Origin of the sequence: Sorangium sp. So ce394 (assembly GCF_051474665.1) — a bacterium.
In the GTDB taxonomy this organism is placed as follows: Bacteria; Myxococcota_A; Polyangia; order Polyangiales; family Polyangiaceae; genus Sorangium; species Sorangium cellulosum_D.
Genome location: NZ_CP150339.1, coordinates 3,903,039 through 3,960,709, shown reverse-complemented (window position 1 = coordinate 3,960,709; position 57,671 = coordinate 3,903,039). Strand labels below are relative to the sequence as shown.

At 72.1% G+C, this 57,671-nt stretch carries 41 protein-coding genes and 1 tRNA gene (2 of these 42 cut by a window edge); 32 read left to right on the top strand and 10 right to left on the bottom strand.

All coding sequences use genetic code 11. From position 1 onward, the window contains the following. The 3 genes from WMF33_RS14765 to WMF33_RS14755 form a co-directional block, all read left to right on the top strand. Positions 1-61, top strand: partial view of a PQQ-dependent sugar dehydrogenase gene (locus WMF33_RS14765; RefSeq protein ID WP_437337729.1) — the end only. It extends 983 nt beyond the left edge of the window; only the last 61 of its 1,044 coding nucleotides appear in the window; its start codon lies off the left edge, out of view; the stop codon is at positions 59-61. 181 nt (positions 62-242) lie between these two features. Beyond that, complete coding sequence (locus WMF33_RS14760) at positions 243-3,164, top strand: hypothetical protein (protein WP_437337728.1); 2,922 nt, start codon at positions 243-245, stop codon at positions 3,162-3,164. Positions 3,165-3,287: 123 nt separating this feature from the next. Continuing rightward, entirely contained in the window at positions 3,288-5,369 is a 2,082-nt protein-coding gene (locus tag WMF33_RS14755; RefSeq protein ID WP_437337727.1) for a S9 family peptidase, read from the top strand. 125 nt (positions 5,370-5,494) lie between these two features. Here the strand turns inward: WMF33_RS14755 and WMF33_RS14750 are convergent, their stop codons facing one another. After that, positions 5,495-6,214, bottom strand: coding sequence for a hypothetical protein (locus tag WMF33_RS14750; protein WP_437337726.1), 720 nt, complete (start codon positions 6,212-6,214; stop codon positions 5,495-5,497). Positions 6,215-6,442: 228 nt separating this feature from the next. Between WMF33_RS14750 and WMF33_RS14745 the strand changes: the two genes are divergently transcribed. Both WMF33_RS14745 and WMF33_RS14740 read left to right on the top strand, forming a co-directional pair. Then, positions 6,443-6,577, top strand: a tRNA-Arg gene (locus WMF33_RS14745). Between the two features lie 132 nt (positions 6,578-6,709). Continuing rightward, positions 6,710-8,305: a TROVE domain-containing protein gene (locus tag WMF33_RS14740; protein WP_437337725.1), complete on the top strand. Its 1,596-nt coding sequence runs from the start codon at positions 6,710-6,712 to the stop codon at positions 8,303-8,305. Between the two features lie 69 nt (positions 8,306-8,374). Here WMF33_RS14740 and WMF33_RS14735 read toward each other — a convergent pair whose 3' ends face one another. Further along, entirely contained in the window at positions 8,375-9,616 is a 1,242-nt protein-coding gene (locus WMF33_RS14735) for a hypothetical protein (RefSeq protein ID WP_437337724.1), read from the bottom strand. 146 nt (positions 9,617-9,762) lie between these two features. Further along, the gene (locus tag WMF33_RS14730) at positions 9,763-11,010 is read right to left on the bottom strand and encodes an aspartate kinase (RefSeq protein ID WP_020734993.1); all 1,248 of its coding nucleotides are present in this window, start codon (positions 11,008-11,010) and stop codon (positions 9,763-9,765) included. Between the two features lie 381 nt (positions 11,011-11,391). Here WMF33_RS14730 and WMF33_RS14725 point away from each other — a divergent pair, with 381 nt between their 5' ends. From WMF33_RS14725 to WMF33_RS14675, 11 genes are all read left to right on the top strand, one after another. Beyond that, entirely contained in the window at positions 11,392-12,576 is a 1,185-nt protein-coding gene (locus WMF33_RS14725) for an ATP-binding cassette domain-containing protein (RefSeq protein WP_437337723.1), read from the top strand. A gap of 5 nt (positions 12,577-12,581) precedes the next feature. Next, on the top strand, positions 12,582-13,316 hold the full coding sequence (locus tag WMF33_RS14720) for an ABC transporter permease (protein WP_437337722.1): 735 nt from the start codon (positions 12,582-12,584) through the stop codon (positions 13,314-13,316). 8 nt (positions 13,317-13,324) lie between these two features. Beyond that, on the top strand, positions 13,325-15,166 hold the full coding sequence (locus tag WMF33_RS14715; protein WP_061625095.1) for a GldG family protein: 1,842 nt from the start codon (positions 13,325-13,327) through the stop codon (positions 15,164-15,166). A 27-nt stretch (positions 15,167-15,193) separates the two neighbouring features. Further along, complete coding sequence (locus WMF33_RS14710; protein ID WP_437337721.1) at positions 15,194-16,282, top strand: DUF4340 domain-containing protein; 1,089 nt, start codon at positions 15,194-15,196, stop codon at positions 16,280-16,282. 378 nt (positions 16,283-16,660) lie between these two features. Then, positions 16,661-18,430, top strand: a complete 1,770-nt coding sequence (locus WMF33_RS14705; protein ID WP_437337720.1) for a fatty acyl-AMP ligase — start codon at positions 16,661-16,663, stop codon at positions 18,428-18,430. Next, complete coding sequence (locus WMF33_RS14700) at positions 18,417-19,301, top strand: class I SAM-dependent methyltransferase (RefSeq protein ID WP_061625092.1); 885 nt, start codon at positions 18,417-18,419, stop codon at positions 19,299-19,301. The genes WMF33_RS14705 and WMF33_RS14700 overlap by 14 nt, the downstream gene beginning before the upstream one ends. Positions 19,302-19,304: 3 nt before the next feature. Beyond that, positions 19,305-19,556, top strand: coding sequence for an acyl carrier protein (locus tag WMF33_RS14695; protein WP_437337719.1), 252 nt, complete (start codon positions 19,305-19,307; stop codon positions 19,554-19,556). After that, positions 19,553-20,431 carry an acyl-ACP desaturase gene (locus tag WMF33_RS14690; RefSeq protein WP_061625091.1) on the top strand — a complete coding sequence of 293 codons (879 nt, stop codon included), beginning with the start codon at positions 19,553-19,555 and terminating at the stop codon, positions 20,429-20,431. Before WMF33_RS14695 ends, WMF33_RS14690 begins: the two co-directional genes overlap by 4 nt. A gap of 59 nt (positions 20,432-20,490) precedes the next feature. After that, positions 20,491-21,810, top strand: coding sequence for a beta-ketoacyl-[acyl-carrier-protein] synthase family protein (locus WMF33_RS14685; protein ID WP_437337718.1), 1,320 nt, complete (start codon positions 20,491-20,493; stop codon positions 21,808-21,810). Between the two features lie 73 nt (positions 21,811-21,883). Next, the gene (locus tag WMF33_RS14680) at positions 21,884-24,052 is read left to right on the top strand and encodes a thioredoxin domain-containing protein (protein ID WP_437337717.1); all 2,169 of its coding nucleotides are present in this window, start codon (positions 21,884-21,886) and stop codon (positions 24,050-24,052) included. Beyond that, entirely contained in the window at positions 24,049-24,249 is a 201-nt protein-coding gene (locus tag WMF33_RS14675) for a hypothetical protein (RefSeq protein ID WP_437337716.1), read from the top strand. The genes WMF33_RS14680 and WMF33_RS14675 overlap by 4 nt, the downstream gene beginning before the upstream one ends. An 81-nt stretch (positions 24,250-24,330) precedes the next feature. Here the strand turns inward: WMF33_RS14675 and WMF33_RS14670 are convergent, their stop codons facing one another. Beyond that, positions 24,331-26,079, bottom strand: a complete 1,749-nt coding sequence (locus tag WMF33_RS14670) for an OmpA family protein (protein ID WP_437337715.1) — start codon at positions 26,077-26,079, stop codon at positions 24,331-24,333. Positions 26,080-26,335: 256 nt separating this feature from the next. Here WMF33_RS14670 and rpmH point away from each other — a divergent pair, with 256 nt between their 5' ends. The 13 genes from rpmH to WMF33_RS14605 all read left to right on the top strand — a co-directional run bounded on the left by rpmH (position 26,336) and on the right by WMF33_RS14605 (position 44,410). Beyond that, positions 26,336-26,485 carry a 50S ribosomal protein L34 gene (rpmH, locus tag WMF33_RS14665; protein WP_012235155.1) on the top strand — a complete coding sequence of 50 codons (150 nt, stop codon included), beginning with the start codon at positions 26,336-26,338 and terminating at the stop codon, positions 26,483-26,485. Positions 26,486-26,495: 10 nt separating this feature from the next. Then, positions 26,496-27,095 carry a ribonuclease P protein component gene (gene rnpA / locus WMF33_RS14660; RefSeq protein WP_437337714.1) on the top strand — a complete coding sequence of 200 codons (600 nt, stop codon included), beginning with the start codon at positions 26,496-26,498 and terminating at the stop codon, positions 27,093-27,095. 64 nt (positions 27,096-27,159) lie between these two features. Beyond that, the gene (gene yidD, locus WMF33_RS14655) at positions 27,160-27,543 is read left to right on the top strand and encodes a membrane protein insertion efficiency factor YidD (RefSeq protein WP_437337713.1); all 384 of its coding nucleotides are present in this window, start codon (positions 27,160-27,162) and stop codon (positions 27,541-27,543) included. 156 nt (positions 27,544-27,699) lie between these two features. Beyond that, positions 27,700-29,481: a membrane protein insertase YidC gene (yidC, locus tag WMF33_RS14650; RefSeq protein WP_437337712.1), complete on the top strand. Its 1,782-nt coding sequence runs from the start codon at positions 27,700-27,702 to the stop codon at positions 29,479-29,481. Further along, a complete protein-coding gene (locus WMF33_RS14645) occupies positions 29,474-30,037 on the top strand; it encodes a protein jag (protein WP_236644599.1) in 564 nt (187 codons plus the stop codon). The genes yidC and WMF33_RS14645 overlap by 8 nt, the downstream gene beginning before the upstream one ends. 312 nt (positions 30,038-30,349) lie before the next feature. Then, entirely contained in the window at positions 30,350-30,703 is a 354-nt protein-coding gene (gene rplS, locus WMF33_RS14640; RefSeq protein WP_020734977.1) for a 50S ribosomal protein L19, read from the top strand. 273 nt (positions 30,704-30,976) lie between these two features. Beyond that, a complete protein-coding gene (locus tag WMF33_RS14635) occupies positions 30,977-32,128 on the top strand; it encodes an FHA domain-containing protein (protein ID WP_437337711.1) in 1,152 nt (383 codons plus the stop codon). A gap of 228 nt (positions 32,129-32,356) precedes the next feature. Then, the gene (locus tag WMF33_RS14630; protein WP_437337710.1) at positions 32,357-34,501 is read left to right on the top strand and encodes an FHA domain-containing protein; all 2,145 of its coding nucleotides are present in this window, start codon (positions 32,357-32,359) and stop codon (positions 34,499-34,501) included. A gap of 42 nt (positions 34,502-34,543) precedes the next feature. Further along, positions 34,544-36,796, top strand: coding sequence for a protein phosphatase 2C domain-containing protein (locus WMF33_RS14625; protein ID WP_437337709.1), 2,253 nt, complete (start codon positions 34,544-34,546; stop codon positions 36,794-36,796). Between the two features lie 167 nt (positions 36,797-36,963). Then, positions 36,964-37,098 (top strand): hypothetical protein, encoded by a 135-nt coding sequence (locus tag WMF33_RS14620; RefSeq protein WP_020734973.1) that lies wholly within the window; start codon positions 36,964-36,966, stop codon positions 37,096-37,098. 224 nt (positions 37,099-37,322) lie between these two features. Further along, positions 37,323-40,370: an FHA domain-containing protein gene (locus WMF33_RS14615; RefSeq protein ID WP_437337708.1), complete on the top strand. Its 3,048-nt coding sequence runs from the start codon at positions 37,323-37,325 to the stop codon at positions 40,368-40,370. A gap of 4 nt (positions 40,371-40,374) precedes the next feature. Further along, on the top strand, positions 40,375-43,212 hold the full coding sequence (locus WMF33_RS14610; RefSeq protein WP_437337707.1) for a TonB-dependent receptor domain-containing protein: 2,838 nt from the start codon (positions 40,375-40,377) through the stop codon (positions 43,210-43,212). 1 nt (position 43,213) lies between these two features. Next, a complete protein-coding gene (locus WMF33_RS14605) occupies positions 43,214-44,410 on the top strand; it encodes a hypothetical protein (RefSeq protein WP_437337706.1) in 1,197 nt (398 codons plus the stop codon). A 49-nt stretch (positions 44,411-44,459) separates the two neighbouring features. Here the strand turns inward: WMF33_RS14605 and WMF33_RS14600 are convergent, their stop codons facing one another. The 6 genes from WMF33_RS14600 to WMF33_RS14575 all read right to left on the bottom strand — a co-directional run bounded on the left by WMF33_RS14600 (position 44,460) and on the right by WMF33_RS14575 (position 54,337). Continuing rightward, positions 44,460-45,329: a PTS sugar transporter subunit IIA gene (locus WMF33_RS14600; RefSeq protein ID WP_437337705.1), complete on the bottom strand. Its 870-nt coding sequence runs from the start codon at positions 45,327-45,329 to the stop codon at positions 44,460-44,462. Positions 45,330-45,334: 5 nt separating this feature from the next. Next, positions 45,335-47,530: a cation:proton antiporter domain-containing protein gene (locus tag WMF33_RS14595; protein WP_437337704.1), complete on the bottom strand. Its 2,196-nt coding sequence runs from the start codon at positions 47,528-47,530 to the stop codon at positions 45,335-45,337. Positions 47,531-47,771: 241 nt separating this feature from the next. Next, a complete protein-coding gene (locus tag WMF33_RS14590; RefSeq protein WP_437337703.1) occupies positions 47,772-49,373 on the bottom strand; it encodes an SDR family NAD(P)-dependent oxidoreductase in 1,602 nt (533 codons plus the stop codon). A 106-nt stretch (positions 49,374-49,479) separates the two neighbouring features. Continuing rightward, positions 49,480-50,070 (bottom strand): hypothetical protein, encoded by a 591-nt coding sequence (locus WMF33_RS14585; RefSeq protein ID WP_437337702.1) that lies wholly within the window; start codon positions 50,068-50,070, stop codon positions 49,480-49,482. A gap of 95 nt (positions 50,071-50,165) precedes the next feature. Beyond that, positions 50,166-53,219, bottom strand: coding sequence for an SNF2-related protein (locus WMF33_RS14580; protein ID WP_437337701.1), 3,054 nt, complete (start codon positions 53,217-53,219; stop codon positions 50,166-50,168). 287 nt (positions 53,220-53,506) lie between these two features. After that, positions 53,507-54,337 (bottom strand): hypothetical protein, encoded by an 831-nt coding sequence (locus WMF33_RS14575; protein ID WP_437337700.1) that lies wholly within the window; start codon positions 54,335-54,337, stop codon positions 53,507-53,509. Positions 54,338-54,770: 433 nt separating this feature from the next. Between WMF33_RS14575 and WMF33_RS14570 the strand changes: the two genes are divergently transcribed. The 3 genes from WMF33_RS14570 to WMF33_RS14560 form a co-directional block, all read left to right on the top strand. Then, positions 54,771-55,817 (top strand): hypothetical protein, encoded by a 1,047-nt coding sequence (locus WMF33_RS14570; protein WP_437337699.1) that lies wholly within the window; start codon positions 54,771-54,773, stop codon positions 55,815-55,817. A 577-nt stretch (positions 55,818-56,394) separates the two neighbouring features. Further along, on the top strand, positions 56,395-56,892 hold the full coding sequence (locus WMF33_RS14565) for a hypothetical protein (RefSeq protein WP_437337698.1): 498 nt from the start codon (positions 56,395-56,397) through the stop codon (positions 56,890-56,892). Between the two features lie 86 nt (positions 56,893-56,978). Beyond that, positions 56,979-57,671 carry the 5' portion of a hypothetical protein gene (locus WMF33_RS14560; protein WP_437337697.1) on the top strand. Its footprint extends 375 nt past the window's final position, so only the first 693 of its 1,068 coding nucleotides appear in the window; the start codon lies at positions 56,979-56,981; the stop codon falls past the right edge of the window.

Genomic DNA, 57,671 nt, shown 5'->3' with positions numbered 1-57,671 from the left:
CGGCGAGCTCTACGTGCTCTCGCAGGACGGCGAGATCTACAGGTTCGTCCGGCGGCCGTGACCCGGGCGCGCGCGTCGTCCCGCCCTCGCGCGCGACGACGCGACGACGCGACCGGGCGCGCTCGCCGCGAGGTCCCGGCGAAAACGCTGCCATTCCCATGACGTGCGGTACGGGAAACGTCTACAAAGAGCGGGCGCAGTCGTGCGAGGCCTCCGAGCGAGCCATACGGAAGGAGCGGACCGTGGAACAGCTTTGGCAGCGCGTCTCTGAGGGCAGGCACACGGCCTTGCTCGACATCGTCCCCGGCGAGCCTCCGTCCCACCTCGGGCTGCGCGTCCTGCGCGTGCGCTGCGACGTGCCGGAGGTGACGCTGGGGCCGCTGCACGAGGTGCGGACCAAGGTCGAGCGGCTCGTCGGCGGGGCGCCCCCGCTGCTCGATCAGGCGCGGAGCCGCGTCGTCTCGGGGCTCCGGCGCCGGCTCCTCGGCGACGTGCACGAGCGGATGGTCGACGTCGAGTTCATCGAGACCGCGAACCGCCTCGCGCAGCAGACCGATCGCAGGTGGGCCATCGTCTTCGACGCGGTGGAGCTCGCCGATCACGCGTCGCTCGACGTGCTGCGGCGGGTGATGTCTCGCCCCGAGGCGCTCCGGGTCGCGCTCGTCCTGTCCTTCCGCCTGCACGCGCCCGCCGGCCCGGCCGGCGAGCTGCTCAACGCGGTGCGCGCCGCCCTCGGCCCCGACGCGATCCTCCGGCCGCTGGAGGCGACGACCACGCTGACGAGCGTGAGCGCGCCCCCGCCGCCGGCGCAGGTCGCGCTGCGCGAGCTGCCCGGCGAGGTGCTCCGGGTGCTCCGGGCCGGCGCGATCGTCGGCTCGGGGTTCGAGAGCGAGCTCGTCGCCGCGCTCCTCCGCGTGGACGCGGTCGACGTGCTCGAGGCGCTGCAGCGCGCCGCCGACGCGGGCGTTCCGGTCGAGGACCGCGGCGAGGGGCGGTTCCATCTCCCGCCGGCGACCGTCGAGGCGCTCCGCGGGTCGATCCTCCCGTCGCTGGCGCGGCTGTGGCACCGGCGGCTCGCGACGCTCCTCAGCGAGGAGCCGGTCGCGCCGGATGCTCCCGCCGCGCACGAGCCGCGCGCCGCCACGCCCGAGCCCGCGCCGGGCCTCGCTGCGGCGCCTCCCGCGCCGCCCGCACCCACCGCCGCGCCGCGCGGCGACGACGTGGCCGCGCGGGCCGCCGGGCTGGCGAGGCCCGGCGCGGCGGCGCCGATCGCGACCACCCCGTCGTCCACGTCGATTCCGGCCGTCGCGACGCCGCGCACAAGCGCGGCGATACCCCCGCCGACAGCCGCATCGCCGGGCGCGCCCGCCGCCGCGGCGTCGCAGGGCCCCGACGCCAGCGGCGCGGCGGCCGCCGACGACCGGGACAAGGGCGCCGACGCCGCGCTCCCGGCGGCGCGCGGCGGGGTACCTCGCGCGGCGGAAACGCTGCGACCGCCGCCGGCCGCGGCCTATGCCGGCGGCTCGTCCATGAGCGGCGCGCGCCGCGCCCCGCCCCGTGGCGGCCAGGACAGGTCCACGCCGATCGCGCCCGCCGGGCCGGGCAACCCGCCGTGGCCTTACGCCGAGCTGTTCCACCGCAACCCGGAGAGCCGCCGCCTCTCCGAGCCGCCCGAGTCCGTCCGGTTCGACGCCCCGCCCGACTCGCTGGACGCGCCCATCCCGGGGCCGGTGCGGGTCCCCCGCGATCTCGCGCCCGGCGGCGCCGGCGCCACGGCGGACGAGCCGATCCGCTCGCTCCGCGGGGCCGCGCTGCGCGTCCCCGCCGCGCTGTCCGAGCGGTCGTCTCCCGGCGGATCCCGCCCATCCTTCCGGCCTCCGGCGGCCGACGCCCCCGCGCGCGTCGACCCGGCGCGCGCGGCGGCCGAATCCCTGCGCGGCGCGGCGCCGCTCGGCGTGTCCGTGCACCCGGCCCCGCCGGAGCCCGACCCCGCCGACGCGCCGAGCGCCGCGCCCGCGCCCGCGGCCAGCGCCGGACGCCGGCCCCACGACGCGCGCGCGGCAGCCCACCTGACCGAGGCCGGCGAGCTCGAGGAGGCGGCGCGGCGTTACCGCGCGGCCGCGGCGGAGGCGGCCGCCATGGGCGCGTATCCCCAGGCGCTGAGCTACGGGCAGAAGGCGCTCGCGCTGCTCGACGGCCTGCCGGCCACCCCCGCGCGCCGACGGCTCCGGATCGGCGCGCTCGCGGGCATCGCCCGGGTGCAATGGCAGGCGGCCGGCCCGGATCCGGCGTTCACGCTCGCGGGCGCGCTCGAGGTGCTCGACGCCGCGCGGGCGCTCCTCACGCAGGGCGACCCGCCGGAGCTGCACGCCGAGGTCGCCGCGCTCATCGCGAGCGTCTGCTACGACCTCGGCGACATGCGCTCGCTGGAGCGCGCGCTCGAGGAGCTCACGACGGCGAGCCGCCTGCTGCTCGACGCCGGGGACGCGCTCGGCTCGGCCCGGCTGCTCAACGATCAGGCGGCGGTCTACGTGCGCATGGGCGATCCCGTCCGGGCGACGCACCTCCTCACCGAGTCGCGCCGGGTCTTCGAGGAGCGGGCGCGCGTCGATCCGGTGGCGCGCGTCGAGCTGGCCGAGACGGATCACCTCTTCGCGCGGATCCCGCTCCACGTCCCCGCCCGGCCCGGGCGCGAGTCCGACGCCCTGTCGATGGGGATCGATCACGCGCTCGCCGCCGAGCGCACCTACAAGCAGCTCGGGGACGCCCGGGAGATCGCCCGGGTGTGGGAAACGATCGGCCGGCTGGAGCTCCGCAAGGGCCGCCTCGATCGCGCGACGCAGCGCCTGACCGCGGCGATCGAGGCCGAGGAGGCGCTCGGCGATCTCATCGGCCTGGCCCGCTCGACGGCCGCGCTCGCGGAGGTGCTCTCGGCGAAGGGGCTGCACCGGGAGGCGCTCTCGCTCCTGGCCGAGTCCATGGCGATGAACCTCGAGAAGGGCTCGCCGCTCGGGCTCGCGTACAACCGCCGGGCCTTGAACGCGCTCGTCCCGAACATCTCGCTGCAGGGGGAGGAAGCCGAGCTGCTGCGGAAGATCGCGGCGGAGCTCGCGGCGGCGGAAGCGGCCCTCGGCCGCCTGAGGCTCCCGGGCGAGCCCGACTGAGCCGCCCCGGTCGCCGCCGCGGCATCGGGCGTCGCCGGGGCGCCGCCGCTCCGGCGATCCGGGCCGGTCGCGCCGCGGCCTTTGACCTTGCCGGGGCGCCGCCGCTCCGGCGAAATGCGCGGCATGTCGTCCCGCTCGACGCGGCGCCCGCGCCACGACGGCGCGCTGCGCTCCTTGGTCGGCCTGTTGGCCCTCTCCGCGGCGTGCGCGCCCGCCCCGACGGCGCCTGCGCCGGCCGCGCCCCGGCCGGCCGCGCCCGCGCCGCCTTCGCCGTCGGCCCCCGCCGAGGCGCCGCGGCCTGCGCCCGAGCGGCCGGGCTACGAGGGCCACGGCGCGGCGAGCGTCTCTCCTGAGATCCTGGCGCGTTACGCCCCGCCTCCGCTCCCGGACGACGTGTCGCGCCGGATCCAGGCGCTGCTCGACGTGCGCGCGCCCGGGGGCGGCGTCCTCGGCCCGGACGGCAAGGCGCTCTACTTCACCTGGACGATCACGGGGACGAGGCAGGTCTTCCGGCTCGATGGGCCGCAGCGCTTCCCGCTGCAGCTGACGGGCGGCGAGGATCCGACGGTGGTGGTGGACGTCACCCCGGACGGCGCGCACCTCGTCCTCTCGCGCGATCGCAAGGGCGAGGAGAACCCCGGGCTCTATCTCCAGGACGCGAAGGGTGGGCCGCTCCTCGCCATCCAGCACAAGCCCGGCGTGCAGACGCAGCTGCAGCTCGTCTCCGACGACGGCCGAACCGTCTACCACCGGGCCAACGACATCAAGAAGGACGCGTATGCCATCTACCGGTATGACATCGCGTCGAAGCAGCGCGAGCTCGTGTTCGATCGCGAGGGCATCTGGCGCGCCGTGGACGCCGCGGCGGGAGGCCGCCTGCTGCTCGCCAAGGACGTCGGCTCCAACATGAGCGAGCTCTACGAGTGGGCGCCGGGCGCCGCAAAGGCCGATCCGGCGGGCGGGACGCTGACTCCCCTCTTCGGGCAGGGCGAGCGCGAGGACTACAGGGCCATGTACGGCGCGGCGCCCGGCGAGGTCCTCGTCCTCACGCCGCGCCTCGGGGAGCACCGCCGGCTCTACAGCTGGAAGGCGGGGAAGCTCACGCCGATCACGCCGGAGATCCCGTTCGACGTCAGCGCCTTCTCCATCGATCGGGCGCGGAAGCGGGTGCTCTACACGGTGAACGAGCGGGGCTACACGCGGCTCCGCGCGCTCGACGCGAGGTCGTACCGCGAGGTCAAGCTGCCCGCGCTGCCGGCGGCGGATCACGTGGTGCCGGTCGCGACGACGCCGGACGGCCGGTTCACGACGCTGCTCCTGGAGACCTCGAGGGCGCCGGCGGCGAGCTACGTCCTCGACTGGACGACCGGCAAGCTGACGCAGTGGCACACCCCGAGCATGCCGGAGATGCCGCCGGACGCGTTCGCGGCGGTCACGCTGGAGTCCTATCCGGCGCGCGACGGGGCGCAGATCCCGATGTTCGTGCGGCGCCCTGCCCGGTGCGAGCGGCCGTGTCCGGTGATCGTCCATTTCCATGGCGGCCCGGAGAGCCAGACCAGGGCGGGGTTCAACGCGCGGGCGCAGATCTTCGTGGACGCGGGGTTCGTGTTCGTCGAGCCGAACGTCCGGGGGAGCGACGGTTACGGCAAGACGTGGCTGCACGCGGACGACGGCGCGAAGCGGCTCGACGTGATCGCGGACATCGAGGACGCCGCGAAGTTCGTCAGGGCGAGCTTCGGTCACGAGGGCCGGCCGCCGAGGGTCGGCGTCTTCGGCGGCAGCTACGGCGGCTATGCCGCGCTGATCGGCATGACGATGTTCGCCGGCGCTTACGACGCGGGCGCGGCCGTCGTCGGCATGAGCAACCTGGTGACGTTCCTCCAGAACACCGCGCCTTACCGGCGCATCCTCCGGATCTCCGAGTACGGGGATCCCGAGAAGGACCGGGAGGCGCTCCTCAAGCTGTCGCCGATCACGTACCTCGATCGGGTGAAGGCGCCTCTGCTGATCATGCAGGGGGTGACCGATCCGCGCGTGCCTGCGGGCGAGTCGGTGCAGATCCAGCAGGCGCTGGAGGCGAAGAAGATCCCGTCGGAGCTCATCCTGTTCGCCGACGAGGGGCACGGGGTGCAGAAGCGGGACAACCAGGTGCTCCAGTACGGGCACCTGGTGCGGTTCTTCCGGACGCACCTCGGGGCGCGGTAGGCCCGTCTTCCTGGCGGCTCGACACCGGCGCTCGCCGCGCCGCGCGGCGAGCGCGCTCGCCTCGGCCCCACGGCGCCGGGGCCTGCGGGTCGGATGCGGTCAGGCCCTGGAGAGGACAGGAGGCTTCATGCGGCGCGGGTGGCCGGACGCTGCTCCGGGCTCACCGGCTCGCCGGGGGCGCGGCCTGCGCCGGCGAGATCGTCGAAGACCTGCGGCATCAGGGACACCTTGCCGTGGAGCCGGAGCACGCACTCCACGAGGAGCTTCGCCGCACCGTAGACGGTGAGCCACTCGGCGCGCGCGGCCTTCGCCTCGGGGGTGATCGTGCGGCGGGCGAGCCGGGCCTTGCGCACGCTCCGGAGGAACGGCTCGAGGGCATCCCGGGAGCGCTCCAGCTCGGCCACCCACGCCTCGCGCTCGGGCAGCGGACGCGTGTGCTGCTCGAGCACCTCCGCCGCGTGCGCCAGCGCCTCGGCGAGCTTCGCGGGGCGGCCGCGGAGCGCCGTGGCGAGGCTCTGGCCCTGAAGGAGGTCGCGGGCGAGCGCGACCCCGCCCGGCCGAGACGCGGCGCGCTCGACGAGACGGCGCAGCAGGTCGCGGCCCCTCGCGACCGCGTCGGCCTCGCGTCTCCTCGCGGCGCTGGACGCCGGGGCCGCCGCCGCGGCCGTGGTCGCCTCGGCCATCGCCTTGCGCGAGGCCTCGGTCGCGGCGTCGAGCCGCGCCGCCACGGCGCGCAGGGCCTGCTGGAAGCCCGCATCGACCGGCACGACGAGCTTCCGGATCTGCGACGCGGTGAAGCGGCCGTATCCCTCGATATCGCGTTGGTAGATGTAGGAGTCGGACATGGGGGCAGCTCCACGGCGCAACGGGCGGGCCCAGCCAGAGCTCTCTACCTGAGCCGCGCGAGGGGCGGGAGGGGGTTTCGTGGGCTTCACCCCTCTATCCCAGCATCTACGATTTTATCCCCTGGGATAGACCCCCCTCGTGCCCGGCGCGCGTTCCACGCGGCGACCCCGGGAAAATCCCGCCCGAGCCCGCCTGGCATCCTCCCTGCAATAACCCCCAGCGTCCACGCCAGAGTAGCTCAGCGGTAGAGCGCGAAAAACAACTCCGGACGGTGTTCTCCGGCGCGATGAGCGGCGGCAGTGAGCTCCGGGGTTACTTCCCTCCTAAGGACGCGGTCGCGGGTTCGAATCCCGCCTCTGGCACAAGGGCGCAGCGCGGCAGTGAGCGTCACGGTTCCTTCGTTTTGACACGACAACCCCGTGACCACCCTTCTCCGCGCTGCGCCCGCTCTCTCGACCCCTCGCCGCGCGTGCGTCGAGGAAGGAGGTGTCCCCATGGCGTTCTTTCAGCATCTCAAGCGCAAGGCTCAGCGCGACGGCGTCTCGCACCTGAACTGGATGGGCGGGCGCTCCTACGACATCGCCGATCCGCTGAAGCGCCTCCGCCTCGCGGCCTCCTCGTGCTTCTTCGGCGAGCCCATGTACTACCACCGCGATCCGGCGGACCCGCGCCCGGCGAAGACCAAGAAGAGGGCCGCCGACCGCGCGCGCCTCTCCGACGCGGACGTGAAGCGCCTGCGCGAGACGCTCGGCGCCGTGGATCCGGCCGAGTGGCGCGCGCTCTCGCCCGCGGCGCTGATCGAGAAGGCCATCGACGAGGCGCTCGCGGCCGACCCGGAGGCGACGCTCGCCGAGGCGGCGCGGCTGCGCGAGGAGGAGCACCTCCGCACGACGCCGCAGGTCATCCTGGTGCGGGCGGCGAACGCCGCCGCGGTGCGCGGGACCGGCCTCGTGCGCCGCTTCGCGCCGCGCATCCTGAAGCGCGCGGACGAGCCGGCGGTCGCCCTCGCGTACCAGCTCTACCGCTTCGGCAAGCCGGTGCCGAACGCGCTGAAGCGCGCGCTGCGCGACGCCCTCCAGCGCTTCGACGATCACGCCCTCGCGAAGTACCGGCTCGAGGGCAAGGGGAGCAAGACCGTGGACGTCGTGAACCTCGTGCACCCGAAGAGCCCGAGCGTCGACCGCCTCGCGAAGGGCGCGCTCCGCGCGACCGGCCGCACCTGGGAGGCGATCGTCTCGGCCCGCGGCTCGAACCGGTGCGCGTGGCGCAAGGCGCTGCCGGCCATGGGCCACATGGCCCTCTTGCGCAACCTGCGCAACCTCGTCGAGGCGGGCGTGCCGGCCGAGGCGTTCCTGCCGAAGCTCGTGGCGACCGCCGCGGAGGGCAAGCAGCTGCCCTTCCGGTACTACAGCGCCTACCAGGCGGTGAAGGGCTGCGCGCCGGGCGCCGTGCTCGACGCGGTGGAGCAGTGCCTGCACCGCGCGCTCGGCGAGGCGCCGCGCTTTCCCGGCCGGGTGATGGTGCTCTGCGACAACAGCGGCTCCGCGCAGGGCACGACCACGAGCAGCCTCGGCACCATGCGGGTCTCCACGATCGCGAACCTCACGGGGGTCGTGGCCGGGATGCGCGCGGACGACGGGCACCTCGGCGTGTTCGGCGACCGCCTCGAGAGCTTCGCGGTGCGCAAGCAGGAGAGCGTGTTCTCGCAGCTCGACCGCGCGGAGCAGCTCGCCCGCACGATCGGCATGGCGACCGAGAACGGCGTGTGGCTGTTCTGGGATCGCGCGATCCGCGAGCGGCAGCGCTGGGACGCGGTGTTCGTGCTGAGCGACATGCAGGCCGGCCACGGCGGCCTCTACGGGTCGCGCCCGAAGGACTACGCGGACTTCGCCTGGAACGGGCACTACATCGACGTGGCCAAGCTCGTCGCGGCGTACCGCGCGGCCGTGCACCGCGACGTGCGCGTGTTCCTGGTGCAGGTCGCCGGCTACCAGGACACCCTGGTGCCCGAGTTCTACGATCGCACGTACATCCTCGGCGGCTGGGGCGAGGGGCTCCTGCGCTTCGCCGCCGCGATGGCGCAGGCGTAGCGGCGCGCGCCGGACGAGGCGCCCCCGCGCGTCGCCGCGGCGATGCGCGGGGGCAGCGCCGTCATGGCGTCACTCCGAGCCCGGCTGCGGCTCCGAGGAGCAGCTCGTCCTCGCGCCGCACATGCCGCTGGCCGGGAGGAAATCGGCGCACGGGTCGACGACCTGCAACGTCCAGAGACACCCGTCCAGCGAGCTGAATCCATCGATCTGCTGCCAGGTCGTCGCCGCGTCCGCGAACACCGGCCCCTTGTGGCACGCGTCGTCCAGGGGCGCGTACCCGCGGTAGTAGATGTCGTTGCCGATCTGGAGCTTCGCGACGCCCTCCCCAGGATCGGTGTCCGCGACGATGTTGCCGTAATTCACCACGGTCCCCTGCGACCAGGGCACCGCCGCCACATCGCGGAGCCGGACCTTCACCCCACCCCACCGGTCGTGAAAGCTCGCGTCCGCGGCCGAGCTCAGCGACGCGACCTCCTCCGCCGTCAGCGCGTGCGGCTCGGGCAAGGGCGCCCGCGCGTCCCCGACCTTCTCCATTGTGGTGAGATAGGCGAGCTGGCGCTGCCGGGTCTTGCTCTCGACGTACGGCAGGGGATCAGCGCTGCAGTCCTCCCAGCACTGGTGCTCGTCGGCCTCGCACGCCGTCTCGTCGTCGTGACATGCGCGCTCCTGCTCATCGCACTGGAGATCGCCGCACGTGTCCGCGCCGCAGAAGTCCAGCAGGAAATAGGCCGTCTCTCCGATCACGTTCAGGACGTCTCCCGGCATGACGTCATCCGGGATCTCCCCCCCGGCGGGCTCCTCGCCGAGCTTGGCGCAATACAGCTTCCCGCCGGACCCCGTGGTGGCGTCGTTCCCCCGATCCACCGCGAGGATTCCGGAGTAGGGCGCGGTCTCGGTCAGCCCCGGCGCGGAGAGATAGACGCCGTAGGTACAGCGGCCCGCGCTGCTCTGGGACACGAGGAACTTCGGGCTCATCGCCACGACGCCCCTCAGCTCCACGATCCCCGACGCGACCGTGCCCATGGTGACGTCCTGGATCGTCACCACCTGAGCCGGCGGCGGATCCTCCGTCCCTCCCCCGCCCCCACCGGCGCTCCCCGTCGTGGCCGCCCCCGCCTCGCCCCCGCTGCCGCCCTCTCCCGCGCTCGTCCCTGCCCCGCTGCCGCCGGTGCCGGTCGTCCCTCCGGGCCCCCCTGGCCCCGCCGGCGCACCGACGCTGTTCCCCTCGGGCTGACACCCGCCGGCGCCCACGAAGAGCGCCACGGCGCAGAGCGCGCCTAGCCCCAGCAGCCCAACATCCCTGCTACGCATGCGAACCTCCACGACGACAAAAACAACGCCGTGCGCCCCTCGCGGAGCGATCGCGACGCCATAACGCAACGCGCCGCGAGCAGCCGCACCGACCATGTCGGTGAGCCGCTCACAGCGAGCGCATTACGACCGTAGCACAGGTTTCGTTACGCCTTTGCGCCGAGCCCGAAGCCGTCGTGCAGCGCGCGGACGGCGAGCTCAGCGTATTTCGTCGAGACGAGGCACGAGATCTTGATCTCGCTCGTGGAGATCGCCTGGATGTTGATCCCCTCGGCCGCGAGCAGCTGGAACATCCGCGCCGCCACGCCGGCGTGCGTGCGCATCCCGAGGCCGACGATCGACACCTTCACGATGTCCTCCTCGTAGCGGATGCCCACCGCGCCGACGCCGCCGGCGATCTTCTCCATCACCTGCTTGGCCCGCGGGAGATCGGCCTTGCCGACCGTGAAGGTCACGTCGGCCTTCACCTCGCCGGCCGCGCCGCGCGCCTCCAGCCCGTAGCTCGGCGCGTTCTGGATGATCATGTCGACGCTGATGTTCTCCTCGGCCAGCGCGCCGAAGATCTGCGCCACGACGCCCGGCTTGTCGTCAACGCCGACCAGCATCACCCGCGCCTCGTTGCGGTCGAGGGCCACGCCCGTCACCGTCACGCTCTCGAGCGACTGCTCCTCGCCGACGACCCACGTGCCCGGCACGTCCGAGAACGACGACCGCACGTGCACCGGGACACCATACTTCATCGCAACCTCCACGCTCCGTATCTGAAGGACCTTCGCGCCCAGCGAGGCGAGCTCCAGCATCTCTTCGTAGCTGATCCGCTCGATCTTCCGCGCCGTCTTGCAGATGTTCGGGTCCGTCGTGTAAACGCCGTCGACGTCCGTGTAGATCTCGCACTCGGCGCCCACCGCCGCCGCGATCGCCACCGCGCTCGTGTCGCTGCCGCCGCGCCCGAGCGTCGTGATGTTGCCCGCGTCGTCCACGCCCTGGAAGCCGGCGACCACCGCGATCTTCCCCCCCGCCAGCGCCTCGTGCAGCCGCTGGGCGTCGATCGCCTTGATCCGCGCCTTCGTGTACGCGCTGTCCGTCAGGATCTTCAGCTGGTGGCCGAGGAAGCTCCGCGCCTTGCCGCCCTGCGCCTGGATCGCGATCGCCATCAGCGCCGCAGAGACCTGCTCGCCGGTCGCCGCGAGCGCGTCCATCTCCCGCGCGTCGGGGACAGGCGCGATGTCCGACGCCAGCTTGAGCAGCCGGTTCGTCTCGCCGGCCATCGCGCTCACGATGACCACGACGTCATGGCCGGCCTGCTGTGTGGCGAGCGCCCGGGCGGCCGCCCGCTGGATGCGCTCGATGGACCCGACGGACGTGCCGCCGAACTTCTGGACGATGAGGCTCACGCGAGGTGTGGCCAACTAGTCCAACATGGACGCCCGGGTCAAGAGGAAATTTGACAAGGCCGTGAAGCAACCGAACACGGCACGACCGGGACATGCCGAAGAAGCGCCGCCGTCCCGCCCACCCACGCCAACCGTGGATACCCCGGACAACCACGCCCGGCGCGGGCCCGCCCGACGGGAATAAACCCCCGGCTCAGCCGCTTCGGGTCGGCGCTGTTGACACAGATCCCCCCGCCGCTACGATGGCGCCCCCTTCGCCTGGGTAATGGGCGATCCAGGGGCCCCGACGGCGAGGTCGCCGGTGAGGGGCGGGGGATCGCCAGAGGCGAACCGCGGAGCAAGGCGCTCCGCTTCTCAAGGAACCATCGTAAGGAGGTCATTTTGGCTAGCGATGTGATGATCGAGGCGAGCTCGCTGACCAAGCGCTATGGGTCGCTGCGCGCGCTCGACAAGGTGAGCTTCGAGGTCCATCGCGGCGAGGTCGTCGGCTTCCTCGGACCAAACGGGGCCGGCAAGTCGACGACGATGCGCATCCTCACCTGCTTCATCTCGGCGTCGGCCGGGACGGCGCGGGTCCACGGATACGACGTCTTCGACGAGCCGCTCGATGTCCGGCGCAAGCTCGGGTACCTGCCCCAGCGCGCCCCGCTCTACGGCGAGATGAACGTCTGGGAGTACCTGTCGTTCGTCGCGGACATGCGCGGGCTCGACCAGTCGGTCTTCAAGAAGCGGATGAAGGGGATCGTCGAGGTGTGCGGCCTCGCCCAGGTGCTCGGCAAGGACATCGGCACCCTCTCCCACGGCTATCGCCAGCGCGTCGGCCTCGGCCAGGCGCTCGTCCACGACCCGCCGATCCTCATCCTCGACGAGCCGACGAGCGACCTCGACCCGAACGAGAAGGCGGAGGTCATCCGCTACATCAAGGAGATCGGCAAAGAGCGGACGATCCTCCTGTCCACCCACAACCTCTCCGAGGTCGAGGCCGCCTGTGCCCGCGCCATCATCGTCTCCAAGGGGCGCGTCGTCGCCGACGGCCCCCTCGACGACATCCGCGCGAAGAGCGGCAAGGTCCGCTACGTCGTCACCGTCCACGAGAAGAAGGTCTTCGAGGGCGGCGACGGCTACCGGTCGGGCGCGCGCAAGCCCCCGACCGCGCAGGAGGTCCAGGAGGCGCTCGCCGGGCTGCCCGGCGTCACCAGCGTCACCGAGCTGCCGACCGACGACAGCGCCCACAGCTTCCAGCTCCTCGGCGCGCTCGGCGGCGACATCCGGCCCGAGCTCTTCCAGCTCATCGTGCAGAAGGGCTGGCTCCTGCTCGAGATGCGCCGCGACTCGCAGAGCCTCGAGGACGTGTTCAAGGCGCTCACGCGCGGCGACGAGCGCAAGGACCGCGGCCGCCGGCTGATCACCGACGACCTCGACGACGAGGACGAGGCGAGCGCCGCGGACGACGAGGACGAGGACGACGAGGACGAAGACGAGGAGAGCGCCGGCGACGAGGCGAAGAGCGCCGGCGACGAGGACGAAGGCGCGGACGACGAAGCGCCGGCGAAGAAAAAGGGCTGAACGGTATGAGCACCACCCTGACCATCGCGAAGCGGGAGTTCCGCTCCAACTTCGATTCCCCCCTGGCCTATGTCGTGATCTGCTTCGGGCTGATCGCGCTCGGCGTCACCTTCTTCTTCATGAACGGCGGCTTCTGGCAGGCGGACCGCGCCTCGCTCGTGCAGCTGTTCTCGTGGGCGCCGATCGGGCTCTCCTTCCTCATCATCCCCGTCATCACGATGCGGCTCCTCGCCGAGGAGAAGCGGAGCGGCACGCTCGAGATGCTGATCACCCTGCCCGTGCAGGACCACGAGGTCGTCCTCGGCAAGTTCCTCGGGGCGTGGGGGCTCGTCCTCGTGCTGGTCTTCTCGACCATCCTCTACCCGATCCTGATGTTCACGTGGCCCTGGCACCTCGGCGCGCTCGACAGCGGGCCGGTGATCGCGGGCTACATCGGGCTCGTGCTGTACAGCGCGGCGGCGGTCTCGATCGGCCTCCTCATCTCGTCGCTGACCGAGAGCCAGGTGATCGCCTTCTTCATCACCTTCCTGCTGCTCGGGTTCCTGCACGGCGTGGACAACCTCGCCGACTACGCCCCGTCGGCCATCCGCGACGTCCTCTCCTTCATCAGCTTCGACACCCGCCTCACGCCGTTCGCGCGCGGCATGGTGTCCACTCGAGACATCGTCTTCTTCCTCTCGGTCACCGCGGGCTGCCTCATGGCCGCGTTCAGGGCGCTTGAGCGCAGGAAGTGGGCGTAAGGATTACCATGGAACGCAAAGCCAAAGCCGCGACGCAAACAGGCGTCTATCTGGCCATCGTGGCCGCCATCCTCGTGGTGGCCAACGTCATCTCGCACGGCGTTTACAAGCGCTTCGACATGACGAAGACCGAGAGGTTCACCCTCTCGAAGGGCTCGGCCCACCTCGTCCGCGAGGGGCTCAAGCAGGATCTCCAGATCGACGTCTACGTCACCCGGGGGCTCCCGAAGCACGAGGCGTTCATCCAGGACCTCACCGACCTGATGAACGAGTACGAGCAGGCCTCGAACGGCAAGCTCCACTACGCGATCATCGAGCCGAAGACGGACGAGCAGCGCGCCGCCGCCAAGGAGGCGGGCCTGCAGGAGGCCGCGTTCGGCGAGGGGAGCGAGACCGGCCAGGACCAGGCGACGATCACCCGCGGGTTCATGGGCATCGCCTTCAAGTACGGCAGCGAGAAGGAGGCGATCCCGATGCTCTCGCCCGATCAGGGGCAGGGCCTCGAGTTCTGGATCACGAACACCATCCGGGAGATCCGCGACAAGGCGGACGGCATCGACACGAAGATCGGCGTCGTGACCGGCAAGGACGAGATCAAGCTCACCGACCCGAACCTCGTCGCCTCGCAGGGCGGCCGGGGCGGCCCGTCGATGCGGGCGCTGCTCGAGCACCACTTCCCGTTCTACAAGTTCGAGGACGTCGACCTGAAGGGCGGCGACGCCGAGATCAACAAGGAGCTCTCCGGCCTCGTCATCACGCAGCCGGGCAAGGAGTTCACCGAGAAGGAGCTGCGCCGCATCGACCAGTTCCTGATGCTCGGCGACAAGTCGCTCGCCGTGTTCGCCGGCGCGGTGAACCTCAAGGCGTCCGACCCGTCGATGAAGGCGACGCTCAACACCTGGGGCCTCGAGAAGCTGCTCGACGGCTACGGCGTCGAGATGAAGAAGGAGGCGATCCTCGACTGGAGCCGCTCGATGGCCATCCCGGTCCAGTCGCAGTCGGGCCAGCTCATGTGGTTCCGCGCGCCGGGCATCCTCCAGCTCCAGGAGGACAGCCGCTTCGACGAGAACGAGCAGATCCTCGACTCGTCGTTCCCCGGCTTCTTCCGCCTCCCCGAGCTCGCCTTCCCCTTCCCGTCGACCCTCGTGCCGCACCCGGAGAAGCAGCCCGAGGCGACGATGAAGGTCGTCGCGCGCTCCACCCCGAAGACCACGGCCGACACGTCCGAGACCATCGACATGAAGTTCTCGGCCGACTGGAAGCCGAAGGGCGAGTACGCGCAGCGCGCGATCGGCGTGACGGTCGAGGGCAAGCTCAAGAGCGCCTTCGGCGGCCAGGAGGGGCTCGGGATCACCGCGCCCGCGGAGAGCGCGGCCCCGAGCCGGATCCTCGTGCTCTCGGCGTCGCAGTTCCTCGCGAACCCGTTCGCCCGCGCCGGCAACCCGCCCCCCATGCCGCCGCAGATGGCGATGATGGGCGGGATGGGCGGCGACGAGGACCTCCTGATGCTCTCGCAGCCCTACGCGCAGAAGTACCTGACCGCCACCATCCTGGCGTTCAAGAACACCCTCGACTGGATGGCGGGCGACAGCACGCTGCTCGCGGCGACCGCGAAGATGTTCGGCGAGACCAACCTGACCTACGCGGACATCGAGAAGCCGAAGCAGGAGGCCACGGACGACGAGGCCGCGCTGGCCAAGAAGGCCGAGGAGTACCGGGCGGAGCGCAAGACCGTGCAGCAGCGCGTGCAGTGGACGCTCACGCTCCTGCCGGCGGTCCTCTTCGCTGCGTTCGGCATCGTCCGGTGGCGGCGGCGCGAGAGCGCGCGCGAGAACATCACGCTCGACTGAGCCAGAGCCCCATGGGGTGAAAGAGCCATGAAGACCGAGCACAAAATCTACATCGCCCTCGTCGTCCTCGCGCTCCTCGGCGTCGGCGTGTTCCTCACGCAGAAGCGGCAGAAGGACCAGCTCGCCGCCCACTCGGCGACCGCCGCGACGGCGGACCTGCCGAGCGTCGGGGTCTCGAAGGACGACGTCGAAAAGATCACGAAGATCTCGATCAAGAACGCCGACAAGTCCGACGTGACGCTCGAGAAGAAGGGCGACACGTGGGAGGTCACGAAGCCCGTGAACGCCAAGGCGAACACGGCGAACGTGCGGAGCCTGCTCGACAACCTGAAGGAGCTCAAGCTGAAGGAGGTGATCGACAGGACGAGCGGCACCTACGGCCAGTACGAGCTCACCGACGACAAGGCCGTCCACGTGGTCGCGTACAAGGGCGACGAGAAGGCGCTCGACATGTACTTCGGCAAGAGCGGGTCGCGCGGGCAGATGTCGCGCGTCGAAGGCAAGGACGGCGTCTACGTCGCGGGCGGCTACTCGAGCTACCTCTACACGCGGGAGCCGAAGAACTGGCGCGAGAACTCGATCCTCAAGTTCGAGGACGAGAACGTGGTCCAGGTCTCGGTCGAGAACAAGAACGGCCTGTTCAGCTTCTCGAAGAACGGCGACAAGTGGGCCGGCACGTTCGCGCCCCGCGACAAGGGGGGCAAGATCGGCGCGGCCTCCGCGAAGTGGGAGAAGTTCGACGAGGCGAAGGTGAAGGACCTGCTCCGGGCCTTCAAGGGCCTCGGCGCGGAGGACTTCGGCGACGGCAAGTCGGACGCCGACACCGGGCTCGACGCGGCGACCACGAACGGCGGCATCGTCACGATCAAGCTCAAGGACAACGCGGGCGACCACACCATCAAGGTGGGCAAGACCGCGAAGGGGCAGAGCCGCTACGCCGTCAAGGAAGGCGGCGACGGCACGATCTACGTGCTGTCGTCGTGGTCGGCCGACTGGGCCCTTGCGGACCAGAAGCGGTTCGAGAAGAGCGAGAAGAAGGACGAGAAGCCCGCGAACCCCCATGAAGACGAGGCCGCGGGCCACATGGGCATGCCGGGCATGGACGACGGCGAGTAGCCGGCGACATCGCGCGGGAGATCGGGAGGCGCCGGGCGACCGGCGCCTCTTCGCTTTTTGTGCGCCGAGGCGGGCGGCCGCCCGCGCCGCGCGAAACCCGGTTCGCACACCGGGGCCGATGTGACGAATATTCGACGCACTCTGCGCACGGATTTTCGTCACCCGGGACGCCACGATCAGACGGATTCATGAGCTCGCATCGCGAAATCAGGCCCAAACCAGGATTCCATTGTTTTCTGTTTGCCCTGGCCCGGATTTCGCTTATGGCTGCGCTCACTCAAGCCCCGGGTGTCCTTGTCGGACGGACACCTACGTCCGACCCGTCTGAGTCAGCACAGAGCCATGCGAACGTTCGTCGAAGTTCTCCAGCAAAATTCGGTGCACGCCGACCGAGCGATCACGTTCATGCGCAGCTCGGGGGAGGAGCGGTCGGTCAGCTACGCCGAGCTCTGGCTCGAGGCGCGGCGCAGGGCCCACGCGCTGCGCAAGCTCGGGCTCAAGAAGGGCGACCGCGTCGCCCTGATCCTGGCCGAGGCCGACGAGTTCGTCCTGACCTTCGTGGGCGCGCTCACGGCCGGCATCGTCGCGGTCCCGATGTATCCGCCGCAGTCGCTGGCGAAGCTCGAGGCGTACAGCGAGACGGTGCAGCACATCCTCGCCGCCTCCGGCGCGCGCGTGCTCGTCACGAACGAGCCGCTCAAGGAGATGATCGACGCCCACCTCGCCGCGAGCGGCGACGGCCCGGCGGCCCTGCGCGTCGTCCTGGAGCGCGAGCTGCGCGAGCCCGAGGGGTTCGACGCGTCGGACGCGGCGGAGCCGTGGCGGGTGTCCCTCGACGACCTCGCGTTCCTGCAGTTCACGTCGGGGAGCACCTCGCGGCCCAAGGGCGTGATGGTGACCCACCGCAACCTGACGGTGAACAGCCACGCGATCATGTTCGACGGGCTGCGCTCCACCCCGGAAGATCGCGGGGTCAGCTGGCTGCCGCTCTACCACGACATGGGGCTCATCGGCTTCGTCATCGCGCCGCTCTACGCGCTCGTGCCGGTGCTGTTCCTGCCGACGACGGCGTTCATCCGCCGCCCCTCCCTCTGGCTCGACGCGATCCACAGGTTCCGCGGCACGATCACGTTCGCCCCGAACTTCGCCTTCGCCCTGGCGACGCGCGCCGTCACCGAGGCGCAGGCGGGCCAGTGGGATCTCTCCTGCCTGCGCGCGCTCGGGTGCGGGGCCGAGCCGATCCAGGCCGACGTGCTCCGCGCGTTCCTCGATCGCTTCGGCAAGCAGGGGCTCCGCCCGGAGAGCATCCTGCCGTCGTACGGCATGGCCGAGGCCACGCTGGCGATCACCTTCAGCGACCTCGCGGCCCGGCTCACCACCGACCGGGTGGACGCGAAGGCGATGCAGTCCGGCAAGGCGCGGCCCGCGAACGGCGGCGCGTCGCTGGAGCTCGTCTCCTGCGGCCGCCCCCTCCCCTGCCACGAGCTCATCATCGCGGGGCCCGACGGCGCGCCGCTCGGCGAGCGCGAGGTGGGCGAGATCTGGGTGCGCGGCCCGAGCGTCGCCGCCGGGTACTTCAACGAGCCGGAGGCGACCAAGGCCGCGTTCGGAGGGGGCTGGCTGCGGACAGGCGATCTCGGCTATACCGTCGCCGGCGAGGTGTACCTCTGCGGCCGCTCGAAGGATCTCATCATCCTCGGCGGCAAGAACTATTTCCCCCAGGACATCGAGCGCGTCGCCTCCTCCGTGGAGGGGGTGCGCGAGGGCCACTGCGTCGCGTTCTCGTGCCTCACCGCGTCGGGAGCCGAGCGGGCGGTCGTCGTCGCCGAGGTCAAGCGCGGCGTGGCCGGCGTGGCGCAGGCGATCCTCCAGGCGGTGCGCGCTCAGCTCGGCGTCCAGCTGTCCGAGGTCGCGCTCATCAAGCGGGGGACGCTGGCCAAGACGTCGAGCGGCAAGGTGCGGCGCCGCGAGATGAAGCGGCGCTTCGAGGCCGGCGAGCTCGAGGTCGCCTCGGACGTTGACGAGGGCGTCACGCCCTCCCCCCAAGCCGACGCGGTCCGCGCGAGCGGAGCGGCGGCGCGAACCGAAGGGGGCCGCGCGGGCGGCGCCCCGGCACGTGTCGAAGGAGTCATCGATGGGATCCAGTAAGGCCGAGGTCGAGGTCAGCTACGACGTCTCGAACGAGTTCTTCAGGCTGTGGCTCGACGAGCGCATGAACTACACCTGCGCCGTCTACGAGTCCCCCGAGCAGTCGCTCGAGGCCGCGCAGCTGAACAAGCTCCGGATCCTGTCGGACTTCGCCAAGGTGGGGCCCGAGAAGAAGGTCCTCGACATCGGCTGCGGGTGGGGCGCGGCCCTCGAGTACGTGGCCTCGACGCGCGGCGTGAAGCGCGCGGTCGGCGTGACCCTGTCCACCGCGCAGGCCGCGGAGGTGAACGCCCGCAAGATCCCCGGCGTCGAGGTGATCGGCGGCGATTTCCGGACCTTCGCGACGCCCGAGCGGTTCGACAGCCTGATCTCGATCTGCATGATCGACCACCTGTGCTCGCCGGAGGAGGCGCGCCAGGGCAAGGCGATCGACATCTACCGGGCGTACTTCAAGAAGGCCTGGGAGCTCACGAACAAGGGCGCCTGGTTCGGCCTCCAGACGATCCTCCGCAACCGGACGCCGCGGATGACGCCCTGGGGCGGGCTCCCGGCCGGCACGAGGCAGGAGCTGGAGGACATCTACTTCGTCACCAAGGAGATCTTCCCCGGCGGCTTGAACCCGCGGCTCGAGGACATCATCCAGGCGGCGAACCCCTACTGGGAGGTGATGCAGGTGAACACGCGGCGCGAGCACTACCAGCGCACCACCGCGGAGTGGCTCCGCCGGCTCAGGCTGAACGAGAAGACCATCCGGTCGACGTGGGGGGACAAGGTCTTCGACGACTACGATCGTTACCTGTCGACGTGCGTGAACGCGTTCGACAAGCACTACAGCTCCCTCGCTCAATACGAGCTTCGCAGGATCGACTGAACCATGACGGACAAGACCAATCTGCTCGAGATGTTCAAGACGGTTGCCGCCCGCGTGGACAAGCGCGAGTTCCCCAACGTCACCGCGGCGTCGGTGATCACGGAGCTCGGCATCGACTCGCTCTCGATGATGCAGATCGTCGGAGAGATGGAGACCGAGCTCGGGATCATGATTCCGGACGAGGATCTGGTCGAGCTCATCACCGTGGGCGACCTCTGCACGAAGGTGGGGGAGCGGCTGGAGGCGCGCGCATGAGCCGGCTCGAGGAGAAGATCTTCCGGGAGTACATGACGTTCTTCGAGAAGGCGGAGCGCGAGCGCCGCTGGAACATCTTCGAGGACATCCCCTGGGACCGCGTGAACAAGGAGGCGAGCGAGGAGCTCGCGCTCTGCGCGGAGACGTTCTGCTCGGTCGAGATGTACCTGCCCGACTACGTGTCGAACGGCATCAACCTCGTGCGCAGCTACTTCGGCCAGGCGTGGTTCCAGGCGAACTGGGCCTACGAGGAGTCGAAGCACTCGCTCACGCTGATGCAGTACCTCCTCCGGTCCGGCAAGCGCACCGAGGAGCAGCTCACCGATCTGCAGCACCAGATCTTCGCGAAGAAGTGGGACCTCCCGTTCCACACGCCGCGGCAGATGACGTTCTACGGCTGCGTGCAGGAGATGGCGACGTTCGTCATCTACGTGAAGCACCGGGAGCGGGCGGCGGCGGAGGGCGACGAGTGCCTGCGGGCGATCTACGACTACATCGCCCGCGACGAGATCGCCCACTGCCGCTTCTACCAGAGCGTCATCAAGGTGCTGCTCGAGGAGGACCGGCAGGGCACGCTCGCCGACATGGCGCACGTGTTCGCGAACTTCGAGATGCCGGGCGTCGGGATCGTCCCCGATTACGACTCGCGCATCCTGAAGATGCGCGAGGCGGGCGTCGATCGGAACGTGTTCATCCAGAAGGTCTACATGCCGATCCTCAAGTACCTCGGGGTGGGCCGGCACGAGATGCTCGCGGCCCAGCGCGCCGCGCTCGATCTGCGCCGCGGCGGAGAGCGCCGCCGCGACACGTCGATCGAGGCCCTCGCGATCGCCCCCAACCTGAACGACGCCGCCCCGCAGGCGCTGTCCGCCTGAGCGCGTCCGCCCCTCCCTGAACCCCTTCCCCCTCCCCTGAAACGAGCACGAGCAGTCCCATGCGAAGGCGCGTCGTCGTGACCGGGATCGGCGCCGTCTGCCCGCTGGGCAACGACGTCGCGACCACCTGGCAGAACCTCCTCGCTGGCCGATCCGGCGTCGACTACATCCGCGATTTCCCCGTCGACAAGCTCCGCAGCGACATCGCCGCCAGCGTGAAGGGGTTCGACGTCGGGAAGTACCTGTCGCCCAAGGAGGCGGACATCTACGGCCGGGTGACCCACCTGAGCCTCGCGGCCGCGGTGGAGGCGCTGCGCGAGGCGGGCATCGCGCCGCTCCAGCGCGCCCCCGCCGCGGACGACGAGGCGGCGGAGGGCGCGGCGGGCGCGGCGCCGACGGGCTCCGCGGCGCCGGGCGACGGCGGCCTCGACAGGACCCGCGTCGGGTGCCTGATGTCGACCGGGATGGGCTCCGTCGAGATCTTCGAGGAGCAGATCGCGAGGAGCGCGGCGCGCGGCCCGAGGGCCGTGTCGCCTTACTTCATCCCGGGCGTCATGCCGAACGGCGCGGCGGCGCTCATCGCCATGCGCTACGGGCTCATGGGGCCGTCGTACAACCTCGCGAGCGCGTGCGCGACGGGCACGCACTCGATCGCGACCTCGGCCCTGCTGATCGAGGCGGGGGAGGCCGACGTGATGGTCGCGGGGGGCGCCGAGGCCGCGACGCGGCTCAACACCGTCGCGGGGTTCGGCAACGCGAAGGCGCTCGCCAAGGCGATCGACGGCGACCCGACGCGCGCGAGCCGCCCGTTCGACCGGCGGCGCCAGGGCTTCGTGATGGGCGAGGGCGCTGGGGCGCTCGTGCTCGAGGAGGAGCAGCACGCGCGGGCGCGCGGCGCGAGGCCGCTCGCCGTCGTGGTCGGCTTCGGGATGACCACGGACGCCGAGCACCTCACGCGGCCGCACTCGGAGGGGCTCGGGCTCGCGCTCTCGCTGGAGCGAGCCCTCGCCAGGGCGGGCGTCGCGCCGCAGGCGATCGGGTACATCAACCCGCACGCGACCTCGACGCCGCAAGGCGACGCCGCCGAGGTGCTCGCCCTGCGGCGCGTCTTCGGCGAGCGCCTCCCGCGCATCCCGATCTCGGCGACAAAGTCGATGATCGGGCACCTGCTCGGCGGCGCCGGCGCCGTGGAGACGATCGCGGTCGTGTGCTCGCTGCGCGATCAGCTGCTGCACCCGTCGATCAACGTGGATGAGCTCGATCCGGGGTGCTCCCTCGACATCGTGCGCGAGCGCCGCTCGGTCGACCTGCGTCACGCGGTGAAGTGCTCGGCGGGCTTCGGCGGGCACAACTGCGCGCTCGTGCTGGAGCGGGCGTAGCCCGGCGCGGCCTCGCCCGCCGCCGCCCGCCGCCCGGCTGGCGGTCCCCTTCGCCCGGCGCTAGGTGGGCCTCATGGCATCCCTCACGAACCGGCTCGCGAGCGAGCCCTCGCCGTACCTCCTGCAGCACGCGCACAACCCGGTCGCGTGGTACCCGTGGGGCGCCGAGGCGCTCGAGCTCGCGCGGCGCGAGGACAAGCCGATCCTACTGTCCATCGGCTACGCCGCCTGTCACTGGTGCCACGTGATGGAGCGCGAGTCGTTCGAGGACGAGGCGATCGCCCGGCGCATGAACGAGCTCTTCGTGAACATCAAGGTCGACCGGGAAGAGCGGCCCGACCTCGATCACATCTACCAGCTCGTCGTGCAGCTCATGGGCCGGAGCGGCGGCTGGCCGCTGACCGTGTTCCTCACCCCCGACCAGCGGCCCTTCTTCGCGGGCACGTACTTCCCGCCGAGGGACAAGCACGGCATGCCCGGCTTCCCGAAGGTCCTCGACGCCGTCGCCGACGCCTACAGGAACCGGCGCGGCGACGTCGAGCTCCAGGCAAAGGAGATCACCGAGGCGATCGAGCGCGTGCAGCGAGCGCCGGCGAGCGCCGCAGCGGCCGCGAGCGCCGCGGAGGCGGCGAGCGCCGTCGAGCTCGCCTCGTCCGACCTGCTCCGGCGCGCGTCGCGGCAGCTGCTCGCGCGGTTCGACAACCGCCACGGCGGCATCGGCACACGGCCGAAGTTCCCGAACACGATGTCGCTCGACGTGCTGCTCCGCCGCGGCGTGCTGGAGGGCGATCGCGTCGCGGCGGAGAGCGTCGAGCTCGCGCTGGACCGGATGCGCGACGGCGGCATCTGGGACCACCTGCGCGGCGGCTTCCACCGCTACTCGACGGACGAGCGCTGGCTCGTGCCCCACTTCGAGAAGATGCTCTACGACAACGCGCTCCTCCTGCGCCTGTACGCCGACGGCTTCCGCGCGTTCAAGAAGCCGATCTACGCGGAGACGGCGCGCGAGATCGTGGGCTACCTGTTCGCCGAGATGCGCGACCCGGGGGGCGGGTTCTACGCGTCGCAGGACGCCGACTCCGAGGGGAGCGAGGGCAAGTTCTTCGTGTGGACGCTCGACCAGCTGCGCGCGGCCGTCGGCGACGATCCGCTCGCGTACGACGTGGCCCGCTTGGTCTTCGGCGTCACCGAGGAGGGCAACTTCGAAGACACCGGCGCGACGGTGCTCTCGCAGCACCGCACGCTGGAGCAGGCCGCGGCGATCCTCGACGCGGGCGCCGGCGGGGGCTCCGCGGCGCACCTCGATCGGTGCCGCGAGGCGCTCGCGCGCGCCAGGGCCAAGATGCTCGCCGCGCGCGAGGCGAGGCCCCGGCCGGCGCGCGACGACAAGGTGCTCGCGAGCTGGAACGGGCTGCTCATCGGGGCGCTCGCCGACGCGGGCCGCGCCCTGGATGAGCCCGTCTGGGTCGAGGCCGCCGCGCGCGCCTTCGCGGCGCTCGAGCAGAAGCTCGTGCGCGGCGGCCGCGTCGGCCGCTATCTCAAGGACGGCGCGCCCGCGGGCGCGAAGGCAGCGGGCGGCGACGGCGCGGCCGACGTGCGGCCGGGCTTCCTGGACGACCAGGCGTACCTCGGGAACGCGGCCCTCGATCTCTACGAGGCCACCTCCGACCCGCGCTACGTCGGCGTCGCGCGCGCGATCGCCGACGCGATGATCGCGCACCACTGGGACGACGCCGCGCGCGGGTTCTTCTTCACGCCGGACGACGGCGACGCGCTCATCGCGCGCACGCAGGACATCTACGACCAGGCCGCGCCGTCGGCCACCTCGATGGCGGCGCTGCTCTGCCTGCGCCTCGCCGAGATCGCCGACGAGCGCTACCTCCCGCCGGCAGAGCGGCAGCTCGAGGCCCTCGCCCCGGCCGCCATCGAGAACCCCTTCGGGCTCAGCCAGACCGTGTGCGCGCTCGATCGCCTCGCGCGCGGCAGCGTGACGGTCGTCGTGGTCGGCGGGGCGGGCTCGGCCGCGGCGGGCGAGCTCGCGCGCGAGGCGTTCACGGCTTACCTGCCGAACCGGGCGGTCGTGCTCGTGGATCCGGCGCGCCCGGAGACCGCAGCGGCGGCGCAGGTCGTCGCCGAGGGCAAGCCGGCGCGCCCGGGCGCGGCCGTCGCCTACGTCTGCCGCGGGCGGACGTGCTCGGCGCCGGTGACGACGCCGGCCGAGCTCAAGGCGCTGCTGGGGTGACGCGACACGCGCTGAGCTCGCACGGCCCGCGCGCCGGGACGCTCGTGCAGGAGCATCCGGACACCGGGCCGGGCGCGTGGGTCTGCGCGCAGCCGCGCCCGACGCCCTCGGCGCGGGCCTCGGCCTTCGAGCAGACCTCCACGTCGAGCTTCGCGTCGGCGTCGAAGTCGGTGACGAAGGTGCAGCTGCAGCGATAGGGCGTGCCCTGCTCCGGGCCGCACGCGGACGCGAGGACTGCACACAGCAGGACGCCCGCGCGCGCCGCCCGGATCTCGGACCTAGGGCGTGACCGTGCCGCCACTGTTGCCGCCGCCGGAAGCCTTGTTGCCGCCGGTGTTGCTCTCCCGGATGTGGAACTCGACGCGCCGGTTCTTCTGGCGACCGGCCTCGGTGTCGTTGGTCTCGATCGGCCGCCGCGGCCCGAAGCCCGCCGCCGTGAGCCGCGCCGGGTCGATGCCGCCGCGCTCGATCAGGTAGGTCCTCACCGAGTGCGCGCGGTCGTTCGAGAGCCGCTCGTTGAGCTGATCCGACCCGCGGTTGTCCGTGTGGCCCTCGATCGCGACGAGCGTGATCTCGGGGTTCACCTTGAGCAGCCGGACGACCTCGTCGAGGATGCCGTAGCTGTTCGGCAGGATCCGCGCGCTGCCGGTCGCGAACTGCACCTGCTTCAGGATCTGGATCTCGCTCGAGCCCGTGATGCGGCGGATGAACTGCGGGCAGCCGTTCTTCGCCGGCTCCGGGCTCGGCTCGCCCGGCTCCTTGGGGCAGGCGTCCTTCGCGTCCGGGATCTTGTCCTCGTCGGCGTCGTCCTCCGGGCAGCCGTCGGCGTCGTTGATCTTGTCGAAATCCTCGGCCTCGTCCGGGCACTTGTCGCTGACGTCGGGGATGCCGTCGCCGTCGCGATCGGGCAGCGCCGGGCAGCCGTCGCTGGGGTTCGGCGGCTTGTTGTCCTCGGGATCGGTCGGGCAGAGGTCGATGTCGTCCGGGTAGCCGTCCTTGTCCGTGTCCGCGGCGCGCGGCGGCGGCGCCTGGAAGCGCCTGCCGGGCGACATGGGCTCGACGTCCGAGATGCCGAACGCGTAGCCGATGACCCCGGTCACCCGGAAATCCGGCGCGTAGCCGCCGGTGAGCCGCGTTCCGCCGCCGACTCCGAGCCACGCCTTCTTCCGCTGGTCGAGGGCGAGCCGCCCCTCGGCCATCCACTCGAGCGGGGTGTTGTCCCCGTCGAACGTCGTGCCCCGGCCGAGCCCGGTCGATCCGAAGAGCTGCGCGCCGAGCCGCAACGTCCCGTTCCGCAGCGGGACGAAGCCGCCGATGCCCCACCGCCACTCGTGCGACACGTCGAAGTCGTTGAGCGAGGCGTACGGCCGGAAGTGCACCCCGGTGTTCAGCACGAAGAACATGCTCTTGAGGTCGATCTCGCCCGAGAGCCCGATCTGCGCGCTCGTGCTCTTGTCGCCGGCGAACGAGAACCTGTGGCCCGTCGGCACCCACGCCGCCGCGTTGACGCCGAGCTTGAAGAAGCGATCGTCGGACCGGTACAGGATCGCCCGCGCGTCGAGCCGCAGGTCCATGATCGCGGCGGCCGACGGGCTCGCCGCGTCCTGCGCGCCGGCGATGGTCGAGTCGTTCGTCTGGTTGCTCGTCTGGAAGGCGATGAACGGCAGCCCCACCTGGACGCTGAAGCGGTCGAGGAACTCGACGCCCCCGTTGAGGTACCCGATGAGCTGCGAGGACACCGGCGCGCCGTAGTCCCTGCTGAACCGCTCCGCGGCGTGCTCGTCGTCCAGCATGTTCTCGACCCGGAAGGGATTGAGGCCGAAGCCGAGCCCGAACTGACCGAAGAAGCGCGTGTCCGGCGCCACCTGCGGCCGCCAGAGCGCGATCGAATCCTCGGGAGCGCCGGCCATGTAGAGCCGGTCCAGGTAGAACGTCCTGGTCTGCGCGCTCGCAGGGAGCGCGCTCAGGAACAGGGCTCCCGCCGCAGCAGCGCCCAGCGCGCGTCGCCCGACGCCCCGCGCAGTCACGTGCTGCTTCTCCCCCACATGTCCACCGGTGCGCGTCAAATTCCCTCCTGTGACCCCTTGAGAACGGCCGTCGCGGTCGATCGGAGGCTACACGCTAACCCAGGTACCTAGAAAGGTGAGAGAGAACGGCGAACCGAGGCAAGGCCACGTCGTCTGGTGTTGACCTGGGCCGAACGTCGTGCTTTCTTGCGCGCCCGCTTGACGTGCGGCCAGGTCGCCGCCGTTCGCGGTCCAGAACGCCAAGGGACGACCAGCCATGAAGCGCACTTACCAGCCCCACAATACTCGCCGCGCCCGGACCCACGGCTTCCGTGCGCGTATGGCGACCGCCGGCGGTCGCAAGGTCATCAACAACCGCCGCCGCAAGGGCCGCGCCCGGCTCGCGCCTACCATCTACAAGAAGTAACGCAAGCGTGATGGCGACAGCGCATCCGCGCTCGTCGGCGTCCTCCTCCTCGTCGTTCCCGCGCGGGCGCCGCATCCGCAAGCGGGCCGATTTCGTCCGCATCCAGAACGGCGGTCAGCGCGTCACCACCCGACACCTGCTGATCCTCGTCGCGGCCCCGAACGACGCGGCGGCGCGCGGCGCGGGATCCCGCCGCGCGCCGCTCGCCCCCGAGCCCGTACCGGGGGCGCCTCGGCTGGGCCTCGTCGCCTCGCGCAAGGTCGGCGGCGCCGTGGCCCGCAACCGAGCGAAGCGCCTGCTCAGGGAGGCGTTCCGGAGATTCCCGGAGCTCTTCCCGGAGCGCGTCGACATCGTGGTGATCCTGCGCACCGGCGCCGGCGCACTCGGCCTCGACGACGTGCTCGCGGAGCTGCGCAGCGTGGTCCCGGTGCTCCGGCGCAAGGCACGGGACGCGCTCGCCGGCGGGCCTCCCGCGCCCCCCGCCACTGCGCGCGGCGCGCCCCCCGCCACTGCGCGCGGCGCGCCTCCCGCCGCTGCGCGCGGCGCGGCCCCGGCCACGGACGAGCGCGGCGCAGACGAGCGCGGCGCAGAGGATCCGACAGGCCGATGACGTAGCTCACCTTGCGCCGTGGTGCGCCGGGCCCCAAGCTCCCCGCTCATCCACGGGTCACCGCATGCTGGCGAAGCTCCTCCTCGCGCTGATCCGCGCCTACCAGATGACGCTCTCCAAGGTCATCGTGGCGTTGGTGGGCCCGGTCTGCCGGTTCGAGCCCTCGTGCTCGCGCTACGCCGCCGCCTGCATCGTGGGTCACGGAGCGCTTCGGGGGAGCTTGCTTTCGCTCAAGCGACTGTGTAGGTGTCACCCGTTTCATCCGGGCGGGTTCGACCCTCCGCCACCACCTCGTCTTCGCCGTGGCGCGGCGGCTCGGGCGCCAACGCCACGGGACGCTGACCCGCGGGATACGGCACGCTGTTCGTCTACTGGCACGGAGCTCGCCTCGCACGCCTCGCCCCCCCGGCGAGCGGGCTCCAGCGGCCGGGTCACTCTCATGGACTAATCCCGCTCGACCATCGACACGGCCCCGGCGGCACGGCGCCCGACACCCCGCGGGGCGAAGCCCGTCCGGAGCGACCCTGGGCAGCCTCGTGAGGTGTCACGAGACGCCAGCAGCGAAGGGCGCGGGCTCGAGATCCTGGGATCGACGAAGGACTTCATGGAACGCAGCAATATCGCCAAATGGCTGTTCCTCGGCCTCGCCATCATCCTGTTCATCCAGTTCGGCAAGCCGCTCCTCTTCGGTGAGAGCGCGGAACAGCTCCAGCCGCTCGACGTCAACGACAGCACGGCCCCCGCGGAGCGCGCCCCCGCGGAGGCGTGCGTCATCGACGGAGATCGGTTCAAGGCCGAGCTCTCCACGCGCGGCGGGTCGGTCCGGCACATCTGGATGACCGACCCGAAGTACACGACGGGCAACGGCGAGCGCAGGCCGATGGACCTGGTCACGACCTCGCTCGAGTCGCGGATGCCCCTCCGGACGGATCTGCGCCTGCCGGGCGGCAACGCGCAGCAGGTGCCGTTCGACGACCTCGACTGGAAGCTCGCGGCGCAGGACGGCAAGAGCTGCACGTTCACCTACAGCGACGACGCGACGAGGCTCACCAAGGTCGTCGCCGCCACCGGGCGCCCGTACGAGCTGTCGCTGCAGGTGACGGTCGAGAACCTCGCCCAGGAGCCGCGCAAGCACCGGTTCGCCGTCGAGCAGACCGCCTGGCGGACCCAGAAGGAGACCGAGGGCCACCTCGGCCTGATCTCCGAGTGGATCACCGAGACGGTCGCCGCGACCGACCAGACGACCGAGCGCCAGCACCCCGACGCCTTCGAGCCCGGCGACTTCAAGGACAAGGAGTTCACGGCCGAGCGCTGGCGCCGCACGCCGGGCAACGCGCGCTTCGTCGCGGTCTCGAGCAGCTACTTCAGCAAGATCGCGATCCCGCTCGAGGGGCCCGGGAAGCCGGTGGCCGAGACCCAGATCGAGGAGATCTGGGACACGTCGAAGTTCCAGCAGAAGGCCAAGGACCCGGGCCACGGGCACGTCTACCGCGCGCGGCTCGCCTTCCCCGAGCACGAGCTCGCGCCCGGCGGCGCGGTCACCTACAAGGCCCTCTCCTTCACCGGCCCGAAGGAGCGCGACCTGCTCGGCGCCGTGGGCCACGGGACCAGCGAGGTCATCAACCTCGGCTGGTTCTCGCCGATCGCGAAGCTCCTCGTCTCGTACCTCTACGTCCTCTACCGCGCCGTGGGCAGCTGGGGCTGGGCGATCGTCCTGCTCACCATCACCGTCCGGCTCCTGCTCTTCCCGCTGAGCATCCAGCAGATCAAGAGCGCCGCGGCGATGCGCAAGCTCAAGCCGGAGATGGATGAGCTCAACGCGAGGTACAAGGACGACGCCACCCAGCGCGGCCTCGCGATGCAGGAGCTCTGGCGCAAGAACAAGGTCGCCAACCCCGTCATCGGCTGCTTCCCGATGCTGCTCCAGATGCCGGTGTGGTTCGCCCTCTACACCGCGCTCCAGACGGCGGTGGAGCTCTACCACACGCCGTTCGGCCCCGTGATCCCGGACCTGTCGGCCCCGGGGAAGTACTTCATCATCCCGATCGTCCTGGGCGCCTCGAGCTTCATCCAGCAGAAGCTCATGCCCCCGCAGGGCGACCCTGCGCAGCAGAAGATGATGCTGTACCTCATGCCCGGCATCTTCACCGCGATGATGCTCTTCCTCCCGGCCGGCCTCGGCGTTTACATGTTGACCAACACTTGGCTCGGCATCGGCCAGCAGGTGCTCGTCGAGCGGTACCTGAAGGCGAAGAACGAGCGGGCCGGCGGCATCGAGGTGCGAGAGATCGCGAACGCGGAGCCCCAATCCGCGATGAAGAAGACTCAGGGCGACGACAAGTCGGCGCCTGCTCTCGGAAAGGGAAAAGCACGTGTCCGTGGATAGTGAAGCTGCCGAAAGGGGAATCGACGCGGCGGACGTCGATGTCGACGCAGAGGCGCAGGGCGCTGGAGACGCGGCCGAGTTCGAGGAGGACGGTCGCGCCGACATCGCGCTCGACTTCGTCATCGATGTGCTCGCGGCGATGGGCATGGACTGCACCGTCGACCTCCTCGAGAACGAGGAGGAGGATCCGCCCGAGGAGATCCGCCTCGAGATCGAGGGGAAGGACGCAGGTCGCGTGATCGGCAAGAAGGGGCAGACGCTCGCGGCGCTGCAGTTCCTCGCCAACCGCGTGATCAACCGGCCGGGCAAGAAGCGGCGCCACGTGATCATCGACGCCGAGGGCTACCGGCAGCGCCGCGAGGACACGCTCTCCTCCATGGCCCGCCGGCTGGGCAAGCAGGCGGTCGAGGAGGGCAAGATCATCACCTTCGAGCCGATGAACCCGCAGGACCGCCGCGTCGTCCACCTGGCCCTGGCGAAGTTCCCCGGCGTCGTCACGAAGAGCGACGGCGAGGGAGAGGCCCGCCGCGTCCAGATCATCCCCGTCCGCCGTTGAGCGGCCGATGAGCCACACGGAGACCGAGCGCTCGCGAGAGCGCGCACGTGCGCCGCGACCGGCGTTGACACAGGATCGCCCGCATGCATAATGCCGCACCTCTCCGGTACCCCCCGGAGAGGCGCGCGGGCCACGCTCGCGCCCCATGCTCCCGGAACCGCAACCGGGCAAGCATCTGTGTCATGGCGTGATGCACCGGGCCGCGCGCGGCCCCCGCTCCGCCGGACACAGTCCACGAACTGCGGCGGCCCTGCCCCCTTGAGCACGGGACCGCGAAGACGGATCCCCGACCCCTTGAAGGATTGACCGACCATGCAGACATCGAACATCCTCGCGAAGATCGAAGCTCCCCTGTTCCGCGAGGGGATCCCGGATTTCCGCGTCGGCGATACGGTGCGCGTCCACTACCGGATCGTCGAGGGCGAGAAGGAGCGCATCCAGGTGTTCCAGGGCGTGGTGCTGAAGCGCCACCGCGCCGGGGTCCGGAGCACCTTCACCGTCCGCAAGGTGAGCTTCACGGTCGGTGTCGAGCGCATCTTCCTCCTCCACAGCCCCCGCATCGACAAGGTCGAGATCGTCTCGCGCGGCGTGGTCCGCCGCTCGCGGCTCTTCTATCTGCGCAACCTCGCCGGCAAGGCCGCCCGCGTCCGCGACGCGAAGGATTGATCCGCGCCGGCCGGCGTCCCGGCCGCACAGCGCACGTTCCCGCAGAGCAGGAGGCCAGGGGAGCAGTCCGCCCCCTGGCTTGAGGCGCGCTGGCGTTCATGGCGCAGCGCCGCAGACGGCGCGCGCCGAACGGCGATGCGAGCAGGCGCGCGCGAGCCGCATTGCCGGTCTCCGGCAAGGATTCCCGCATACTTCTTCTTGATCCTCGGCCGAGCGCCCACGGTATGCTCGCGCCGCGGCGCCGCGGCGCCGCGAAACCCGAGAAGGATCACCATGCTCTGTCCGCGTTGCGGTGCGCCCGCGACCCCCGCCGATAAATTCTGCGCCGTGTGCGCCTCGCCGCTCGCCCCGTCCGGGCCCGGAGCGTTCGGGGCGCCGCCTCCGCCGCCGCCGCCTCCTCCTCCGCCGTTTCCTGCCCCTGGCTTCGGCTCGCCCCCCGAGCCCCCTCCCAACTTCGGCTCGCCGAGCGGCGGCTTTGGTCCACCGCCGCCGGCGCCCTTCGGAGCACCGCCGGGCTCGCCGCCCGGCTTCCCGCCGCTGCCCGACGGCGGCGCGTCGGGCTTCGGTCCCCCGCCGCCCTTCGGGTCGCCGCCCGGCGGCTACGGCGCTCCCCAGCCGCCTCCTCCGCTGCCGCTGAAGCCGCCGCCGTTCCCGCCGGAGCCGCCGATCTTCGGCGCCCCGGGCGGCAGCGGCGGCTTCGGCCCGGCCCCGAGCTTCCCGGAGCAGCCGCAGGGCGGCTATCCCGTCCCGCCGGTCCCGCGGCCCGGCTTCGGTCCTCCGCCGCAGCCGCAGGGCGCGCGCTGCGTGCAGGGGCACGCGATCCCGGCAGGCGGCTCGTTCTGCATGGAGGGCGGTCACCCGATCGCCCTCGACGGGATCCAGATGAGCGGCGACGCCTTCAACCAGACGGCGTACGCGCCCAACCAGCCGGGGCCGTCCGCGCCGCCGCCCATGCAGCAGGGGGGCGGCATCGGCGGTTACGGCGAGCCTCCGCCGGCCCAGCAGAACATGCCGCTGCCCGCGCCGCCGCCTCCGTACATGTCCTCCCCGCCGGCCGTGCGCCCGCCGACGCCGGCGCCGCCGCGGGGCCAGGAGCGGCGCACCCTCGCGGGCTTCCTCGTGAGCTTCCAGGACGACCCGCTCGGCAGGTTCTGGCCGCTCTGGCAAGGCAAGAACTCGGTCGGCCGCGCCGAGACCGGGCAGAGGGTCGACATCGAGATCGCCCACGGGACGACCTCGACCCACCACGCGGCGATCGAGGTCGACGGCGGCCGGATCGTCCTCGCCGACCTCGGCTCCACCAACGGGACGTTCCACAACGAGGAGGCGATCGGCTTCCAGGGCCGACGCGAGCTGCGCGATGGCGACAAGATCCGCTTCGGCGGGTTCAGCGTCATCGTGTTCAGCGTGGCCGCGCGGGCCTGACCGGCCCATCGCACGAGGAGAGGCGTTGCCGAGCCTGGCCCCCTTCCCCCGCGACGTTCGACCGGCACCTGGCGCCCCGGCCAGGCTGCGTGAAAACCACCCGGATAGCCGCCGCCAGCGCGCGGCGGCCGCCCCGCTCGCGCGGGGAGCGCTCCTCAGCTCCCTCGCGCTCGCTGGAGATCCCCACGCATGACTCCCTCTCATGACGCGACTCGCCCGATCCACTCCATGAGCGCCTCCGCCCGCCGCGAACGGCGCCGGGGCAAGGCCCGCCGCTGCGCTCCGCTGCTCGCCCTCGCCGCAGCCGTCCTCGCGCTCCTCGGCGGACAGCCCCGCGCCGAGGCCGCGCCCGAGGCACACCTGCTCCGCATCGACCCGCGCGCGAGCACCGTGGACGGCTCGCCCGTGCTCACGACCGTGCTCGAGGTCGTGCAGAACAAGCGCCTCAGCGACATCACCCGCAACTGCGCCGCGCTCACGGGCGACGCGAACCTCGACTGCGTCGCCGACGCGATCGAGCAGCCGTCGGCGCTCTACTCGTCGTTCGACTTCCCGGAGAAGAACGCGATCTTCTCCGTCACGGTCGACGGCACGGACCTGCCGGCGAAGTTCGAGTCGAAGGCGCGGTGGGGAGACAGCGCCGGGCAGCCGGGCGTCGGGACGGCGTGGCTCATCCTGATCGACGCCGCGTCGAGCATGGGCACCCGCTTCGACGAGGCGAAGGCGGTCGCGAGCGCGTTCGTCAACGCGATGCAGCCGAACGACATCGTCGACGTGATCTTCTTCAACGATCGCGGCGTCGTCGAGGACTCGAAGTGGGTAGGCAACAAGCAGGCGGCGGCGCAGGCCATCGCCGGCGTGACGCGCACCTACCCGACGCAGGGCCGCACGCGCCCGCTCTTCACGATCATCAAGAACGCCGCGACCGACGCGTTCAAGGAGCTCGGCAACGCCGGCCAGGGGGTCTCGGTGCCGATGCACCAGGCGATGGTCGTCCTCTCGAACGGCTCGGCCGGCGCCGACCCGAGCTCGACCGCGGCGGCGTCGAACCTGCTCCGGGACTACCTCACGAAGGGGCGGTTCCCCGAGAACAACGACGTCCTGCCGAAGACGCCGGTGCCCGTCATCTCGATCTGGTTCCCGAGCCGGCTCGTCGAGGAGTTCACGGCGAACTCCCGCGAGTTCATGGAGGGGATGGCGAACACCGAGATCGGCGGCTTCTTCAGCGTGGTGCGCGACGGCCAGCAGCGGCGCGCGGCCAACCTCGTCAACGCGATCCGCACCCGCTTCAACAAGATGCACATCGTGAAGTGGCGGGTCTCGTGCGTCGCGCCGAGCATCACGCAGACGTTCAAGCTCGCCTTCGTCAACACCGATCCGCCGATCGCGGGCGACGCCACGTTCCAGAACGTCCCCGTCGGCATCGATCCCACCGCGTGGCCGCTCGACATCGACCGCGACGCGACCGATCGCGCCGCGAAGAAGACGCCGCTCTACCCCGGCGGCACGATCAAGATCTTCGGCAACTTCTGCTGGGGCGGCAACGCGCAGCGGGCCGAGATCTACATGATCCCGAAGAACCAGGCCGCGCCGCAGTCGCTGCAGGGCGGGAGCATCGAGGACGCGAGGAAGGCCCAGCGGACGCTGATCGACGGCGGGATGCGCGGCAAGGCGATCTCGGCCGGCGACAGCGTCGTCGAGTTCGAGCTGCCAGACACGGACAAGTTCCTCGTCGGCAAGGGCGACCAGATGACGGCGCGCCTCATCGTCTACGACAACCACGCCCGGCGGACGAGCGCGGTCACGGCCGACAAGATCCTCACGCTGAAGGCGAAGGAGGCGCCGCTGCCGTACCTCTTGATCGCGGGCGTGACCTTCGGCGGCGTCGTCATCGTGCTGCTGCTCGTCTCGATCTTCCGCGGCGGCGGCGGCCGCCGGCGCGGCGGGACGGCGGCCGCGGCGCCCCCGAGGCCCATCGTGGCGGGCGGCGGGTCGCCTCCGCCGTACGCGCCCGCGCCGCCTCCGCCGGGCGACTTCGGCTACGGCGGCGGGCCGATGATGGCGCCTCCGCCGGGCGGCGCCAGCCGCGCGACGCTCTCCGGGCCGGCGGGCATCTTCACCGTGCACCCCGGCGTCGAGGTGCGCGCGGGGCGCGACGGCGCCTCGTGCATGATCGCGCTATCGGAGCCGCGCGTGTCCGGCACCCACGCGAGCGTGAAGCTCGAGGCCGGTCAGCTGTTCGTGCGGGACGAGGGCTCCAACAACGGGACGTACGTGAACGGTCAGCGCGTCGCCGCGGGCGTGTGGACGCCCGTGCCCCCCGGCGCGTCGTTGCGGTTCGGCCCGGTCGAGTTCAGCGTCCGTTTGGAGTAGCGTGTCCGGGGCCCGGCCTCACGCCCCAAGCGACGCCCCCTCATGATGCCCCCGACCGAGTCCTCCCCGCACCTCAAGATCGAGTTCGCCCAGGCCAGCGATGCGGGCCGGGATCCGAACAAGCAGGTCAACGAGGACGCGTGCGGCTACGCCGAGACCAAGTTCGGTTACCTCTGCGTCCTGTGCGACGGCATGGGCGGGCACTACGGGGGCAGCGAGGCGAGCCGCACCGCCATCAAGACCATCTTCGAGGTGATCGAGCAGACGCCGGCCGCGGTGGATCCGAGGGCGGCGCTCAAGGCCGCGATCGAGGAGGCGGGGCGCCGCGTCTATCAGCTGGGCGGGCCGGCGGAGAACCGCGTCCGCCCGGGCTCGACCGTCGTCGCGATGGTCCTCCACGACAGCGGCGTCGACGTCGCGCACGTCGGCGACAGCCGCGCGTACGTGATCCGGAGCCACCAGATCTACCCCCTCACGCGCGACCACTCGATGGTGCAGGGGATGATCGACGCGGGCATGATCACGGAGGCCCAGGCGATCGGCCACCCCGACGCGAACAAGATCACGCGCGCCCTCGGGATGAAGCCGGAGGTGGAGGTCGAGGTTCGACCCGAGCCGATGGAGCTGTATCCGGGCGACGTGCTGATCCAGGCGAGCGACGGCCTCACCGATCTCGTGCTCGGCGCGGACATCCTCGGGTGCACGCGGCAGGCGCTCGCGTCGGGCTCGGTCGATCACGCCTGCAAGATGCTCGTGCAGCTCGCGAACCATCGCGGCGGTCACGACAACATCACCGTCCAGATGGTCCGGGTGCTCGAGACGGGCAGCCGCTCGCTGACGATCGCGCACGGGCCGCCGGGGGCAGACGGCGCCGGCGACGGCGTCGATCTGACGCGCGCGTCGGCTGGAGGCGCCGTGTCGCCCAGCGACGCGACGACCGTGGTCCCGACGGGCAACACCGGTGCGCCCGCCACGGCGCCGAGGACCACCGGCGACGCGCCCGCCTTGGCGCCGAGGACCACCGGCGACGGGCCCGCCTTGGCCCCCACGGCGACCGACAACGTCGCTCCTGCCCTGGTCCCGACGGCGACCGACAACGTGCACGCGCTGGTCCCGACGGCGACCGACAACGTCCCTGCCCTGGTCTCGACGGTGACCGACAACGCCGCTGCCGCGGCGCCAGCAGCCGCGAGCAGCGCGCCCGCCGTGGCGACGACGCTCACCACCGGGGCCCCGGCGGTGCGGCCGACGGCCGCCGACAACGTCCCTGCCGTGGCGCAAACGCTCACCACCGGCGCTCCGGCGGTGAGCCCGACCGCCACGGACAACGTCCCCGCCGTGGCGTCAGCAGCCGCGAGCAGCGCACAGGCGCTGCGCCCGACCATCGACAGCACGCCGACGGTGAGCCCGACGGCGATGGACGCCGGCCTGGCGCGGCCTGCGACGGTGCCAGGGAGCCCTGCGCCCGTGCCTCACGCGATCGCGCCGGACGCGCCCGCCGTGCTGTCTCCCCTCCCCCTGAGCGCTCCCGCGGCGGCCGCGCCGCCCCCGATGGCCCATGGCGCGCCACCTCACCCGGGTTCCTTCGGCGCTTCACCTCACCCCGGCGCCGCCTTCGGCCCGCCGCCTCACCCGGGTTCCTTCGGCGCCCCGCCTCACCCGGGCGCCGCCTTCGGCCCGCCTGGCGCCGCCCACGGCCCGCCACCTCACCCGGGTTCCTTCGGCGCGTCACCTCACCCGGGCGCCGCCTTCGGCCCGCCTGGCGCCCACGGCCCGCCGCCGCACCCGGGTTCCTTCGGCGCCCCCCCCCACCCGGGCCCCCCGCCCCACCCGGGCGCCGCCTTCGGCCCGCAGCCTCACGCAGGCGCCCCGCCTCACCCGGGCGCCCCGCCCCACCCGGGCGCCGCCTTCGGCCCGCCGCCGCACCCGGGTTCCTTCGGCGCCCCCCCCCACCCGGGCGCCGCCTTCGGCCCGCAGCCTCATCCGATCGACCCGGACGCTCCTCCTCCCTCGGTGGCCTTCGCTGGGCACCATGGCGCGGCGCCGGGAGGTCCCCCTGCCGCCGCCGCGCCGCACCTCGCCCCCGGTTCGCCGCACGCGCCTGGCTACGCCGCGACCGCGCCGCGCGCCGTGCCAGCGCCGAGCTTCTCCGGGCCCGTGTCCTCGTCCACGGCCTCGGGTATCCCGAGCACCGTGCGCGTCTCGCGCGGCGTCTACATCGCCGCCATCGCGTCGATCTCGGTCGTGGTCGTCGCGCTGATCGCCCTCCTGCTCTGGAAGCTCACCGCCGATTGAGCCGAGCGGCGCGACGACGCCACCGCGCCCCGACGCAACCACGCGACCGACGCAACCGCCGCAGCGTGAACGGACGCGCGGACGAACGCTGCGGCGCGATGGGGCCGCGGAATGCAATTGAAGAAGGACAGGATTCCGGATTAGCCTAGCTCTCCGGAGGTTCCTCCATGCCTGGAGATCAAGAGCTCGAGGTCGGACACGACATGGAGGGCGCACCCGCGGACCTGGAAGACGAGCCCCCGTCGACCCGTACGCTCTCCCTCGAGGAAGCCCGCGCCGGCTTCATGCTCCTCGACCTCTGATGCGCTGAGCCGCACGCGTCCCGGCCGCCACCACGCGCCGCGCTGAAGCCCTGTTCGCCCAGCGACGAAGGCCTACCGCCGCTCCACACGCCCCACACCGCGCGACGAAAGCCACGCGGTCCCCGCCACGCACCCGGCCGCGAGCAGCGTCGCAGCGAGCGACAGCCGCAGCACGCGCCTCTTTCCTTGCCCTCCCCAACCGCCTGTGGTGAAACGCGGCCCGCATGATCCCGGGGCTAGGTAAACAAAGCATCACGATCGGCAGCGCCCCCACCTGCGATGTGGTGCTCGTCGCTCCCGGCGTCCTGCCCGAGCACGCGCGCATCGTCCACCAGGGCGGCGGCAAGCTGCTCTTCCTCTGCGGCCAGGGACCCGCGTCGGCCAACGGGCGGCCCCTCGCGCCCGGCGAGCAGGTCCCGTTCGACTTCCGCACCCAGTTCGTCGTCGCGCAGGCGCCGGTCCCGCTCAATCACCCGGCGATCACGCTGATGATGGCGTCGCCCGGCCAGCTCGCGCCCGCGCCCGGCCAGGTCGTGATCGGGCGAGACCCCACGCGCGCCTCCCTGGTGCTCCAGCACCCGAGCGTCTCGAGCCAGCACGCCACCGTCACGCTCGATCGCATGATGGTCATCGACCACAACTCGACGAGCGGCACCTACGTGGGCGCGCAGCGCATCGCCCCCGGCGCGCCGACGCCCATCGATCCGCAGGGCGCCGTCGCCTTCGGGCCCGTCCCGGTCCAGGTCAGCCTGCTCGTGCAGCTCGCCCAGGCGGCCCGGCAGTCGTCGCTGCCCGCCGCGCCCGGCGCGAGCGCCCTGCCGCCGCAGCCCGCCGCCGTCAGCTACACGCCGCCGCAGGCCGGCTACGCGCCGCCGCCGCAGCCCGCCGCCTCCGGCTACGCGCCGCCGCCCGCGCCCGCGGCGTCGTCCGGGCCCGCCGCGGGCGCGCCCGGCAGGAAGAACAAGACGGTCCTCGGCCAGCTCGACTTCTCCGGCGGCGGGCCGAACGTCAAGCAGATCGGCCGCACCCCCGACAACGACATCGTGCTCGCCCACCCCCAGGTGTCGAGCCACCACGCCCTCCTCCACTCGATCAACGGGCAGCTCTACGTCGAGGATCGCGGCAGCGCCAACGGCACCTACGTCCGCGGCAACCGCATCGCGCCCGGCCAGAAGATCGCCGTCCAGAGCGGCGAGAAGATCTACATCGGGCCGATGCCCCTCCAGATCGAGATGGGGGGCGCGGGCGCGGTCGAGGTCGTCCAGGAAGAGTACGCCGCCGACCGGTGGGCAGGGCGTCCGCTCTACGAGATCGAGGCGTGGAGCCTCGCCCTCCAGGTCCCCGACCGGGACAACCCCCAGGAGCAGAAGACGCTCCTCGACAACGTGTCGTTCAAGGCGCTGCCGGGCGACATGATCGCGCTCATGGGGCCGTCGGGCGCCGGCAAGACGACGCTCCTGCTCACCCTGAACGGCTACCTGCCGCCGACGAGCGGCGTCGTCCGCATCAACGGCGAGGACCTCTACAACATCTACGACACGCTCCGCGGCTCCATCGGCTACGTGCCGCAGGACGACCTCGTCCACCCGGAGCTCACCGTCTTCGAGGCCGTCCGCTACAGCGCGAAGTTCCGGCTCCCGCCCGACTACAGCGAGGCCGAGATCGACGCGCGCGTCGAGCAGACCATCAAGGACCTCGGCCTGGAGGGCGTCAAGAACCTCCAGATCGGCAAGCCCGAGAACAAGATCCTCTCGGGCGGGCAGCGCAAGCGCGTCAACATCGCGCTCGAGCTCGTCACCGACCCCGTCATCCTCTTCCTCGACGAGCCGACCTCGGGCCTCGCCGCCGACGACACGACCGCGCTGATCAGCCTGCTGCACGACCTCACCAAGGCCACCGGCAAGACGATCATCATGACGATCCACCAGCCGGCGAAGGACGAGTTCGAGAAGTTCAGCCACGCGCTCATCCTCGGCTACGGCGGCATCCCGATGTTCTTCGGGCCGACCCGGCCCGACGCGTACCGCTTCTTCGGCAGCTGGAAGGAGCGGCACGGCCAGCCCAACGACGTCGACAACCCGCGCGACATGTTCGAGATGCTCGCCCTCCGCGAGCGTCCCATCTTCGATCAGCTCCGCGCGCGGGATCCGAACGCGTCGCGCGGCGAGGCGAGGCGGCTCGCGGCCCTCGAGTGGCGCAAGGAGTTCTTCAGCGACGGGAACCCGACGTACCGGCGGATGTACTCCGGCCGGCGGGAGATCGGCACCGGGCAGGGGCAGCGCGGCATCCCGGCCGGCCGCGCCACGACCAAGGGGCAGCTCGGCCTGCTCCTGTCGCGCTACTTCAAGGTGAAGAAGCGCGACATCGGCGGCACCCTGATCATGCTCCTCCAGGCCCCGATCATCGGCATCCTGCTCGCGATCGTGTTCGGCGGGCAGGAGAAGGCGATCCCGGCGTGGTGCCTCGGCGCCCTCCAGGAGCTCGGCCGACGCGCCGGCGGCGCGGATCAGAGCACCGACATCCTCAAGGGGATGGAGGTCACCACCGATCACACCGCGGCGATCTTCTTCCTCGTCGTCGCCGCGGTCTGGTTCGGGACCTCGAACGCGGCGCGCGAGATCGTCAGCGAGCGGGCCATCTACCTCCGCGAGCGCATGGTCAACCTGGGGCTCGTCAACTACGTGCTCTCCAAGTACCTGCTGCTCGCCGGGTTCTGCCTCGTCCAGTGCACGATCCTGCTCGCGATCGTGTTCTTCGCCCTCGGCTTCCACGGCGGCGCGCAGGCGTTCGCCATGCAGCTCGCCGCGCTGACCGCCACCTCGCTCAGCGCCGTCGCGATGGGGCTCCTCCTCTCGACGGTGGTCGCCTCGTCCGAGGCGGCCATGGCGCTCACGCCGATCGCGCTCATCCCGCAGGTCGTCCTCGGCGGGCTCATGGTGCCGATGACGACCGTGCCGCACCTCCGGCCGCTCATGTACATCATCCCGGCGCGCTGGGGCTTCGAGGGCGCGATCGCGCCGGAGCGGCTCGCCGTCGCGGAGGACCCGGCCTGGGTCATCGATCTGCGCCGCACCGACTCGAGCCCCGCGGACTTCATCGAGGGCGGCAAGTTCAAGTGCTCCATCGCGCAGATGGCCGCCGACAACTACGCGGGCGCGTGGGGCTTCACCACGTACGATCAGACCTGGATCCCCTTCGCGGTCCTCGCCGGGATGACCGTCATCATCCTCGTCACGCTCTGCGCGGTGCTCAAGCGGCGCGACCCGGTGTGACCTCGTGACGAAGCAGGAGCCGGCCCCCGCCCGCACCGATGTCGATGGCCCGCTCCCGGGCGCGCGCCCGCGAGGGCCGCGCGCCGCGGCGCTGCTCTCGCTCGCGCTCGCCGCGCTCTCGCCGGCCGCAGCGCGCGCGCAGCAGCAGGGCCAGCAGGGCCAAGGCGAGCCGCAGGCGCCCGAGGGCCCGACGAGCGTGCCCCGCGGCGAAGGCGGCGCGATCGTCACGCCGGGCGCCATCGTCACGCCCCCCGCCCCCACGGACGCGCCGGCGGGGCGGGCGACGCCGCCGCGGGCGCTCAACTACACGCCCCCGGCGTACCCGCCCGACGCCGAGAAGCAGGGGCTCGAAGGGTCGGTGACCCTGCAGCTCGACATCGATCGCAACGGGCGCGTGAAGCAGGCGGTCGTCGTCGAGAGCGCGGGGCACGGGTTCGACGAGGCGGCGGTCGCCGCGGCCCAGAAGCTCGAGTTCGAGCCCGCCCGCCGCGCCGACGGCACGCCCGCCGCGGCCCGCATCCTGTACCGCTACTCGTTCACCCTGAAGACGGCCGCGCCGCCGCCGGCCGCCGGCGAGCAGGAGAGGCCCGCCGAGAACCTCCGCGGCACCGTGCTCGCCAGCGGCGGCGACGTCCCGCTCGCCGGCGCCACCGTGTCGGTCGCGCGCGTCGCCGCGGTCGACGCTCGCGGCGCCGCGCCGCCGGAGCGCACGACCGACGAGGGCGGCGGCTTCGTCTTCGTCGATCTGCCGCCCGGGCGCTACCAGGTCACCGTCGCCGCGCCCGGCTTCGAGCCGCTCTCGGTCGAGGAGGAGATCGCCGCGGGCGAGCAGCTCGAGGTGAAGTACCGCCTCCTGCCCCGCGGCGAGGGCCTCGAGGTCACCGTCCGCGGCGACAGGCCGCCGCGCGAGGTCACGAAGCGCACGCTGGAGCAGCGCGAGATCAACCGCATCCCCGGCACGAACGGCGACGCGCTGCGCTCGCTCCAGAACCTGCCGGGCGTGGCGCGCCCGCCCACCCTCGCCGGCCTGCTGATCGTGCGCGGCTCGGGCCCGCAGGACACGCAGACCTTCGTCGACGGCACGCAGGTGCCGCTCATCTACCACTTCGGCGGCCTCTCCTCGGTCGTGCCGACCGAGATGCTGGAGAAGATCGACTTCTACCCCGGCAACTTCAGCGCGAAGTACGGCCGCGTGCAGGGCGGCATCGTCGACGTCGCCCTGCGCTCGCCGAAGGAGGACGGGGAGCTCCACGGCCTCGCGCAGATGGACCTCATCGACGCGCGCGTCCTGCTCGAGGGGCCCGTGCCGTTCCTCAAGAACACGCGCTTCATGGTGGCGGGCCGGCGGAGCTACATCGGCGAGTCGTTCGGCCCGGTGCTCGAGGCCGCGGGCGCGGGGGTGACGCAGGCGCCCGTCTACTACGACTACCAGGCCCTCCTCGAGACCGAGCCGACGCCCTCGTCGCGCCTCCGCCTCACCTTCTTCGGCTCGGACGACGCCCTCGAGCTGCTCCTCAGCGACCCGGCGCCCAACGAGCCGGCCCTCTCGGGCAACGTCGGGCTGCACACCGCGTTTCAGCGCCTGCAGCTCCGCTACGATCACGAGCTCACCGATCGCGACCGGCTCGACGGCGTGCTCGCGATCGCGCGCGACGACGCCGATTTCGGGGTGGGGCCGATCTACTTCCAGCTCGATCTCAAGACGCTCTCCGGCCGCATCGAGTACGCGCGGCGGCTGTCCAAGGGCGCTGTCCTCAACGCGGGGGTCGACGTCTTCGCCGGCCTCTACGCGGTGAACCTCCGCGCCCCCGCGCCGAACCGCCCCGGCGAGCCGCCGAACCAGCCGTTCTCGACGCGCACCCTCCAGGAGGTCTCGCGCGACGGCAGCTTCTTCTACCCCGCGGGCTACGTCGAGCTCGAGTTCGCCCCGAGCCCCCAGGCGAAGATCGTCCCGGGCGTGCGCCTCGACTACCAGGACCTGAACGAGCAGCTCACCGTGAGCCCGCGCGTGAACGGGCGCGTCGACGTGGTCCAGGGGTTCCCGCGGACGACGGTGAAGGGCGGCGTCGGCGTGTTCCACCAGCCGCCGCAGTTCCAGGAGGTGATCCCGCCGCTCGGCAACCCGGGCCTGAAGTCGACCCGGGCGCTGCACTACGCGGCCGGCGTCGAGCAGGAGATCACCCGGCACATCGAGGCGTCGGCCGAGGGGTTCTACAAGCAGCTCGACGCGCTCGTCGTCGGCGTGAACCGCCCCGGATCGATCCAGCTCGACTACCAGAACGCCGGGTCCGGCAGGGTCATCGGGGGCGAGTTCCTGCTCAAGTACAAGCCCGACGATCGCTTCTTCGGCTGGGCCGCGTACACGCTGTCGCGCAGCACGCGGGTGCCCGGGCTCGGCGAGGCGGAGCGGCTCGTCTCGTTCGATCAGACGCACATCCTGACGGTGCTGGGCAGCTACCGCCTCGGCGACGGCTGGGAGTTCGGCGCGCGGTTCCGCCTGGTCTCCGGCAACCTGGTCACGCCCAACGTGTGCAACGTCAACGAGCTGAGCTGCGACGCGTACCGCACCAACGCGCTCTTCTACGCGCCCACCGGGACCTATACGCCGATCCCGTTCTCCGGCCCGAGCAGCGAGCGGCTCCCGCCGTTCCACCAGCTGGACCTGCGCCTCGACAAGTCGTGGAAGTTCAAGCGCTGGCAGCTCTCGGCCTACCTCGACGTGCAGAACGTCTACAACAACGCGAACAGCGAGGCGATTCAGTACAACTACAACTACACGGCCCGTCAGTACGTCACGGGGTTGCCCATCCTGCCGAGCTTCGGGCTGCGAGGAGAGTTCTGAGATGCGATCGACGCGGGCGATGAGCGGCGCGGGCGGCGCGGGCGGCACGTCGAAGCACGTCGGCGCGGGCCGAGGGCGCAGGTGGCGGCGCGCGGTGCTCGGGACGCTCGCGCTGAGCGCGCTCGCCGCGCCGGCGATCTCCTCCGGGTGCGTCGCGGGCTTCGATCCGCCGAGCCTCGTGAACGGGCTCCGCGTCTTCGCCGTGGTCGCCGACGTCGCCCCGACCGAAGAGCATCCGAAGGCGAGCTCTTCGTACGCCTACCCGGGCGCTCAGGTCACCTTCAGGATCCATTACCAGGACGGGCTCGGCGGCCCCGAGGAGGGGTCGCGGCCGGTCTCGGTCTACTGGTTCGGCGGGTGCGAGAACCCGGTCGGGGACGACTACTACGGCTGTTACCCGCAGCTCGCAGAGCTCGCCCCGAAGATCGCTGCGTGGGCAGAACAGCTCGAGACCAACCCGAACGCCCCGCTGCCCGAGCTCAACGGCGTGCCCATCGGCATCTTCAGCGACACGTACACGATCACCATCAGCGACAAGATCCTCGAGGGGCGCGAGGCGCCCGCCACGGGGGGCCCGCGGTTCGGGAGCGCCTACGTCTTCTTCGTCGCCTGCACCGGGCAGCTCGGCGCGGTGGAGGACCAGGGCACCGGGCGCGCCGGGACCTTCCCCGTGGCCTGCTTCGACGCCGACGGGCGGAGGCTCGGCCCGGACAGCTTCGTGCCCGGCTACACGCAGGTCTACGTCTTCGAGGACAGCCGCGCGAACAAGAACCCGGAGATGCAGGGGCTCACCTTCGACGGCGACGAGATGCCGGAGGACTTCGCCGCGATCCCGACGGTGGAGCGCTGCCCCATCGACCGCGATGAGCGGCGCGACACGGGGTGCAGCGCGGAGGATCCGTTCACCGCCTGCACCACCCACGCGATCGACGCGATCATCCCGCCCAAGGTGGCGGAGGACGACCCCGACGCGAAGCAGAAGGCGCTGAAGGAGATCGTCTGGGTCAACTACTTCGCCGACATGGGCGACCTCGACGGGGGCATCAAGCTCGTGAGCGACGCGGCCAAGGGGTACCTCGGCGACCACGCCGTGACGTGGATCCCGCCGTCCGAGCCGGGCATCGCCACGATCACCGCGGTCCTCCGCGACGCGCGCGGCGGCTCGTCGGTCGTGCAGCGCCTCGTGCGCGTGAAGTGACGGCGGGCCTCACGGCGTGACGACGCGTGACGCCGCGGGGCCAGCGGCGTCACCCGCAGCCGGCCTCGATCTGCGAGAGCTGCTCGATGAGCTGCTCGGGGCCGCGCGCGGCGCACAGCGCGTCGGCGGCGTTGTGGCTGGCGAGCCGGGCGACCTGGGCGAGCAGCTCGAGGTGCGCGCGGCCGCCCTCGCCGCACACGAGGACGACGAGCAGCCGGAGCGGGGCGCCGCCCGGCGTCGGCACCGCGAGCGGCTCGGCCAGCGTCGCGATCACGGCCGCGGGGCAGGCGCCGGAGACGATCGCGTGCGGGACCGCGACCCCGTTGCCGAGCACGGTGGACGACTCGCGCTCGCGCCGCAGGATCTCCTGGGCGAGCGCGCTCGCGGCCAGCGCGCCGCCGGGGGGCGCGAGCCGGGACGCCGCGACGTCGATGACGTCCTCGATGTGCGCGCACGAGAGGTGCAGCACGATGCGCTCGGGCGTGAGCAGCCCGCTGAGCCGCCGCGCGGGCGAGACGCCGAACGGCGCGCTCACCGGGAACTCGGCGTCGACGAACGCCTTGATCCGCGCGAGCTGCGGGCCGCTGAGGTTGCGGCGCGCGAGCTCGAGGAAGAGCGCGTTCGCCGCGGGGACGCGCTCGAGGTAGCGCGAGACGAGCGGCTCGACCTGGTGGCCGAGCTCGAGGAGCACCGCCGGCGGCAGCTCGAGCGCGCCCGCGATCGCGGTGAGCCGGTCGGGCGTGGGGATGGCGTCGTGCCCGTGCTCGACGCGGCTCAGGTAGGCGCTGGAGACGCCGATGCGGTGCGCGAGGGCGCGCAGGCTGAGGCCCGCCTCGACGCGGAGGAGCCGCAGCGCGGCCCCGAACTCGGCGAGCGCCCGCGCCCTCGAGGCGCTCTCGGCGTCGGAGAGGGCCGGCATGGGGCTCAGGAGCGATCGGGCTCGCCCGCGAGGGCGGCCGAGAGGATCGGCGCGGAGGGCGCCGGGGCCGGGGCGCGGGCGGCGGCGGGCTCGTAGCTGCGCACGACGAGCAGCGAGGTCGGGCACCCCTGGATGACGTCCTCGGCGCGGATGCCGAAGCGGCGCTGCGCGAGGCCCCACTCGGCCCCGACGCCGACGAGGACGAGGTCGTAGCCGCGCTTCGACTCCTCGAGGGCCGCGTCCGCGGGGGAGTCGTGCTCGACCACCTTGAGCACCACCTTGGCCTTGCGCAGCGCGCCGCCCTCCTCGCCCTCGAACACCTCGTCGACCGCGTCCTGCGCGCCGAGCGCATCGCTGGACCTGCGCCTCGGCTTGACCACGTGGAGGATGGTGACGTCGGCGCCGACCTGCTGGGCGAGCCTGCGGGCGAGCGCGAGCGCCGCCTTGTCGTGCGCCGTGCCGTGGAACGGCACGAGCAGCTTGCGGACCGCGGTGAGCCCGCGATCGATGAGCACGCCGACGTCGGTGCGGGCGCCGCGCATGACCTCGTAGACGGTGCCGCCGAGCACGGTCTGGCTGAGCAGCGGCTTGTGCCAGCCGACCAGCACGAGGTCGGCCTGCTTCACGTCGGCGACGTTGCAGATGTCGTGGCTCGGCTTGGGCGAGACGAAGGAGAGCGGCCGGACCTCGGCGCCGAGCTCCTTGGCCCGCGAGAGCAGCGGCGCGAGCGCGGCCGCGCCCTGCCGCTCGGGCCCCTGGTCGAGGTAGAACGAGCCGCGGTCGGTCGGCGGGATGAGGCGCAGGGCGTAGAGGCGCCTCGCCTCGGGGCCGTGGCCGGCGAGCGCGCTCGCGAGCGTCACCATGCCGGGGCCGGAGCGCTCGTAGGAGACGCACATGAGCACGGTGAACACGTCCGCCGCGACGGGCAGGGGCGTGCGCTCCGGGACGTCGGCGAGCTCCTTCGCGAGCTCCTCCGGCGGGTAGATCCAGCGCAGGAGCGGCGTGGTCATGAAGGTGGTGACCAGCGCCATGAGCACCATCATCGTGAACAGCGTGGGCGAGATGATGCCGAGATCGAGCCCGAGGTTCAGGACGATGAGCTCCATCAGGCCGCGGGTGTTCATGAGGATGCCGAGCGCGCTGGCCTCCCGCCAGCGCTGGCCGGTGAGGCGGGCGGCCACGGCGCTGCCGCCGAATTTGCCGGCGCAGGCGACCACGATGATGAGGCCGCACATGATCCAGCCGTCGGCCGAGTTGAGCAGGCCGATGTGCGTGCGCAGGCCGCTGTACGCGAAGAAGAGCGGGAGCAGGAAGACGACGGCGAAGTCCTCGAGCTTCTCGGCCAGGCTGTGCGCGAAGCCGGTGCCCTTCGGCATGATCGCGCCGAGCATGAAGGCCCCGAACAGCGGGTGGATGCCGATCATCTCGGTCGTCCAGCTCGAGACGATGAGCAGGAGGAGCGTGACGGCGACGAGGTCCTGCGAGAGCCCTTCCTTGCTGGATCCGCGCTCGCCGAGCCGGGCCAGGAAGGGGCGGACCACGAACATCATGCCGGCGATGTAGGCGACGGCGAAGACGGTGGTCCAGACGGCGCCCACGAGCCCGGTGGCGCGCGCGATCGAGACGACGAACGCGAGGATGCACCAGGCGGTGACGTCGTCGACGGCGGCGCACGTGATCGTGAGGGCGCCGACCTTCGTGCCCAGCAGGCGCCGCTCGGTGAGGATGCGCGCGAGCACCGGGAAGGCCGTGATGCTCATGGCCACGCCCATGAACAGCGTGAACGACATGAACGGCACGGAGCTCTGGGAGAGCCGGGGGTACAGGTACAGCGCGAGGAGGCCGCCCAGCGCGAACGGCACGATGATGCTGGTGTGGCTGATGATGACCGAGGCGTGGCCGCGCCCGCGCAGGAGCTTCGGATCGAGCTCCAGCCCGATGAGGAACATGAAGACGATGAGGCCGACCTCGCTCACCAGCTTCAGGAGCGGCAGCGACTCCTGGGCGAACAGCACCGCCGAGGTGTCGGGAAAGAGCCAGCCGAACAGCGACGGGCCGAGCAGGATGCCCGCCGTGACCTCGGCGATGACCATCGGCTGCTCCAGCCTGCGGGCGACCATGCCCACGAGCCGCGCGCAGGCGATGATCAGGAACGCCTGGATGAGGAAGCGGCTCAGCGGGTTGTGGATCAGGGTCTCCATGGGAGCGCTCCCTCGTGGTAAGTGTTAAGTGATCGCTTATCAGCGGGCCGCCTCGGCTGTCAACAACGAGGATGCGGAGCGTCAAAGCAGAGCTCGCCCTGACGCACCCGCGACGGCGCGGCCGGTGGAGGTGGGTACCCCGTGAGCGCACGGGACTGTCCGTCGCGCGGGGAAAGCTCCGTCCCGTCGGCAGCTGCTGCTGAGTTTGCTCGACTCGGGGGGCGTCCGCGCGCGGCGGCGCCTACCAGTCGGTCGGCATGTAGTCTTTGAGGAACTGGCCGTAGACGTGCTGGCCGCTGAGGAGCCCGGAGAAGATGGGGTCGCAGATGCGGGCGGCGCCGTCGACGATGTCGAGCGGCGGGTGGAAGCCGTGCTCCTCCAGCTTGCGGGCGGCGAGGGCCGCGGGGTCCTCGTCCGTCACCCACCCGGTGTCGACGCTGTTCATGAAGATGCCGTCCTTCGCGTAGTCGGGCGCGGAGGTGCGCGTCATCATGTTGAGCGCGGCCTTGGCCATGTTGGTGTGAGGGTGCCTGTCCGTCTTGTAGCGGCGGTAGAACTGCCCCTCCATCGCCGAGACGTTGACGATGTGCCTGTCGAACGTCGGCTGTCGCAGCATGAGCGGCTTCAGCCGGGAGTTCAGCACGAACGGGGCGACCGCGTTCACGAGCTGGACCTCGAGCAGCTCGACGGTCGGGACCTCGGCGAGGGTCAACCGCCAGCTGTTCATCGTCCGGAGGTCGACCTGCTGGAGGTCCGCGTCGTAACGCCCTCTGGGGAAGAGCACGTCGTCGAGGGGCGCGTCGCCCGGGGCGGGGATCTGGGAGAGCAGCGCCGGCGCGCGGAGGCCGGCGGCGGGGTCGCCGCCGGCGACGAGGGGGAGCTCGCCGCGCGCGCGGAGGCCGTCGTACGCCTGGAGCAGCGGCCGCGCGACCTCCGGCAGGGCGTGGACCGGCGCGGTCTCGCCCTCGATGAGGTGCGCGTAGAAGCCCGGCGGGCGCCGCACGGTCTGACAGGCGTTGTTGATGATGAAATCCAGCCGGTCGCGCGTGTGGAGGAGGTGCCGCGTGAAGCGCTCGACGCTCGGCGTGTGGCGGAGGTCGAGGCCGTAGATCTCGAGCCGAGAGCCCCAGACGTCGAAGTCGCCCTCGGACGAGTAGCGGCGGGCGGCGTCGTGCGGGAAGCGGGTCGTGACGATCACCCGTGCGCCGGCGCGCAGCAGCATGATCGCCGCCTGATAGCCGATCTTGACGCGGGCGCCGGTGACCAGCGCGACGCGGCCGTCGAGCGGCGCGGTCTGGCTGCGCTTGCGGTAGTTGAAGTCGCCGCAGGGGCCGCACATCGAATCGTAGAAGAAGTGCACCTTGCGGAACTCGGCCTTGCAGACGTAGCACTTGCGCGGCTTCGCGAGCTCCGGCCCGCCGCGCTCGCCCGGCGGCGCGGGCTCCTCCGCGGGGGGCGGCGCCGGCGCGAGCGGGGGCGCCAGCGCGGGGACGGCTGGCGCGGCGGAGGCGGCGGGCGCGGCCAGCGCGGGGGCGTCCGGCGTGCGGAACACGGGCTCGCGGCGGGCGGCGCGGATGCCGACCGCGTCGAGGAGCGCGGTGTCGGCGGACCTCCGAGCGCGCCGCTCGCCCTTGCGGAACGCCCTGGCGAGCTCTCGCTGCTCGGCGCGCTCGGGGCGCGAGACGCGGCCGGCGGCGAGGAGGAGCCGGCGGCGATCCTCGACGCCGATCGAGGCGAGCTGCGCGCGGTCGTCGACCAGGGACTCGAGCACCCGCAGGCAGGCGTCGAGATCGGCGGCGGTGAACGGGCGGCCTGCGCCGGCGGCGTCGCTCTCGGAGCTCATCGAAGCGGCGGTGCATAGCACGCAGGCGCGCGGACGCGAACCGGCGGCGGCCGAGCGGCCGCGGCGGATTGCGGCGGATCGCGGCGTCGACGCCGCGCGCGGCGGATCAGCGCTTGTACGGGCAGGGCTTGCCGCCGTCGCCGGTCTCGACGGGAGCGCCGGTCGCGGCGTCGACGGCGAATGTGGTCGGGAACGGCTGGCCGCCCGGCCCCTTCGAGGCATCGGCGACCGAGAGCGAGAGGCTGTCGCCCGAGCGCTTGAACGCCCCCTGGCGCTGGATGATGCCCGACCAGATGCACGCCGCCTTCGGCGGACAAGGCGAGACGCGATCCTCGGCGGTGAAGCTGCCGCCCTTCGCGAAGGAGAGCACGCGCTCGTATTTGCGGGAGCCGCACGCCGCGGACCTCCACGTGCCGAGCAGCGCGTCGTCCCCGGGTCCAGGGCCCGCGGTCGGCGCCGTCGTGGGCTGCGCCTGCGCCGTGGGCTCCTGCGCGGTCGGCGCCGCGGTCGTCGGCGCCTGCGCGGTCGGCTCCTGCGTCGCCGGCGCGGGCGGGGTCGGAGCCGCCGTGGTCGGCCGCTCCGCGGGCGACGAGGCCGGCGACGGCGGCTCGGGCGCCGGCTCTCGCGGGCTGTTGACGGTGCACGCAGCGAGCGACGTGAGCAGCCCAGCGAGGGGGAGGATGGCTCTTCGCGGCATGCCCGCTCATCCCATGACGGCCCAACCCCCGCAAGCCGGCGCGGCGCTGCCTGGGCGCGCCCGGCGCGCCGCCCAGATCCCGATCTCGCCTCGCGCTACCCCAGCAGCGCGAGCAGGTCCTCCCGGGTCAGCGCGACCGCCCGGTCCGCCTCGCCCAGCGCGGCCCCGGCGATCGCGCGCTTCCGCTCCTGCAGCGCGAGGATCCCCTCCTCCACCGTGTCCTTCGCGACGAGCCGGTGGACCAGCACCGGGCGGTGCTGCCCGATGCGGTGGGCCCGGTCCGCCGCCTGATCCTCGACCGCCGGATTCCACCAGGGATCGAGCAGGAAGACGTGGTCCGCCGCGGTCAGGTTCAGGCCGGTGCCGCCCGCCTTGAGCGAGATGAGCATCACCGGCGGGCCGCCCGGCGACTGGAACGCGTTGACCACGCCGGCGCGGTCGCGCGTCGCCCCGTCGAGGCGGCTCCACGGGATCCCCGCCTCGGTGAGGTGCGGCTCGACGAGGTCGAGCAGCGAGGTCCACTGCGAGAAGACGAGCGCCTTGTGGCCGTCCGCCACGCACTCCTCCAGCGCCGCGAGCAGCCGCATCACCTTGGACGAGGGCGCGGCCCGCGCCGCGGGCGCCGCGCCCGCCTCCGCGGGGCCGGCGCCCGACCCCGGGATCAGCGCCGGGTGGCAGGCCGCCTGGCGCAGGCGGAGCAGCGCCTCCAGCGCCGCCATGACGCTCGCCCCCTGCGCGAGCCGCTCCACGACGTCCTTGCGCGTGGTCGCGCGCACCGCCTCGTAGAGCTCGCGCTCAGCCTCCTCGAGCTCGCAGTAGAGCACCATCTCCGAGCGCGGCGGCAGCTCGGGCGCCACCTCGCGCTTCAGCCGCCGCAGCACGAAGGGACGGATCTTCTGCCGCAGGTCCGCCGCCACGCCGGCCGCGCCCTCGGCGATCGGCCGCCCGTAGCGCTCCTGGAAGGCGCTGCGCCCGCCGAGCAGGCCGCGGTTCGTGAAGTGGAGCAGGCTCCAGAGCTCGTCGAGCCGGTTCTCGACCGGCGTGCCGCTCAGCGCCACGCGCAGCTCGGCGCGCAGCGCGAACGCCGCGCGCGCCGCCTGGCTGTCGGGGTTCTTGATCGCCTGCGCCTCGTCCAGCACCACGATGTCCCACGCCTGCGCCGCGAGCAGCTCGACGTCGTTGCGGAGCACGGCGTAGGTCGTCAGCGTGACGTCGGCCGCGGGATCGAGCGCGCGCCGGGCGCCGTGGTAGACCGCGAACCTGAGGCCGGGGCGGAACCGCCGGATCTCGTCGGCCCAGTTGTGGACGACGCTGCGCGGGCACACGACGAGCGTCCGGCCGCGCACCGCGCAGAGCGTCTGCAGCGTCTTGCCGAGGCCCATGTCGTCGGCGAGCACCGCCCCGAGCCCGGCGTCGCGCAGGAACGACAGCCAGTCGACGCCGCGGCGCTGGTACGGGCGCAGCGTCGCCGTCAGGTCGGCCGGCAGCGGCGCCTCCGGGAGCGACGCGAAGCCGTCGAGCAGCGGCATGAGCTTGTCGAAGCCGGACGGGCGCGGGTACTCGATCTCGTCGCACAGGGCGGCCAGCGCCGGGAGCGCCGCCGGCGGCACCTCCTTGTCGTCGCGCCGCGCCGCGAGCAGGTCGGCGACGCGCGCGCCGTACCTCTCGAGCCACGCCGCGGGCAGCGGCGCCCACCCGCCGCCGAGGAGCGGCACGAGCGGCAGGCCGTCCTGCCACGCCCGGATCACGGCCGCGGCGTCCGCGCGCTTCGGCGGCGCGCCGGCGCCCTCGCCCGCCCCGTCCTCGCGGTCGCTCGAGAGCTCGAACGCGACGTCGAAGGCGCGGTCGTCGATGACGAAGCGCGGCACGAGCTCGGCCTTGCCGAAGAGCTCCCCGCGCGCGTCGGCGAAGGCGCGCGCGTCCCACGCCTCGAGGCGCGAGGCGAAGCGGATCGCCTCGGCGCCGTCGAAGTCGACCCGGCGGCCCGGGATGAGGTGCAGCTCGTCGCGCAGCCGGATGAGCAGCTCGCGCTCCGCGGCCTCGTCGCGGACGGGCACGGGGCCCGACAGGTGCACGAGCCGGCCGCCCTCGATGCGCGCCTCGGGTGGATCGCCGTACACGAGGCTGGGCACGACCGAGAGCGTGTGATCCTTCTGGCTGAGCTCGAGGAGGATCCGCGGCTTGGACGCGCCGCCCGCGCGGGGCAGGCGCTGGCTCTGGACGGTGACCGGGACGCGCTTGGTCAGCTCGGGCAGGACCTGGGTCACGAGCTTGCCGAGGTCGCCCCGCGAGAAGATCCGCCGGAGCGGCAGCCGCTCGAGCTTCGGGCCCGTGAGGTCCGTCTCCCGCAGCAGGTGCAGCGTGCCGCCGCACCGGACGACGCCCGACGCGATCACCTCGTCGACGCGCGGGTCGCGCTCCACGACGAGCGCGACGCCGTCGTCCTGATCGCGCACCGCCGCGCGGGGGCCGATCGCCTCGCTGGAGACGCGGATGGGCGCGCCGTCGAGCTCCACGTCGGCGACGCCGGCCAGCGCGGCGAAGAGCTCGGGCTGGCGATCCGACGGGAAGTAGCCGTGCTGCTTGGTGCCCACGAGCCGATCGATCGCGAGGTCCTCGTGCGTCGGGTAGAGCTCGGGCAGCCTCGGTCCGGGCCGCTCGGCCCCCGCCGGGGCCCTGACGCCGCGCCCGGCGAGGCTGGCGAGCGAGATCCGGAGCGGCTCCTCGGCGCCGCTCGCGTGGACGACCATCCGCTCGAGCGCGAGCACGAGGCCCTTGCGTCGGAGCCGGTAGCGCAGCCGCGCCGCCGGGGCCGCCACGGCGGCGGCGCCGCCCCGCGCGGCCGGCTGGCCCTGCGCCGCCGGCTGGCCCTGCGCCGCCGGCTGGCCCTGCGCCGCCGGCTGGCCCTGCGCCGGCTGGCCCTGCGCGGCCGGCTGCCCCTGCGCCGCCGGTTGCGAGAGCGCGATCGCCGCCGCCACGGCGTGGGCGCAGGGGTCGACTTTGCCGCCGCAGTCGCACGTCCACTCGGCGTCCGCGGGGTAGAGGGTGACGGTGGGCGCGACCGGCTGGCCGGCGGCCTTGACGCGGACCACGACGGCATCGCCGCGGTCCTCCCGGCCGAAGGCGGCGCCCTCGCGGGCGAGCTTCACGCCCTGGGACCAGAGGCCCGGAAGACAGGCTTTTCGGATGGCTTCGAGAAGACCCTGCACAGCGACTCCAGGCGCCGACCACCTGCCCTGACGAGGCGCGCGCTCGCGCGCTCTCCGGGGACCGGCGCCACTTCTTGAGAATGTTCACAGGAAGACGGAGAGGACGGGAAGAGGCTCAGGCGCCTTTTTCCGCCGCCCCGTCTTCCAGGTTCCAGGAGCTTGCCCGGCGAGCGCGGGGCGCTCCTGTAGCAGGAATTCGCGCCGCGCGCGGCTTGACCCGGCGAGCTCTACCGGCGCGTCAGGTGCTCGCGGTAGCGCGTCGTGAGCTCCATCCAGCGCAGCGTGAGGATCGGCTCGCGCTCGAGCCGGTCCTGCCAGCTGCGATCGATCGCCTTCCACAGGTCCCGGTCCGTGATGCCGTGGCGCAGGAGCGCCCGATCGAACGACGAGGCCACCCCGACCGACGACTCGGCGCAGAGGGCCGCGTACTGCTGCAGGCTGAGCGAGGGCAGCGCGCCTCGCTTGCCGGGAGGGTCCTGGGCGGCGGCCGGGTCGGGGGCCGCGGCGCCCGCCGGCGGGGCGCTGCCCGCGCCGGCCTCGCCGGGCGGGCGCCGGAGGGTCACCCCCGATCGCGCGTTGCCGCCGTCGAGCTCCATCAGCTCGGTCTCGGGCGGGGGCTTGATCGAGGGCAGCGGCATCGCCCGCGGCACCTCGACGGGCTCCTCGGCCTCGCCCTCCCCGGGTTGGCCCTTCCCGCTCGACAGGGGGACGATCGCGGACAGCGGCGGCGAGGCCGCGCGCCGCGGGGGCACGGACGACTCTCCCCTCCGGGGGCCCCGCCGCGCGCCGGGGCGCTCGCCGTCGGGCGCCGCGAACGACAGCACCGGACCGGCGTCGGTGATCTCCATCTGCAGGACGATCTCACCGTCCTTTCCGCGGACGATCAGCCGATCGCCCGCCGCGGCCGCCTCCATCTCGTAACGTCGCCCGGACGAGAGCTCGACGGTCGCGGACGGGACCGGCGTGCCGCACGGCGCCCCCCGGCCGCCGATGTCTTCCTGAGGATGGGTCGCCGTCGGATGCAGCGCAGGCTCGGTATCGGGTGGATCCCCACTCATCAGGACGCAGAGCCTAACGCAGCAAGCGCGCGCTCCGCGAGGGCTTTCGGCGGCCGCGCTCGGGCGCAAGACGACCAGAGGGTGCGCGGCTCTCCGCCTGGCAACCGGAAGGTGAGGCGGCCCGCGCGCCTACGGCGAACGACGTGGTTGCGCGTGGATGCGCGCGGTTGTGCGAGGTTGCGCGCCGCCGCGGAGAGCTTACGGGAGGTGGGGAGTCTTCATTTCACAAAGTGCGTCGCTGCGCCGGCGCAGGTGCCGGTCCATCCCGCACGCGAACAAAAACTGCCTATCTTCACAAACGGCTAGAATTCGCTCACTCGATCCGCAATGGGTCCAGCAGCGCCATTCCTCGCACTGCGCGGCTCGTTTTCGACGGCGTCCTCCGGATTTGTAGTAAGCCGGGGGCTGCGAGCTCTACCCGAAAGGAGGTCTCATGAAGAGGACCGATCTCGCGCTTGCGCTGCTGTTCGCCGCGTGCCTCGGAGGCTGCGAGATGCTCGGCGGCGGGACGTACCATACGTGCGCGGAACACTGCAAAACGGAGCTCGACCCCGACGCGTGCATCGAGGCATGCGGCACGTGCGCAGGCCAGTGTGTCAACCCGGTTCCAGAGGGCTTCGACGGCCCTGCGTTGCTCTGGGTGGGCAGGACGACGGATGAGCCGCAGTGCCCCAACAGCGCCCCGAGCACGGTGTACGTGGGGTACGAGACCCCTGACTTCCCGTTCGTGTGCGACCCGTGCCGGTGCAGCGAGCCAACGTGCGCCCTGCCCGACGGCCTCAGGACGGCGGCCTCGCTGAGGTGCGATGGCATCGAGCTCTCGCGGCACGACGCCCGGAACATCCAGGGCGGCACCTGCGTGGTGCCCAGCGAGGCGCTGGCGAGCGATCGCAAGGCGCTCCTGCTCGGCGCGCCCGAGATGACGCCGTGCGAGCCCAGCGTCGAGCCCCCCCCGGTGCCGCGCATCGTCTCGCGGTGGTATCGCTCCGGGAAAGCCTGCTCTGGCATCCTCCCGGAAGATACCTGCATGGCTCCGAAGAGGTGCGTTCCGGTCGATGATCGGCCGCTGGATCACGCGTTCTCGCAGTGCATCATGCACCTCGGGGCCGGCGAGGCGACGTGCCCGCCGGACTACCCGGAGGACGTCGTCCTCTACGACGGCATGGTGGACGATCGCCACTGCTCGCCTTGCGAGTGCGGCCCCCCCACGGGCGGCGAGTGCTCTCTGACGCTCCTCTCCTTCCAGGACGAGGCGTGCAGCGCGCTGCTCGCCACCGACACGACGTCGGGCATGGACCCGGCATGCCTCGCGCCGGTGCCCGGGATGAAGCCCAAGAGCATGAAGGCGGTCTGGCACGTCAACGACCCCGGCCACTGCGAGCCGAGCGGCGGAGAGCTGCGAGGCGGGATCACCCTCACCGGTGCGACCACGTTTTGCTGCCAGACGCGCCCGGACAAGCGTCCGGGCGAGAACGAGTGACTGCGGCGCGCCCCCGCCGAAGCGGCGGCGCCGGCACCGCCCGGGGCGCGATGCGGGCTCTCCCTGAACCAGGGTCGGGCGCAACCAGACCCGATGTCGCGGAGATGAAGATCCTCAGTGCAGGGTTCGATCGGCCCGACAAAAATCTCTCGATAGGGAGAATTTTAAAAACAAAAACACAATGCATTGCAGGCGATCGGGTGCGCGCACAAAAGCCTTTACGTGCGCTCCAAAGTCGGTATCTACAGGATCACGACGTGGGAGCGGTGACGTCGAGCCCGCCTCCGCCACGCGGCAGAGGTGCACTGTCCCACGGGCGCCGGAGACGTTTGAGGAGGGGGCAAATGTCGGGGTGTAGCGGCCGGATGAGAGGCAGCTGGGGGCTTCGGGTCGGGGTGTTCCCTCCGCGCGGCGCGGCACAGATCCCACCCTAGCCGGGACGCCGATGTCACGCGCCGGTTGCGCCGTCATGGTCGCTGTCGTCACGGCAACGGCCCCGGTGCACGCGGATACGCCTCGGTCTGAATCGCGACGGGAGACGGATGAGCCGCGACGGGACATGCAGGAAGGAGACGACATGTTGCGCGGCGAGCTGTCCGCGTCGCCGCTGCTCGCGACGGGCCTCCTGCCCGCGCTCGCCGGGGGGGCCTCGTTCGCCACGACGTTCCGCTGGCCTGCCCTGTCGATCGGCGTCGAGGCGCGCATGCTCACCTCGCTGGCGGACACCTTCGAGGACGGCGTCCTGGTCCACGCGAGCCTGGCGATGCCGACGCTCGACATCTGCGGCCATCGCGGGGTCCTGTCGGTGTGCGCCGTCTTCGACGCCGGCGAGCTGCAGATCACGAGCGATCCCGGCGTCGCCATCCAGGCGCGCAAGGCCTGGATCAGCTCGATCGGCCTGCGGGCGGCCGGCGACTGGCGGTTCTCCGAGCATCTGTCGTTGCGCGGGTTCGTCGAGCTGCACACGAACCACAGCCGCCCATCGCTCTGGGTGAACGGCAAAGAGGTATGGCGGGTTCCGCCGCTCTCCGGGGTGGTCGGCCTGGGGCTCGCGCTCCCGGTGGACGCCTTCTAGCGGATCCCCTTGGCCGCTCCTCGACGGAGCGCACTCGTCGTCGAACCCTGGCCTGAACGAGCGGTCACCACGCCGCGATGAGCACCATGTCAGCACCTTCAGCAAGAAACACCGGAGCCGGCGCGGCGACCCCGGGGCGACCGTGGCGCCGGACGCCGGCGTGGCTCGCCGCGGCGGCCGCGGCCCTGCTCACGCCCTGGCGCGCCGCCGCCGCGCCGCCTCGCGCCGCGGTGCAGCTCGAGTACCGGCGCGCGCCGGGGACCGAGCGCTGTCCGGACGAGGGGCTCTTGCGCGAGGAGCTGGCCAGGCAGCTCGGCTACGACCCGGTGGCGCCCGAGGCGGCTTTGCAGGCCACAGCGCTCGTGTTCCGCGGGCCGGGCCGGGAGGTGCACGCCGCGATGGAGCTCCACGACGCCGAGGGCTCCATCACGTGGTCGCGGCACCTGGTCGCCTACAACGACGACTGCAGGGAGCTCATCATGAACATGGCGCTCTCGCTCCGCGTGGCGCTCGATCCGAGCCTCCACGTGCAGCCCGCGGCCGCCCCGCTCCCCGCGCCCGCGCCCCCGGTCGAGGCCGCGGCCGGAGCGCCGGCGCGCCCCTCGGGGCCCGGGATCAGCGTCGGCCTCGCCGGCGCCGCGGTGTTCGGGATACTGCCGGACACGACCGCCGGGACGGCGCTCCACGTCGCGCTCCGTTATCCGTCCTTCTCGCTCGGCCTGGAAGGCCACGTTCAATGGCCCGCCGCGGTCCAGATCGACAAGAGCGGCCTCGTCACG

Excerpts from the sequence above, each read along its gene's own strand:
- WMF33_RS14755 (WP_437337727.1), top strand. The coding sequence starts at position 3,288 with ATGTCGTCCCGCTCGACGCGGCGCCCGCGCCACGACGGCGCGCTGCGC.
- WMF33_RS14750 (WP_437337726.1), bottom strand. The coding sequence starts at position 6,214 with ATGTCCGACTCCTACATCTACCAACGCGATATCGAGGGATACGGCCGC.
- WMF33_RS14740 (WP_437337725.1), top strand. The coding sequence starts at position 6,710 with ATGGCGTTCTTTCAGCATCTCAAGCGCAAGGCTCAGCGCGACGGCGTC.
- WMF33_RS14735 (WP_437337724.1), bottom strand. The coding sequence starts at position 9,616 with ATGCGTAGCAGGGATGTTGGGCTGCTGGGGCTAGGCGCGCTCTGCGCC.
- WMF33_RS14720 (WP_437337722.1), top strand. The coding sequence starts at position 12,582 with ATGAGCACCACCCTGACCATCGCGAAGCGGGAGTTCCGCTCCAACTTC.
- WMF33_RS14715 (WP_061625095.1), top strand. The coding sequence starts at position 13,325 with ATGGAACGCAAAGCCAAAGCCGCGACGCAAACAGGCGTCTATCTGGCC.
- WMF33_RS14710 (WP_437337721.1), top strand. The coding sequence starts at position 15,194 with ATGAAGACCGAGCACAAAATCTACATCGCCCTCGTCGTCCTCGCGCTC.
- WMF33_RS14700 (WP_061625092.1), top strand. The coding sequence starts at position 18,417 with ATGGGATCCAGTAAGGCCGAGGTCGAGGTCAGCTACGACGTCTCGAAC.
- WMF33_RS14695 (WP_437337719.1), top strand. The coding sequence starts at position 19,305 with ATGACGGACAAGACCAATCTGCTCGAGATGTTCAAGACGGTTGCCGCC.
- WMF33_RS14690 (WP_061625091.1), top strand. The coding sequence starts at position 19,553 with ATGAGCCGGCTCGAGGAGAAGATCTTCCGGGAGTACATGACGTTCTTC.
- WMF33_RS14685 (WP_437337718.1), top strand. The coding sequence starts at position 20,491 with ATGCGAAGGCGCGTCGTCGTGACCGGGATCGGCGCCGTCTGCCCGCTG.
- WMF33_RS14680 (WP_437337717.1), top strand. The coding sequence starts at position 21,884 with ATGGCATCCCTCACGAACCGGCTCGCGAGCGAGCCCTCGCCGTACCTC.
- rpmH (WP_012235155.1), top strand. The coding sequence starts at position 26,336 with ATGAAGCGCACTTACCAGCCCCACAATACTCGCCGCGCCCGGACCCAC.
- rnpA (WP_437337714.1), top strand. The coding sequence starts at position 26,496 with ATGGCGACAGCGCATCCGCGCTCGTCGGCGTCCTCCTCCTCGTCGTTC.
- yidD (WP_437337713.1), top strand. The coding sequence starts at position 27,160 with ATGCTGGCGAAGCTCCTCCTCGCGCTGATCCGCGCCTACCAGATGACG.
- yidC (WP_437337712.1), top strand. The coding sequence starts at position 27,700 with ATGGAACGCAGCAATATCGCCAAATGGCTGTTCCTCGGCCTCGCCATC.
- rplS (WP_020734977.1), top strand. The coding sequence starts at position 30,350 with ATGCAGACATCGAACATCCTCGCGAAGATCGAAGCTCCCCTGTTCCGC.
- WMF33_RS14635 (WP_437337711.1), top strand. The coding sequence starts at position 30,977 with ATGCTCTGTCCGCGTTGCGGTGCGCCCGCGACCCCCGCCGATAAATTC.
- WMF33_RS14630 (WP_437337710.1), top strand. The coding sequence starts at position 32,357 with ATGAGCGCCTCCGCCCGCCGCGAACGGCGCCGGGGCAAGGCCCGCCGC.
- WMF33_RS14625 (WP_437337709.1), top strand. The coding sequence starts at position 34,544 with ATGATGCCCCCGACCGAGTCCTCCCCGCACCTCAAGATCGAGTTCGCC.
- WMF33_RS14620 (WP_020734973.1), top strand. The coding sequence starts at position 36,964 with ATGCCTGGAGATCAAGAGCTCGAGGTCGGACACGACATGGAGGGCGCA.
- WMF33_RS14615 (WP_437337708.1), top strand. The coding sequence starts at position 37,323 with ATGATCCCGGGGCTAGGTAAACAAAGCATCACGATCGGCAGCGCCCCC.
- WMF33_RS14605 (WP_437337706.1), top strand. The coding sequence starts at position 43,214 with ATGCGATCGACGCGGGCGATGAGCGGCGCGGGCGGCGCGGGCGGCACG.
- WMF33_RS14600 (WP_437337705.1), bottom strand. The coding sequence starts at position 45,329 with ATGCCGGCCCTCTCCGACGCCGAGAGCGCCTCGAGGGCGCGGGCGCTC.
- WMF33_RS14595 (WP_437337704.1), bottom strand. The coding sequence starts at position 47,530 with ATGGAGACCCTGATCCACAACCCGCTGAGCCGCTTCCTCATCCAGGCG.
- WMF33_RS14590 (WP_437337703.1), bottom strand. The coding sequence starts at position 49,373 with ATGAGCTCCGAGAGCGACGCCGCCGGCGCAGGCCGCCCGTTCACCGCC.
- WMF33_RS14585 (WP_437337702.1), bottom strand. The coding sequence starts at position 50,070 with ATGCCGCGAAGAGCCATCCTCCCCCTCGCTGGGCTGCTCACGTCGCTC.
- WMF33_RS14575 (WP_437337700.1), bottom strand. The coding sequence starts at position 54,337 with ATGAGTGGGGATCCACCCGATACCGAGCCTGCGCTGCATCCGACGGCG.
- WMF33_RS14570 (WP_437337699.1), top strand. The coding sequence starts at position 54,771 with ATGAAGAGGACCGATCTCGCGCTTGCGCTGCTGTTCGCCGCGTGCCTC.
- WMF33_RS14565 (WP_437337698.1), top strand. The coding sequence starts at position 56,395 with ATGTTGCGCGGCGAGCTGTCCGCGTCGCCGCTGCTCGCGACGGGCCTC.